Source organism: Aliarcobacter cibarius (assembly GCF_013372265.1).
In the GTDB taxonomy this organism is placed as follows: domain Bacteria; phylum Campylobacterota; class Campylobacteria; order Campylobacterales; family Arcobacteraceae; genus Aliarcobacter; species Aliarcobacter cibarius.
This window is the reverse complement of sequence record NZ_CP054051.1, coordinates 1,614,801-1,672,471: the sequence shown is the minus strand read 5'-3', so window position 1 is coordinate 1,672,471 and position 57,671 is coordinate 1,614,801. Positions and strand designations below refer to the sequence as shown.

The 57,671-nt window shown below is 27.0% G+C and carries 61 protein-coding genes and 1 pseudogene (2 of these 62 cut by a window edge); 36 read left to right on the top strand and 26 right to left on the bottom strand.

The features are described 5' to 3' along the window. The 14 genes in view from ACBT_RS08415 to ACBT_RS08350 are tightly spaced (at most 57 nt apart) and all read right to left on the bottom strand, a layout consistent with a single transcriptional unit that may run on beyond the window. Positions 1-884: the 5' portion of a nitronate monooxygenase gene (locus ACBT_RS08415; RefSeq protein WP_024775976.1), read on the bottom strand. 196 nt of this gene lie to the left of the window's left edge; the window shows 884 of its 1,080 coding nt (coding positions 1-884); it begins with the start codon at positions 882-884; the stop codon falls past the left edge of the window. A 13-nt stretch (positions 885-897) separates the two neighbouring features. Further along, positions 898-2,106, bottom strand: coding sequence for a tyrosine--tRNA ligase (gene tyrS / locus ACBT_RS08410; protein ID WP_024775977.1), 1,209 nt, complete (start codon positions 2,104-2,106; stop codon positions 898-900). A 15-nt stretch (positions 2,107-2,121) separates the two neighbouring features. Then, positions 2,122-4,281: a RelA/SpoT family protein gene (locus ACBT_RS08405; protein ID WP_024775978.1), complete on the bottom strand. Its 2,160-nt coding sequence runs from the start codon at positions 4,279-4,281 to the stop codon at positions 2,122-2,124. A 25-nt stretch (positions 4,282-4,306) separates the two neighbouring features. Then, on the bottom strand, positions 4,307-4,528 hold the full coding sequence (locus ACBT_RS08400) for a DNA-directed RNA polymerase subunit omega (RefSeq protein WP_024775979.1): 222 nt from the start codon (positions 4,526-4,528) through the stop codon (positions 4,307-4,309). Positions 4,529-4,546: 18 nt separating this feature from the next. Then, positions 4,547-5,254, bottom strand: a complete 708-nt coding sequence (gene pyrH, locus ACBT_RS08395) for a UMP kinase (RefSeq protein ID WP_024775980.1) — start codon at positions 5,252-5,254, stop codon at positions 4,547-4,549. Between the two features lie 57 nt (positions 5,255-5,311). After that, the gene (locus tag ACBT_RS08390; RefSeq protein ID WP_024775981.1) at positions 5,312-6,382 is read right to left on the bottom strand and encodes an AAA family ATPase; all 1,071 of its coding nucleotides are present in this window, start codon (positions 6,380-6,382) and stop codon (positions 5,312-5,314) included. After that, complete coding sequence (pdxA, locus tag ACBT_RS08385) at positions 6,379-7,305, bottom strand: 4-hydroxythreonine-4-phosphate dehydrogenase (protein ID WP_024775982.1); 927 nt, start codon at positions 7,303-7,305, stop codon at positions 6,379-6,381. Before pdxA ends, ACBT_RS08390 begins: the two co-directional genes overlap by 4 nt. After that, complete coding sequence (locus ACBT_RS08380) at positions 7,298-8,080, bottom strand: pyridoxine 5'-phosphate synthase (RefSeq protein ID WP_024775983.1); 783 nt, start codon at positions 8,078-8,080, stop codon at positions 7,298-7,300. The genes pdxA and ACBT_RS08380 overlap by 8 nt, the downstream gene beginning before the upstream one ends. Positions 8,081-8,089: 9 nt before the next feature. Further along, positions 8,090-9,502 (bottom strand): anthranilate synthase component I family protein, encoded by a 1,413-nt coding sequence (locus tag ACBT_RS08375; protein ID WP_024775984.1) that lies wholly within the window; start codon positions 9,500-9,502, stop codon positions 8,090-8,092. A gap of 12 nt (positions 9,503-9,514) precedes the next feature. Beyond that, positions 9,515-10,558: an SPOR domain-containing protein gene (locus ACBT_RS08370; protein WP_024775985.1), complete on the bottom strand. Its 1,044-nt coding sequence runs from the start codon at positions 10,556-10,558 to the stop codon at positions 9,515-9,517. Positions 10,559-10,581: 23 nt separating this feature from the next. Continuing rightward, positions 10,582-11,844: a serine hydroxymethyltransferase gene (locus tag ACBT_RS08365; protein ID WP_024775240.1), complete on the bottom strand. Its 1,263-nt coding sequence runs from the start codon at positions 11,842-11,844 to the stop codon at positions 10,582-10,584. A gap of 10 nt (positions 11,845-11,854) precedes the next feature. Then, positions 11,855-13,378 (bottom strand): lysine--tRNA ligase, encoded by a 1,524-nt coding sequence (gene lysS / locus ACBT_RS08360; protein ID WP_024775986.1) that lies wholly within the window; start codon positions 13,376-13,378, stop codon positions 11,855-11,857. Positions 13,379-13,393: 15 nt separating this feature from the next. After that, positions 13,394-14,092 (bottom strand): CvpA family protein, encoded by a 699-nt coding sequence (locus tag ACBT_RS08355; protein WP_024775987.1) that lies wholly within the window; start codon positions 14,090-14,092, stop codon positions 13,394-13,396. 57 nt (positions 14,093-14,149) lie between these two features. Beyond that, positions 14,150-16,219 (bottom strand): sensor histidine kinase, encoded by a 2,070-nt coding sequence (locus ACBT_RS08350; RefSeq protein ID WP_024775988.1) that lies wholly within the window; start codon positions 16,217-16,219, stop codon positions 14,150-14,152. 107 nt (positions 16,220-16,326) lie between these two features. Between ACBT_RS08350 and ispG the strand changes: the two genes are divergently transcribed. From ispG to ACBT_RS08315, 7 genes are all read left to right on the top strand, one after another. Continuing rightward, positions 16,327-17,388, top strand: coding sequence for a flavodoxin-dependent (E)-4-hydroxy-3-methylbut-2-enyl-diphosphate synthase (ispG, locus tag ACBT_RS08345; protein WP_024775989.1), 1,062 nt, complete (start codon positions 16,327-16,329; stop codon positions 17,386-17,388). Continuing rightward, complete coding sequence (locus ACBT_RS08340) at positions 17,388-18,833, top strand: replicative DNA helicase (RefSeq protein ID WP_024775990.1); 1,446 nt, start codon at positions 17,388-17,390, stop codon at positions 18,831-18,833. Before ispG ends, ACBT_RS08340 begins: the two co-directional genes overlap by 1 nt. A gap of 61 nt (positions 18,834-18,894) precedes the next feature. Next, entirely contained in the window at positions 18,895-19,290 is a 396-nt protein-coding gene (locus tag ACBT_RS08335; RefSeq protein WP_024775991.1) for a type II secretion system protein, read from the top strand. A 164-nt stretch (positions 19,291-19,454) separates the two neighbouring features. Continuing rightward, positions 19,455-20,012: an adenine phosphoribosyltransferase gene (gene apt / locus ACBT_RS08330; protein WP_034218840.1), complete on the top strand. Its 558-nt coding sequence runs from the start codon at positions 19,455-19,457 to the stop codon at positions 20,010-20,012. A 10-nt stretch (positions 20,013-20,022) separates the two neighbouring features. Then, positions 20,023-21,231 carry a tryptophan synthase subunit beta gene (gene trpB, locus ACBT_RS08325; RefSeq protein ID WP_024775993.1) on the top strand — a complete coding sequence of 403 codons (1,209 nt, stop codon included), beginning with the start codon at positions 20,023-20,025 and terminating at the stop codon, positions 21,229-21,231. Between the two features lie 13 nt (positions 21,232-21,244). Continuing rightward, complete coding sequence (locus tag ACBT_RS08320) at positions 21,245-21,946, top strand: DedA family protein (protein WP_024775994.1); 702 nt, start codon at positions 21,245-21,247, stop codon at positions 21,944-21,946. Beyond that, the gene (locus tag ACBT_RS08315) at positions 21,936-23,351 is read left to right on the top strand and encodes a leucyl aminopeptidase (RefSeq protein WP_024775995.1); all 1,416 of its coding nucleotides are present in this window, start codon (positions 21,936-21,938) and stop codon (positions 23,349-23,351) included. The genes ACBT_RS08320 and ACBT_RS08315 overlap by 11 nt, the downstream gene beginning before the upstream one ends. A gap of 10 nt (positions 23,352-23,361) precedes the next feature. Here ACBT_RS08315 and ACBT_RS08310 read toward each other — a convergent pair whose 3' ends face one another. Genes ACBT_RS08310 through exbB form a run of 3 tightly spaced genes read right to left on the bottom strand, consistent with a single transcriptional unit; the run spans position 23,362 to position 24,880 of the window. Next, entirely contained in the window at positions 23,362-24,078 is a 717-nt protein-coding gene (locus tag ACBT_RS08310) for an energy transducer TonB (RefSeq protein ID WP_024775996.1), read from the bottom strand. A gap of 12 nt (positions 24,079-24,090) precedes the next feature. Next, entirely contained in the window at positions 24,091-24,468 is a 378-nt protein-coding gene (gene exbD / locus ACBT_RS08305) for a TonB system transport protein ExbD (protein ID WP_024775997.1), read from the bottom strand. Further along, positions 24,449-24,880, bottom strand: a complete 432-nt coding sequence (gene exbB, locus ACBT_RS08300; RefSeq protein WP_024775998.1) for a TonB-system energizer ExbB — start codon at positions 24,878-24,880, stop codon at positions 24,449-24,451. The genes exbD and exbB overlap by 20 nt, the downstream gene beginning before the upstream one ends. A 145-nt stretch (positions 24,881-25,025) precedes the next feature. Between exbB and ACBT_RS11890 the strand changes: the two are divergent. The 5 genes and pseudogenes from ACBT_RS11890 to ACBT_RS08280 form a co-directional block, all read left to right on the top strand. After that, positions 25,026-25,619 (top strand): annotated as a pseudogene (locus ACBT_RS11890) (TolC family protein); the annotation flags it as partial. A 72-nt stretch (positions 25,620-25,691) separates the two neighbouring features. Then, a complete protein-coding gene (locus ACBT_RS11885; RefSeq protein WP_407647546.1) occupies positions 25,692-26,246 on the top strand; it encodes a TolC family protein in 555 nt (184 codons plus the stop codon). A gap of 18 nt (positions 26,247-26,264) precedes the next feature. Continuing rightward, on the top strand, positions 26,265-27,521 hold the full coding sequence (locus ACBT_RS08290) for an efflux RND transporter periplasmic adaptor subunit (RefSeq protein ID WP_228130320.1): 1,257 nt from the start codon (positions 26,265-26,267) through the stop codon (positions 27,519-27,521). Then, on the top strand, positions 27,511-28,215 hold the full coding sequence (locus tag ACBT_RS08285) for an ABC transporter ATP-binding protein (RefSeq protein ID WP_024776001.1): 705 nt from the start codon (positions 27,511-27,513) through the stop codon (positions 28,213-28,215). The genes ACBT_RS08290 and ACBT_RS08285 overlap by 11 nt, the downstream gene beginning before the upstream one ends. Further along, complete coding sequence (locus tag ACBT_RS08280) at positions 28,215-29,426, top strand: ABC transporter permease (protein ID WP_024776002.1); 1,212 nt, start codon at positions 28,215-28,217, stop codon at positions 29,424-29,426. The genes ACBT_RS08285 and ACBT_RS08280 overlap by 1 nt, the downstream gene beginning before the upstream one ends. 6 nt (positions 29,427-29,432) lie before the next feature. On the opposite strand, the gene ACBT_RS08275 is transcribed toward ACBT_RS08280, so the two are convergent. Continuing rightward, positions 29,433-30,722, bottom strand: a complete 1,290-nt coding sequence (locus tag ACBT_RS08275) for a diguanylate cyclase (protein WP_024776003.1) — start codon at positions 30,720-30,722, stop codon at positions 29,433-29,435. A gap of 119 nt (positions 30,723-30,841) precedes the next feature. On the opposite strand from ACBT_RS08275, the gene ACBT_RS08270 reads away from it, so the two are divergent. The 6 genes from ACBT_RS08270 (at position 30,842) to ACBT_RS08245 (ending at position 33,876) form a co-directional block, all read left to right on the top strand. Then, the gene (locus tag ACBT_RS08270) at positions 30,842-31,147 is read left to right on the top strand and encodes a TonB-dependent receptor plug domain-containing protein (RefSeq protein ID WP_024776004.1); all 306 of its coding nucleotides are present in this window, start codon (positions 30,842-30,844) and stop codon (positions 31,145-31,147) included. 59 nt (positions 31,148-31,206) lie between these two features. Next, complete coding sequence (locus ACBT_RS08265) at positions 31,207-31,512, top strand: hypothetical protein (protein WP_024776052.1); 306 nt, start codon at positions 31,207-31,209, stop codon at positions 31,510-31,512. Between the two features lie 53 nt (positions 31,513-31,565). Further along, a complete protein-coding gene (locus ACBT_RS08260; RefSeq protein ID WP_157833409.1) occupies positions 31,566-31,715 on the top strand; it encodes a hypothetical protein in 150 nt (49 codons plus the stop codon). 7 nt (positions 31,716-31,722) lie between these two features. Next, positions 31,723-31,953, top strand: coding sequence for a hypothetical protein (locus tag ACBT_RS08255; RefSeq protein ID WP_024776053.1), 231 nt, complete (start codon positions 31,723-31,725; stop codon positions 31,951-31,953). An 88-nt stretch (positions 31,954-32,041) separates the two neighbouring features. Next, entirely contained in the window at positions 32,042-32,704 is a 663-nt protein-coding gene (locus ACBT_RS08250; RefSeq protein WP_024776054.1) for a hypothetical protein, read from the top strand. 8 nt (positions 32,705-32,712) lie between these two features. Then, positions 32,713-33,876: a PepSY-associated TM helix domain-containing protein gene (locus ACBT_RS08245; RefSeq protein WP_024776055.1), complete on the top strand. Its 1,164-nt coding sequence runs from the start codon at positions 32,713-32,715 to the stop codon at positions 33,874-33,876. Positions 33,877-33,923: 47 nt separating this feature from the next. Here ACBT_RS08245 and kcuS read toward each other — a convergent pair whose 3' ends face one another. The 4 genes from kcuS to ACBT_RS08225 form a co-directional block, all read right to left on the bottom strand. Next, positions 33,924-34,121, bottom strand: coding sequence for a KCU-star family selenoprotein (kcuS, locus tag ACBT_RS08240; RefSeq protein ID WP_024776056.1), 198 nt, complete (start codon positions 34,119-34,121; stop codon positions 33,924-33,926). Position 34,122: 1 nt separating this feature from the next. Next, positions 34,123-36,222, bottom strand: coding sequence for a carbon starvation CstA family protein (locus ACBT_RS08235; protein ID WP_024776057.1), 2,100 nt, complete (start codon positions 36,220-36,222; stop codon positions 34,123-34,125). Between the two features lie 96 nt (positions 36,223-36,318). After that, positions 36,319-38,898, bottom strand: a complete 2,580-nt coding sequence (locus tag ACBT_RS08230; protein WP_024776058.1) for a PAS domain S-box protein — start codon at positions 38,896-38,898, stop codon at positions 36,319-36,321. Next, the gene (locus ACBT_RS08225; protein WP_024776059.1) at positions 38,899-39,852 is read right to left on the bottom strand and encodes a substrate-binding domain-containing protein; all 954 of its coding nucleotides are present in this window, start codon (positions 39,850-39,852) and stop codon (positions 38,899-38,901) included. Positions 39,853-40,279: 427 nt separating this feature from the next. Between ACBT_RS08225 and ychF the strand changes: the two genes are divergently transcribed. Continuing rightward, positions 40,280-41,383: a redox-regulated ATPase YchF gene (gene ychF / locus ACBT_RS08220; RefSeq protein WP_024776060.1), complete on the top strand. Its 1,104-nt coding sequence runs from the start codon at positions 40,280-40,282 to the stop codon at positions 41,381-41,383. Positions 41,384-41,407: 24 nt separating this feature from the next. Further along, positions 41,408-42,232 (top strand): HDOD domain-containing protein, encoded by an 825-nt coding sequence (locus ACBT_RS08215; protein ID WP_024776061.1) that lies wholly within the window; start codon positions 41,408-41,410, stop codon positions 42,230-42,232. An 11-nt stretch (positions 42,233-42,243) separates the two neighbouring features. Here the strand turns inward: ACBT_RS08215 and recO are convergent, their stop codons facing one another. Further along, positions 42,244-42,858, bottom strand: a complete 615-nt coding sequence (recO, locus tag ACBT_RS08210) for a recombination protein RecO (protein WP_024776062.1) — start codon at positions 42,856-42,858, stop codon at positions 42,244-42,246. A gap of 2 nt (positions 42,859-42,860) precedes the next feature. Next, positions 42,861-43,127 carry a hypothetical protein gene (locus ACBT_RS08205; protein ID WP_024776063.1) on the bottom strand — a complete coding sequence of 89 codons (267 nt, stop codon included), beginning with the start codon at positions 43,125-43,127 and terminating at the stop codon, positions 42,861-42,863. 116 nt (positions 43,128-43,243) lie between these two features. Here ACBT_RS08205 and ppnP point away from each other — a divergent pair, with 116 nt between their 5' ends. Beyond that, a complete protein-coding gene (gene ppnP, locus ACBT_RS08200; protein WP_024776064.1) occupies positions 43,244-43,558 on the top strand; it encodes a pyrimidine/purine nucleoside phosphorylase in 315 nt (104 codons plus the stop codon). Positions 43,559-43,604: 46 nt separating this feature from the next. Here ppnP and ACBT_RS08195 read toward each other — a convergent pair whose 3' ends face one another. Further along, on the bottom strand, positions 43,605-44,126 hold the full coding sequence (locus ACBT_RS08195; protein ID WP_024776065.1) for a nitrous oxide reductase accessory protein NosL: 522 nt from the start codon (positions 44,124-44,126) through the stop codon (positions 43,605-43,607). A gap of 120 nt (positions 44,127-44,246) precedes the next feature. On the opposite strand from ACBT_RS08195, the gene ACBT_RS08190 reads away from it, so the two are divergent. The 4 genes from ACBT_RS08190 to ACBT_RS08175 are packed head-to-tail and all read left to right on the top strand — an operon-like array spanning position 44,247 to position 46,958. After that, the gene (locus ACBT_RS08190) at positions 44,247-44,603 is read left to right on the top strand and encodes a hypothetical protein (RefSeq protein WP_024776066.1); all 357 of its coding nucleotides are present in this window, start codon (positions 44,247-44,249) and stop codon (positions 44,601-44,603) included. Between the two features lie 42 nt (positions 44,604-44,645). Then, positions 44,646-45,473 carry a thiamine-phosphate kinase gene (locus tag ACBT_RS08185; RefSeq protein WP_024776067.1) on the top strand — a complete coding sequence of 276 codons (828 nt, stop codon included), beginning with the start codon at positions 44,646-44,648 and terminating at the stop codon, positions 45,471-45,473. Positions 45,474-45,482: 9 nt separating this feature from the next. After that, positions 45,483-46,556, top strand: coding sequence for a tRNA pseudouridine(13) synthase TruD (truD, locus tag ACBT_RS08180; protein WP_024776068.1), 1,074 nt, complete (start codon positions 45,483-45,485; stop codon positions 46,554-46,556). Between the two features lie 48 nt (positions 46,557-46,604). Further along, complete coding sequence (locus ACBT_RS08175; RefSeq protein ID WP_024776069.1) at positions 46,605-46,958, top strand: hypothetical protein; 354 nt, start codon at positions 46,605-46,607, stop codon at positions 46,956-46,958. A gap of 57 nt (positions 46,959-47,015) precedes the next feature. Here ACBT_RS08175 and ACBT_RS08170 read toward each other — a convergent pair whose 3' ends face one another. Continuing rightward, complete coding sequence (locus ACBT_RS08170; RefSeq protein ID WP_024776070.1) at positions 47,016-49,199, bottom strand: methyl-accepting chemotaxis protein; 2,184 nt, start codon at positions 49,197-49,199, stop codon at positions 47,016-47,018. 117 nt (positions 49,200-49,316) lie between these two features. Here ACBT_RS08170 and ruvA point away from each other — a divergent pair, with 117 nt between their 5' ends. From ruvA to rplB, 11 genes are all read left to right on the top strand, one after another. Next, on the top strand, positions 49,317-49,874 hold the full coding sequence (ruvA, locus tag ACBT_RS08165; protein ID WP_024776071.1) for a Holliday junction branch migration protein RuvA: 558 nt from the start codon (positions 49,317-49,319) through the stop codon (positions 49,872-49,874). Positions 49,875-49,893: 19 nt separating this feature from the next. Beyond that, the gene (locus ACBT_RS08160) at positions 49,894-50,934 is read left to right on the top strand and encodes a D-alanine--D-alanine ligase (RefSeq protein WP_024776072.1); all 1,041 of its coding nucleotides are present in this window, start codon (positions 49,894-49,896) and stop codon (positions 50,932-50,934) included. Positions 50,935-50,936: 2 nt separating this feature from the next. Next, entirely contained in the window at positions 50,937-51,656 is a 720-nt protein-coding gene (locus tag ACBT_RS08155; RefSeq protein ID WP_024776073.1) for an alpha/beta fold hydrolase, read from the top strand. Continuing rightward, complete coding sequence (locus tag ACBT_RS08150) at positions 51,643-53,079, top strand: Mur ligase family protein (RefSeq protein ID WP_024776074.1); 1,437 nt, start codon at positions 51,643-51,645, stop codon at positions 53,077-53,079. The genes ACBT_RS08155 and ACBT_RS08150 overlap by 14 nt, the downstream gene beginning before the upstream one ends. A gap of 15 nt (positions 53,080-53,094) precedes the next feature. Beyond that, the gene (locus ACBT_RS08145) at positions 53,095-53,583 is read left to right on the top strand and encodes an HIT family protein (RefSeq protein WP_024776075.1); all 489 of its coding nucleotides are present in this window, start codon (positions 53,095-53,097) and stop codon (positions 53,581-53,583) included. A 45-nt stretch (positions 53,584-53,628) separates the two neighbouring features. Beyond that, positions 53,629-54,855, top strand: a complete 1,227-nt coding sequence (locus tag ACBT_RS08140) for an MATE family efflux transporter (protein WP_024776076.1) — start codon at positions 53,629-53,631, stop codon at positions 54,853-54,855. Between the two features lie 217 nt (positions 54,856-55,072). Then, positions 55,073-55,387 carry a 30S ribosomal protein S10 gene (rpsJ, locus tag ACBT_RS08135; RefSeq protein WP_024776077.1) on the top strand — a complete coding sequence of 105 codons (315 nt, stop codon included), beginning with the start codon at positions 55,073-55,075 and terminating at the stop codon, positions 55,385-55,387. Between the two features lie 19 nt (positions 55,388-55,406). After that, on the top strand, positions 55,407-55,982 hold the full coding sequence (gene rplC, locus ACBT_RS08130; RefSeq protein WP_024776078.1) for a 50S ribosomal protein L3: 576 nt from the start codon (positions 55,407-55,409) through the stop codon (positions 55,980-55,982). Beyond that, entirely contained in the window at positions 55,979-56,590 is a 612-nt protein-coding gene (rplD, locus tag ACBT_RS08125; RefSeq protein WP_024776079.1) for a 50S ribosomal protein L4, read from the top strand. The genes rplC and rplD overlap by 4 nt, the downstream gene beginning before the upstream one ends. Position 56,591: 1 nt before the next feature. Further along, complete coding sequence (locus ACBT_RS08120) at positions 56,592-56,873, top strand: 50S ribosomal protein L23 (RefSeq protein WP_024776080.1); 282 nt, start codon at positions 56,592-56,594, stop codon at positions 56,871-56,873. 10 nt (positions 56,874-56,883) lie between these two features. Further along, positions 56,884-57,671: the 5' portion of a 50S ribosomal protein L2 gene (rplB, locus tag ACBT_RS08115; RefSeq protein WP_024776081.1), read on the top strand. The gene runs 40 nt beyond the window's last position; 788 of the gene's 828 nt are visible here — the first part of the coding sequence; its start codon is at positions 56,884-56,886; the stop codon falls past the right edge of the window.

The following is a 57,671-nucleotide window of genomic DNA, read 5'->3' as shown; positions in this document are numbered from 1 at the left end:
CATTGAACTTTTGGCGCTGTTTTATTTTCTATTGCAAATTGTAAATTTGTTTTTACTCCACGAGCAGGAAGACCAACTGGAGAACTCATTAGAACTATATCCTCTTCTTTTGCATTTAATAAAACATCTTTGAACTTAGCATCTGCATCACATTCGGATGTACCAATAAATCTTGTAGCCATTTGAACTCCAACACAACCTAAAGCTAAAAATTTATCAATATCTTTTTTATCCCAAATCCCTCCAGCTGCAATTACTGGTATATCACCCCAGTTTTTTGCTTCTTCAATAACAGGTGGAACTATATTTTCAAGTTGAAACTCTTCTTTATAACAATCTTCATACTTAAACCCTTGATGCCCCCCACTTAAAGGTCCTTCAACGATTACAGCATCAGGTAATTTGTTATATCTTTGCCATTTTTTACAAATTAATTTTAATGCTCTTGCACTTGAAACGATAGGAACTAATGCAACCTCTGGATAATCTTTTGTGAATTCAGGCATATTTGTAGGAATTCCAGCACCTGTTATAATAATATTAGCACCAGCCTCGCAAGCATCTTTTACAACTCTTCCATAATCATTTATTGCATATAATATATTACAAGCTAATGGTGCATTTCCACAAATTTTTCTAGCATTATCAAAAATTTCTGTTAAAGCTTCTTTACTATAAAAATTTATAACTTCTTTAGGTTTGTCTTTTTTCATAGTGATGTGTACTTTTGGACTAAGTTTTTTATAATATCCTGTACCAACTGCCGAAATTACTCCTAAACCACCTTCAAGACTAACGTGCCCAGCTAACTGATCCCAACTAATTCCAACACCCATACCACCTTGAATTATTGGGTGCTTTATTTCATATTTTCCTATTCTCACAATTAGCCTTTCTTTATCTTACTATTACTTTTGCAAAACTTTTTTTACCTTTTTGGATTATGTATTCTCCAGGGTATAAGTTTAACTTGTCATCACTTATTTTCTCTTGATTTATTGACACCGCATTTGATTTTATATCTCTTCTTGCTTGAGAAGTTGATTCAACTAGTTTTGTATCTACAAGTGCTTGACAAATCCATATTTCAGTATCAAAAGTAAATTCTTCTATATCTGTTGGAATGTCTTTTTTTGCAAATACTTTTTCAAACTCTTCTTTAGCAGCTAAACCAGCTCCAGTTCCATGGAATCTATCAACAATTTCTGCTGCTAACTCCTCTTTTATTTTTTTTGGATGTAAAGTACCATTATTTACTCCATTTTTAATATCTTCTATTTCTTTTAAAGTTTTATCTGAAAGAAGTTCAAAATATCTCCACATTAATTCATCTGATATTGATAACACTTTTCCAAACATATCAAATGGTTCGTCAGTAACTCCGATATAATTACCTAGAGATTTTGACATTTTTTGAACACCATCAAGCCCTTCAAGAATTGGCATCATTAAAACAGCTTGTTGTTTTTTACAGTTATAAGCTTTTTGTAAAGTTCTTCCCATTAAAAGATTGAATTTTTGGTCAGTTCCACCTAATTCAACATCACTATTTAAAGCTATAGAATCGTAACCTTGTAATAAAGGGTATAAAAATTCACTAACAGCAATAGGAGTGTTGCTTGAATATCTTTTTGAGAAATCATCTCTTTCAAGCATTCTAGCAACTGTTAAATTTGAAGCGAGAGTTATAAGACCTCCTGTTCCTAGTTCTTTTAACCATGTACTATTAAATACAACTTGTGTTTTATTTGGGTCTAAAATTTTAAAAACTTGCTCTTTATAAGTTTCTGCATTTGCTAAAACTTGACTTTCACTTAAAACTTTTCTTGTTTCACTTTTTCCTGTTGGGTCACCTATTGTTGCAGTAAAATCTCCAATTAAAAATTGAACAATTGCTCCAAATTTCTGAAAAGTTGCAAGTTTTTGGATTAAAACCGTATGTCCTAGGTGAATATCAGGAGCAGTAGGATCAAATCCAGCTTTTACATAGAAGTTTTCACCTGTTTCAAAATATCTTTTTATTAATTTTGTAATAGCTTCAATATCTATAATTTCAGCCGTTCCTCTTTGTATCTCTTTTATTGCTTCATTAATTTTATTTTCCATATTTTATTAAACCTTTTATTTATTGTATGCATCTTTTTTTGATAAAAATTCAATAACTTTTATCTCTTTTTCAACAATTTTTTTAACTTCATCTATATTTGATTTATTTGTTTCAAATTCTATATCGCAATATTGATTGTAAGTATGTTTTTGTCTTCCAAAATTTACAACTAGAATATAAAAATCATTTTTTGATAAATAATTAAATACTTTTGCTAACTCTCCTTTAGTATTTGGAATACTAATTAGCATTTTGTATCTAAATACACTGCTATTTGTCCATGTACAAAATAACATTTGGTGATTTGCTTTTATTTTTGAATATGCTTTGTCACACATTTTATGATGAATTATTGCGTCTGTTCCATTTCTAAAAGCAACAATATCATCACCAAACTTAGGATGACAACAATGATCAAAAGAGATAGAATTTATATTAAAATTTGAATAAATCATCATATTGTCAAATTTGAATTCTTTAATTTTGCTAGTTAAAATTTTAAACCTAGCCATTAACCCTTTTTCTTTTGTTATTCTTTTTTCTAAAAGTAGTTTTGCATGTTTAAAATAGCTTAAAACCTGAGGTACTTTATAGATATTATCAACATCATGTACTTCTAAAATATTTTCATAATATCTTGAGAATACAGTATTCAAAATATTTCTACCTGATAGTTTATCTATCTCTTTTTGTCTTTGAGCACATAAAATTCTTAGTTGTTTTTTAGCTCTAGGAGTTCTTAGCATATCTATCCAAGAACATCTAACGATAGTTTCTTCACCAACTTCAATAGATACAATATCTGTACTTTTTAAAACTGTTAAAAGAGGTTTTTTAATTTTATTTATAAAACAAGAGACAGCTTTTTCTCCAACACTTGTATGAACAGCAAATGCAAAATCATAAGCAGTTGAACCAATTGGTAAAATGAAAACTTCACCTTTTGGAGAATAAACGATTATTTCGTCATTAAATAAATTTTCTTTTGTTTCATTGTAAAACTCTTCTACATTATCATTTGAAAACTCTAAAGATTTTAACCAATTAAGATTTGCATTTTGTATTGAAGATTTGTTTTTTTCTCCAGTTTTATAGGCCCAATGAGCTGCAATTCCATATTCAGCAATATTGTGCATATCAAAAGAACGAATTTGTATTTCATAAATTTTTGAATTATAAAAAACTGTTGTATGGATTGTCTGATATCCATTTTCCTTTGGAGTTGCAACATAGTCTTTAAATCTTGAAACTAAAGGTTTAAATTCTAGATGAATATGACCTAAAGCTTTGTAACATTCAATATCACTAGAAACTAAAATTCTAATAGCAAATAAATCAAGGACTTCCTCAATTGTAATTCCTTTTCTTTGCATCTTTAAATATATTGAATAGTGATGTTTTACTCTAGAATAAATTTTAATGTCTTTTTCTTCAAAACCATTTTTTTCTAATAGATTCTTAGTAACAGTTATAAAATTATTAAAGCTTAACTGCATAGATTGTTCATTTTCTTTTAAAAAATTATCAATCTTATTGTATTCATCTGGATATATGTAAAAAAATGCTAAATCTTCAAGTTCATTTTTTAGCATAGAAATACCTAATCTGTTTGCAATTGGAACATAAACAACTAAAGTTTCTTCAGCTATTCTTCTTTGCTTATTAGGTGCTAAAACTGATAGTGTTAGCATATTGTGAAGTCTGTCACATAATTTTACAATTAAAACTCTTGGATCATCAACAGAAGCAATTAACATTTTTCTAAAAGTAAGAGCTGCTTGAACAATTTTTGCATCTGTTGAGTCTTTTGAAGTTACAAAATTTTCTTCTCTTATATCAGAAACTTTAGTAAGCCCTTTAACCATATTTGCAACATTTTTACCCCATCTATCTTCAACATACTCTAAAGTAAAAGGAGTGTCTTCAACAACATCATGTAAAAGAGCAGTTGCAATTACATCTTCATCTTGTGAAAAACTTGAAGTAATTGTGGCAACCAGTATAGGGTGAACCGCGTATGGTTCACCACTCTTTCTAAACTGACCTTCGTGTGCTTCAATTATAAACTCAATAATTTCATAAAGTTTATCTGAAACATTAATTCTTGTTTTAAGTTTATTTATAGCATTATCAATAGTGTTAATACTTTGTACTTCTCTAAGAAAATTATTCATATATTATATTAAAATAGACAAAAGACTATTTTTCTTTACTTACCAATCCATCTATTTTTAACAAACCACTTGCTATTTCATCTATAGCAATGTCAGTATATTTCATTTTTTGAGTATTTTGAGCTAAAAGAGGTTTAGCTCCTTTACTTAATTCATCTGCTCTTTGACCTACAGCTATAGCTAAAATATATCTATCATTATCAACTTGTTTTAATGCTCTTGAAATTCTTTCTTCTAATCTTTCCATTTAATTTTCCTTTTTAAATTATTTTACTATCGAACATTTACTATAGTCACCTTTTACAATTCTAAGAAGGTTCCCTTGTTCATTCATATTTGTAACAGCTATTGGAAGTCTATTGTCTTTTGCTAAAGCAATTGCTGTGTCATCCATAACTTTTATTTGATCTTCTAAAGCTCTATCATAGCTTAAAATATCTAATTTTTGTGCATCTGGAAATTTCATAGGATCTTTATCATATACACCGTTTACTTTAGTTGCTTTTATAAGCATACTAGCACCAATTTCTGTTGCTCTTAATGTTGCTCCAGTATCAGTTGTAAAATATGGATTTCCAGTTCCTGCTCCAAAAATAACAACTCTACCTTTTTCAAAATGTCTCATTGCTTTTCTTACAATAAAAGGTTCAGCAATTTCTTCCATTTTTATCGCTGTTTGTAGCCTTGCACTTAATCCTTTGTGCTCAAGAGCTTCTTGCATAGCAACTCCATTTATTACAGTTCCTAGCATTCCCATGTAATCAGCACTTGTTCTTTTTATAACACCATCAGCAGCTGCAGTAACACCTCTAATTATATTTCCACCACCAATAACAATAGCAACTTCTACACCATATTCAACTAGAGTTTTAATCTCTTCTGCAATATAATCTAAAATCTTTGTATCTATACCATAACCTTCAGCTCCAGCTAAAGCCTCTCCAGAAAATTTAACAAGTACTCTTTTGTTCATCTGCTCTCTTTTATATAATAATTTTTGCATTTTATCCAAAAAATTATTAACAAACTCTTAGCTTAAAGCCCATTCATAAAATGATATCACGTTTATTTTTATTTTATTATTTGACAAATTTTCACTATTAGAAACTGTAATAATTTCTATTTTATTAATATTATACTCGATTGCAGTTTTAACAATTTTTTTTAAAATATTTGAGTTAATTAATTGATTGAAAAATGGAATACATACTACTGCTAAATTTTCTTCTTTTACGTAAAAATCTATATTTTCAAGATAAAATATTTTGTTATTTTCTTTTAATAATTCTAAAAAAACCATATTTGTAAATTCTTGTTTGAATTTCTTTGTAAAGCTTATAGCGTTTAGAAAAGCGTAATTGTAAGTATATATCTTTTTTAGACTCATTTCTTGATTGTATTTTTCTATAAAAAAAATATTATTTTTTTCTTCAAGCTCTTTACATTCTTCATAAAATCTATCTTTTGAAATTTTAATTCTAGTTTTTAGTTGATTGTAAAGTTGAAATATAGACTTTCTTTCGTCAATATTTTCTATTAGAATTTTTAAAATTTCAAAGCTTGTTTCATCTTTAGAATTTAATTTAATTATTTCTTGAAGTTTTGATAATTTTTTATGCTCTTCAGTTGTTATAGAAAGAGCTAAGTTTCCATATTTTAGAAAACTATTAAAACTTTGAGTAATATTTTGGTGTTTTGAATCAAAAAGTAAATATTCTTCAAAGTCTAAAGCATATAAATTTATTTTTTCAAAATTTTCATAAATTATATTTTTCTGTGAAGTTAATATTATATTTGTACAATCTGGAATTTTACATTGATGGTCAAAATTTTCTAAAATTAGTACTTCAACATTTTTTTCTTTAATGAATTCATCTAAAAATTGCAGTTCATTAGTTATATTTTTATTTCTTAAATCAAAAAAATCTATATATAAATAATCTTCATTTTTGAAGTTACTAAGAAAGTCATATACCAAATATGATTTTCCAACTTTTGAGGGACCACATATTATTGTTTTTGAATTAATAATTTTTATTTTTCTCTCTAAAAAATTAATTTTAGAGAAATTTATTTGATAATTTTCTTCAAGTAGCTTCATTTGTTACTTAAATTTATTGCCTCTTTTATGGCATTTAAATAACTTTGAGTATTTATATTTTCATTTTTGTAAGCAATATTAAATGCTGTTCCATGATCTACACTAGTTCTTATTATTGGAAGATTTAGGCTCACATTTATACTTTCATCAAAATATAAAGCTTTTAATGGAGCTAATCCTTGGTCATGATACATTGCAACAAAGTAATTGAAATTTTTTCTTGAAAGAGGAGAAAATGCAGTATCAGGAACTAAAGGTCCTTTAAATATATTTTTACCAAAATATTTGTTAGCTTTTTTTATTGCTTTAAAAATTTCTATTTCTTCATCTCCTAATACACCATTGTCACTAGCATGAGGATTTAGTCCTAAAACACCTATATTTTCAGATTTTACATTTTTATAAAAATCTATTAAAAAATTTGTTAAATCATTATCATTTATTTTTTTTGCTACTTTTTTAAGAGCTATGTGCTCTGTAAAAAGAGCTACAAACATTTTTTCACAACCTAACATCATAATTGCATGTTTACCAAAATAATCTCTTAATACTTCAGTGTGTCCTTTGTATCTTATATCTGCTTTATTCCAAGCTTCTTTATTTATAGGAAGAGTGCAAATTGCATCTACCTTTTTTTTATTTGCTAAATTTATAGCATCTAAAAAAGAGTTGTATGAATATTTACCAGATTTTTTTGAAACACTTCCTGGCTTTATTTCAAATTCACCTTTTGTTTCAAAAAGTTTAAATCCTTCGGGAATATCTAATTTTAACAATTTTGAAGCTTGAGATAGCATTTTACTGTTTATACAATAAATTGGTTGACATATTTTTGAAATCTCATCATGACATTTTAAAGCTATTTCAACGCCAATACCATTTAAATCTCCAATGCTAATAGCAATTTTTTTTAAATTATCCATTTACTATTTTCTTCATTTCTGTAATTGCTTCATGTAATCCAGTAAAAACTGACCTAGCAACTATACTTTGGCCTATATTTAATTCAGATATTTCTTTTATATTACAAATATTTTTTACATTTTGATAGTTTAATCCATGTCCAGCAGCAATTTTTAAACCTAAATTTGAAGCAAAGTTTGAAGCAGTTTTAATATCTTCTAAGCTTTTATTTAATTTATTTATAAGCTCGTCTTGACTCAATTCTAGCTCTTTTATTGAATGCTGAGTATGCTTCAAGTTTGTATATAACATTGCAAAAATATTTGCATAAGAACCAGTATGTAACTCTACCCAAGTAGCTTCTAACATATTTGCCAATTCGATTGATTTATTATTTGGATCAATAAAAAGTGAAACTTCAATTTCATTTTCTTTTAATTTTTGTATAGCTGCATCAATTTTATTGAAATTGCTTTCTAAATCTAAACCACCTTCTGTTGTTACTTCATTTCTATTTTCAGGTACCAAAGTTGCTCTAAATGGTTTTAGTTTACATACAATATCAATAATATCATTATTTATTGAACATTCAAGATTTATTGGAAGTGCAGATTGTTCTATTATAGCTTTTGCATCAATATCATGAATATGTCTTCTATCCTCTCTTAAATGAATAGTAATTTGATCTGCACCTGCTAATTTACAAATACTAACAGCATCAAGTGGATTTGGATCGTTTATTTTTCTAGCTTCTCTTAGAGTTGCAATATGGTCTATGTTTACACCTAAAAGCATAATTTTCCTTTATACTAAATCTTTTAAAGTAGCTATATTTGCAGCTAATTTATTGTGAACTTCTAAAAATTCATCTTCATGTTTTGAATCAGCAACAACGCCAGCACCTGCTTGGAAAATAATTTTATCTTTTGTAAGAAGAGAAGTTCTAATAGTTATTGCACTATCCATATTTCCATCAAATCCAAAATATGCAATACTTCCTGAGTAAAAATTTCTTTTTATTTTTTCAAATTCTGAAATTAGTTCCATTGCTCTTATTTTTGGAGCACCTGTCATGGTACCTGCTGTGAATGTAGCCATAAAGAGGTCAAACATATCATATTTGTCATCTAAAATTGCTTCAACGTCACTAACAATATGCATTACATGTGAGTATCTTTCAATTTTCATAAGCTCTGTTACTTTAACACTTCCAGCTTTTGCAACTCTACCTACATCATTACGTCCTAAATCAACAAGCATCAAATGTTCCGCTCTTTCTTTAGCGTCATTTATTAGTTCATCTTCCATTGCTAAATCTTTTTCTAAAGTAGCTCCTCTTTTTCTTGTTCCTGCAATAGGACGTAGTAATAAGTGACCATCAATAAGTCTAATCATAACTTCTGGAGAACTTCCTGCTATTGAAAAATCTTCAAATTGTAGTAAAAAAAGATATGGACTTGGATTTTTACTTCTTAATGCTCTATAAAAACTTAGATGATCAACTATGGCATTTTGTATAAATCTATTAGACATAAGTATTTGAAAAACATCTCCACTTTTTATCATATCTTTAGATTTATCAACCATTGTGAAAAATTCTTCTTTTGTATAATTGAATTTTCCATCATCGATTAAAATAGCTTTTTTTAATGGAGTATAAGAATAAGGCTTTAAAAGTTCATTTTCTATAACTTCAAGTTCATCTTTTAACTCATCAATAGAAGTAAGAATTACTAATTTTGATGTTTTGTGTGAAAATGCTAAGATTATTTTTGGTCTAATTAAATCTAAATCAGGAATATTTAGCTGATCTTCTAAATTACTCATAGATTTTTTTAATTTAGGTTCAAATTCTTTGGCCATATCATAACCAACATTTCCAATGAAACCATCTATTAATCCAATACCTAATTCTTTAGATTTTTGTTTATAAATTTCTTTATCAAATTTTTTATAATATTTTTTTAGAAATAAAAGAGGGTTATTATCTATTTTTTCTATTTTGCCTTCTTCATTTTTAAAAAAACACTCATTATTTTTATACCAAACTCTTTCTCTTGATCCAATAATTATATATGAAAAATTTCCATCATTATTTGAGCTAATGCTACTTTCAAATAAAAAGCTAAGCTCATTTGGATAAAGAGCCTTTACTTTTTCATAAATTGATACAGGTGTAAACTGATCTAAAAATAAAGTTTTATTATAAAAATTCATAAATTATCTTTCTTAAAATTTAACTACATGAGCATTTGCAACATCTAAAGTTGTTTTTATATTTCCAACATTTTTAGTAGCTGCATCTTTTGTAGGATATGGTCCTATTAATACTTTATTGTATAGGACTCCATTTACTTCATGTTGATAAATTTTATATTTTAAATTACCGCTTCTAATTTTATTTATAAAACTATCAGCTGGTTTTTTAGTAAATGCACCAACTTGTACAAAGTAACCATCACTTGGAGCTGAATTACTTGTAGAATTACTACTATTTTCTACAACTAAATCTTTTACAGATTTTTTAGTTTCAGTTTTCTGAGCAACAGGCTCTTTTTTAATTATTTCTGATTTTGTTTGTTGAACATTTTGCATTTGTTTAGCGGCTTTTTGTTCTTCAACTTTTTTCATAGCATTATCTATAGTTTCGTTTGATATAGATTCTTGTTCAGTTGTTGTTTGTTTTGTTTGTTCAACTTGTTGAGTAGTTTCTTGAGTTGTTTGAATATTATTTAGTCTCTCTTCTGCCGAAAGTCTACTTGGATCAATCATCTGTTCATTATCTTTTTTTGCTCTTTCATTAATTATTTTTTGAAAGTTTTCTTCTATATTATTATTTGATAAGCTTTTAGATTCAGAAGTTTTAGCACCATTTGAAGTAAAAGAGTCCTCTTTGCTTGATGAATCACTAGTTAATAATCTAATTATTATAATTGTCAGTAAAAATAATACTACTAAAACAACTCCTAGCATAATATATTTTTTCTTATTATCTTCATTGCTAAATGCTGACGCACCAAGCATTATGTTATCAAGTTCATGTTGAGAGTTTAAATTTGGATTACTTTGTAAATTTTGTTCAAAACTATTTTGATATGGGTTTATTACACTTTCTGGTTGAATGAAAGGTACATTTTGCTTAATAGTTTGAGGTTCATCTTCAATGTAACTATTTTCATTTGAAGCTTTTAGCTCTTGTAATCTTTTTTCTAACTCTTCTCTTTCTTGTTTCTTTTGAACATTTTTTAAGAACTCATTACCTTTTATTTGCATAAATTATCCTTGATTTTTTAACCTTAATACGTAGAGCTGTTGTAAATAACAAAGTTGCTTGCTAATTCTTCAAGTTCTTTGTTGATTTTTTTATGTAACTCTTTATCTTCAATATTGTCTAGTACATCACAAATTTTATTTGCAATAAATTCAAATTCTTTTTCTTTCATTCCTCTTGCAGTTAGTGCAGGGCTTCCTATTCTAATACCACTTGTAACAAATGGGCTTCTTGTTTCACCTGGAACTGTATTTTTATTTACAGTAATTCCTGCATCTCCTAAAGCTGCATCTGCATCTTTACCACTAAATGGTTTATTTAAGAATGATACTAGTACTAAGTGATTATCTGTTCCACCACTTACAATATCATATCCTCTTTTTACAAGCACTTCTCCTAATACTTTTGCATTAGCTTTTACTTGTTTTGCATAATCTTTCCATTTTGGATCAAGAATTTCTTTAAATGCAACAGCTTTTGCAGCAATTACATGAACTAAAGGTCCACCTTGTAATCCTGGGAAAATTGCACTATTAATTTTTTTAGCAATCTCTTCATCATCAGTCATAATCATACCACCTCTTGGACCTCTTAAAGTCTTATGAGTAGTTGTTGTTACAACATGAGCATGAGGGAATGGAGATTGATGTTCACCAGCAGCAACAAGACCAGCAATGTGAGCAATATCAGCAAATAAAATAGCATTTACACTATCAGCTATTTCTCTAAATCTTTTAAAATCAATCTCTCTAGCATATGCACTTGCACCACAAACAATAATTTTTGGTTGAACAATTTTAGCAATTTCAGCTACTTTATCATAATTAATTCTTCCATCAAGTTCAACACCATAATAGAAAGCAGAGTAGTTTTGACCAGAGAAGCTAGGTTTACTTCCGTGAGTTAAATGTCCACCATGAGATAAATCCATACCTAAGATTTTATCACCAGCTTTTAATAATGCTGCATAAACTGCACCATTTGCTTGAGATCCACTGTGAGGTTGAACATTTGCAAATTTACAACCAAATATTTTACAAGCTCTGTCAATTGCAAGTTGTTCTACTTTGTCAGCTTGCTCACAACCACCATAATATCTTTTATATGGATAACCTTCAGCATATTTGTTTGTAAATACTGAACCCATAGCTTGCATAACTGCAGGTGAAGTAAAGTTTTCACTAGCAATCATTTCTAAATGGTTTGTTTGTCTTTTTAATTCAGCCTCAATTATTTCAAATACCTCTGAGTCTGCTACTTTTAAATTTTCTTCTGTTATATATCTCATCTCTTGTTCCTTACTTTTCTTCATTTTCATCTAATAAAAGGTCAAAATCTTGTTTAACTGGTTTCATTGCAGGAAATAATAAAACATCTCTAATAGAGTGTTGATTTGTAAGCATCATTACGAGTCTATCAATTCCAATTCCTTGTCCTGCTGTTGGTGCCATACCATAAGATAAAGCATTTACAAAATCTTCATCCATCTCATGAGCTTCATCATCACCACCATCTTTAGCTGCCATTTGAGCTTCAAATCTTCCTAATTGATCAAGTGGATCATTAAGCTCACTAAATGCGTTTGCTATCTCTTTTCCTGCAATAAATAACTCGAATCTATCTGTTAAATGAGATTTTACATCACTTCTTCTTGCAAGTGGAGATATATCAACTGGATACTCTGTAATAAATGTAGGATTTATTAACTTAGCTTCAACAAATTCATCAAAAAGTTCTCCTTGAAGTTGCCCAAGATTTAATTTAGGATTTGCTTCAAGATTTTTTGATTTTAAGAATTCTAATATTTTATCTTTATCTTCAACTATATCAGCAGGAACTCCTCCAATTTTATGTAAAGATTCAATTAATGGAATTTCTGTAAACTCTGTAAAATCTATTTCAAAATCTCCATAAGGAAGTTTTGAAGGAAGGTTTAAATTTTTGAATAAGTATTCAAAATACTCTTTTGTTAATTTAATTAAATCTTTATAAGTTTTATATGCCCAATAAAACTCAATTGATGTAAATTCAGGATTATGAGTTGCATCCATACCTTCATTCCTAAAGTTTCTATTTATCTCAAATACAGCTTCAAATCCACCTACAATTAATCTTTTTAAATATAATTCAGGTGCTATTCTTAAATATCTATCGATTCCTAAAGCATTATGATGAGTAACGAAAGGTTTAGCATTTGCACCACCTGCAATTGGATGCATCATAGGAGTTTCTACTTCTAAAAATCCTTTTTCTTCAAAGAATCTTCTAGTTAAACTTATAACTTTACTTCTTGTTTGAAAAGTGTTTTTAACATCACTATTCATAATTAAATCTAGATATCTTTGTCTATATCTTAGCTCTTTATCTTGAATACCATGATATTTTTCTGGAAGTGGTGAAATAGCTTTTGTAAGTATTTTTAAATTATCTACATGAAGTGAAAGTTCTCCTTGACCAGTTACGAATGGATATCCACTTACTTCAACTATGTCTCCCACTTCTACATATTTTTTGAAAATATCATTGTAAAAATTTTCTTCTAAATTATCTCTAGCTACATAAACTTGTAACATTCCTGATTGGTCTTCAATCTTTAAGAAACTAGCTTTTCCCATTAGTCTAAAGAATTTAATTCTACCAGCTATAACAAAATTTCTATTTTCATCTCTTTTTGATTCAAGATTAAAAATATCACTGTTTTTATCTAAATAATCTTGAATACTTAATTCTCTTTTACTATCATTTGCATAAGGATTTATTCCTAACTCTCTTAATGCATCAGCTTTTTCTATTCTTTGTTGTATATATTTATTTTCAAACAATTTAAAATCCTTTTATTAATTCTCTTTTTTATCTTCTTGCTTATTTGAAAGCTCTTTTGTTACATCTTTAAATTTTTTTTCTAAATTCTCAGTAACTTCTTCTTTGATATTTTCTTCTATATCTTTTTTAGTCTCTTGTATATTTTCTTCTATGTTTTTCTTAGTATTTTCAATAACCTCACTTGGTTTCACTGAATCTACTGCTTTATCTAAATTTTGTGTAATAGCTGTTGTGTCTAATTTTATAATGAAAGAACCAACACTTAATAAATGAGGCATTACAATAGAATTTGCAAATTTTTCATCGATAACTTTTTTAAACGATTGTACTTGATAAAGCGCATATGCTATAACAGCAAATATTAAAAATATTTTTAAAGCACCAAAAATAAATCCAAAAATTCTGTCTATTGCACCTAAACCACTAGCACTAAATATTTTACTTACAACAACACCAGCACTATAAATAACGAGCCAAACAACAACTAAAGCTACTATAAAACCTATTAGTTTAATTGTTGCTTCATTTTCTAAAACTAAGATAGGAGCTATTAAATCTCCTAGTTCTTTAGATATTCTTGAAGCTACAAAAATAGCCCCAACAATACCTAAAAGTCCAAAAACTTCCTTGATAAAACCTCTGAAAAGACCTTTTAGTCCAAGTAATAATGTAATTGCAATAATTATTAAATCAAAAATTGAAAAATCTTGCATTAAATTCCTTTTATTCTAAATATGGGCAATTTTACCTAAATTTATCAAAATAAAAGTTTAATCAAATTCTATAGTAAATCTTAAACCTCTTAGTTTTTTATCTTCATATACAAAATCTTCATTTTTTAATTCGATTTTTTTATTTAAAGTTTTTATGAAAAAATCTTCAACTACATAAAGACCTAGTCCAATTCCAAATGCTTGATGTTTTGTTGTAAAATACGGTTCGCAAACTTTTGAAATAAGAGTCTCATCAACACCATTACCACTATCTATTATACTAAGTGTTTTTCCTTCTAAAGTTATGATAATGTATCTTTCGTTTATGTTTTTATTTTCTATTAATGCACTGATAGAGTTATCAAAAATATTTAAAATAACTTCAGAAAAGCTATTACTATCACAATCTAAAAGTACATCATTTGTGTGTTTAAAGTGACAAACTATTTGATTTCTTTCAAAAATAGAGTCTAAGAATTCTATTATTTGATTTATTGCTTCTACTACAGAGACTTTATTTATATCATCTTTTGTGAAAAAGTTTGTAAAGTTTTCAATAGTATTTGATAGTTTAGTTGTATTAAAAATTATTTTGTCACATGATTTTTTAAATTCATTATCACTTAAAATATTTAGATCTTTTTTCAATTTCATACCACTTGTAAGTGTACTTATAACACTTAATGGTTGTCTCCATTGATGAGCAATGTTATTTAGTGTATTTGATATAGCATTTAACTTAGCTTGTTGGAAAATAGCTCTTTGCTGATTTTTTTCTTTTTCTGCTTCTAAAATTTCTTGAGAAATATCAGTAAATGTGGCAATTATTAAGTTATCATCTTTTAATTGGCTAACTTTAAGAGAAAAATGTTTTAAATTTTGGTTTGCATCATAAATTGCAACTTTAAAATCTGTATTTTGATTATAAAGAGCATGTTCTGCCCAATTTCTACCATTGTATTTAGTATCAATTAAATAGTTTTCATGTTCAATGTTTACAAATTTTTTACAAATACATTTATATTTTGTTTTGAAATCTTCTAAATTTTTACAATCGTTAAAAAATTCAATTAATTTTTTATTTGATTCAATTATATTTTCTCCGTTTGTAATAATTACAATACTAGATTGTGAATCTAAGATTAATCTATTTTTTTGTTCTTGAGATTTTATTTTATTTGTATATTTTGTGTAAAGATATAATATAAGTATAAAAAATAAAACTATTAAAACTATCATTATCATTAAAATATTTTGAGTTTTAATAGAACTAATATGTGAATCATCAATATTCTTTAAATCATAAAAATTTATTATTGAAGCAACTTTTTCATTTTTTTCATTAAATAAATTGTAGTTTGTTATTAAATAGCCGTTTTCTACTATAAAATCTTTCATATTAAAATATTTATCAACGTCATTATTTTTTAAATATTCAACAAAATAGCTATTTGCATTTTCATGAGGAACGTAATAATCATTTATGAATATATTTGAAATAGGTGATTTTAGAACTTTATTTACATCTTTATTTACTAGAACTATTGACTCAATTTTATCTTTTTTTAAATCTTCGATAACAGAATTTAAATGTGAAATAACTTCTAAAACACCAAAAAATTCATTTTTATAACCATATATAGGAGTTCTAGCTTTTAATGATAAGTTATATATACCCATGCTTATTGAAGTAGACACTTTTGGATTCGATAAAGTACTTTGTAAATCTTTTCTAAATGAAATATCTACTTTTTCTTTTGTCCAAGATTTGTATACAGGAATAGCATTTTTATTTACAACTTGAATCCAAACATTTTTATATTTTGAATACTGTTTTAATTCATCAATAATTTTATTAAAATCGAGTTTTTCATATTCTTCATTTTCCAAGTACTTATAAAGATTTTCATTTTTGCTTAAAGACAGAGCAATTGCCAACGTTGTATGTTTTTTATCATCGATTGAGTTTTTTGTAGTATCGATTATTTTATCATTAGTGTTTAAATATAGGTTATAGAAAAGTTCATCTTGTTTTTTTAATATATAGCTATAAGATACATAAATAACAAACAAACATAATAAGAAAAATATAAAAATAATGAATAAAAAATTTTTTCTAGTCGCCAATTTATCCTCGATGTATAAAAAATGCTTATATTTTAAAGCAAAAAATAATATCTATTATAAAATTAATCTTCACTTTAATTTAAACAATTTACGATAAAATCACACTCATGATAAATAGATACCCAACAAAACAGATAAAAGTAGGAAATGTCCTAATTGGTGGTGATGCACCAATAAGTGTTCAATCAATGACATATACAAAAACATCAGATGTAGAGGCCACAGTTGAGCAAATAAGAAAGCTTCATTTTGCAGGTGCTGATATAGTAAGAGTTGCAGTTCCACATATTGAAGATGCTAATGCTTTAAAAGAGATAAAAAAACAAGTTGATTTACCAATTGTTGCAGATATACATTTTCACTATAAGTTGGCTTTAATTGCTGCTGAAGTTGTAGATTGTATTAGAATTAATCCTGGAAATATTGGAGATAAAAAAAGAGTTCAAGAAGTTGTAAAAGCTTGCCAAAATAGAAATATACCTATAAGAATTGGTGTAAATTGTGGAAGTTTAGAAAAAGAGTTTGAAGATAAATATGGACAAACAGCAAAAGGAATGGTTGCAAGTGCTGATTATAACATTAAATATTTGGAAGATTTAGGTTTTACAGATATAAAGATTTCGCTAAAAGCAAGTGATGTTCAAAGAACTGTTGAAGCTTATAGAACTTTAAGACCTATGAATAACTATCCATTTCATTTAGGTGTAACAGAAGCTGGAACTCAATTTCACTCTACAATTAAATCATCAATTGCATTAGGAAGTTTATTATTAGATGGTATTGGTGATACTCTAAGAGTTTCAATGACAGGAGAACTTGAAGAGGAAATTAAAGTAGGAAAAGCTATTTTAAAAGATTTAGGTATTTCAAAAGAGGGTTTAAATATTATCTCTTGTCCAACTTGTGGAAGAATTGAAGCTGACTTAGTAAGTGCAGTTGCAGAAATAGAAAAAAGAACAGCACATATTAGAACACCTTTAGATGTTTCAGTAATGGGTTGTGTTGTAAATGCTATTGGAGAGGCAAAGGCTGCTGATGTTGCAATCGCTTTTGGAAAAGGAAGTGGTCTTGTTATGAAAAAAGGTGAAATTATTGCAAAACTTAGTGGAGAAGCACTTATAAATAAATTTGTAGAAGAAGTAGAATTTGAAGCAAAAAGAAAAATATAATGGATAGTATTTATAGTATAAATATTGAAAGAGCTGTTCTTAGTTCAGTATTTTTTAATCCTGAAGAGCTAGAAGATATTTTAGGTGTTTTAAAACCAAAAGATTTTTATCTTCCTGCTCATAAATCTATTTTTGAAGCAATGATAAGACTTCATGAAGAAGATATGCCAATTGATGAAGATTTTATTAGAAATAAAATTAATTCAAAAGATATTGATGATTCAGTTTTACTTGAAATTTTAAGTGCAAATCCTATTACAAATACTCAAGCTTATGTAAAAGAGATAAAAGATGCTTCTGTAAAAAGAGAATTAGCAAGTTTAGCTACAACAATAAAAAAAGTTGCAATTGAAGATCAAATAACAGCAAATGAAGCATTGGATACTATTCAAGGTGAGCTTTATAAAATTTCGACAAATAGTGCAACTAGTGAATTAAAAGATATGCAAACTGTAACAGGTGATACTTTAGCATATATAGAGAAAATGAAAAAGCTTGGAAACAAGTTTTTAATTGGACAAACAACAGGATTTGAATCTTTAGATAAGAGAACAACAGGTTTTAATGAAGGAGATTTAGTAATTATTGCTGCTCGTCCAGCTATGGGAAAAACTGCTTTGGTTTTAAACATGGCATTAAAAAATATTGAAAGAGATAAGGGTGTTATATTTTTCTCTCTTGAGATGCCAGCTGAACAGTTGATGTTAAGATTACTTGCAGCAAAAACTTCTATACCTTTACAAAATCTAAGAAAAGGTGATATGAATGATAATGAGTGGTCAAAATTAACGGATGCTTTTAATCATTTAAATACTAAAAAACTTTTTGTAGATGATGGTGGAAGTGTTAATATTAATCAACTTAGAGCAAGAGTAAGAAAATTAGCACAAAATGAAGATAATAAAATAAGTCTTGTAATAATAGATTATCTTCAACTAATGCAAGGTCTTGGTAACAAAGATAGACATCAAGAAGTTTCAGATATTAGTAGGGGTTTAAAAATGTTAGCAAGGGAGTTGAAAATTCCTATAGTTGCACTTTCTCAGCTGAATAGAGGTTTAGAAAATAGACCAGATAAAAGACCTATGCTTAGTGACTTAAGAGAATCTGGTGCTATTGAACAAGATGCTGATATTATTATGTTTGTTTATAGAGATGATGTTTATAAGCAAAGAGATGAAGCAAGAAAAGAAAAAGAGGCAAAAGATAAAGGTGAAGATTATAAATCTAAATTTCAAGATAAACCTATCGAAGAGGCTGAGATAATTATTGGGAAACAGAGAAATGGACCAATTGGTACAGTAAAACTGGATTTTCATAAAAATCTTACAAAATTTGTTGATAAAGAGAATGATTTCTCAGGTTCAGCTCCTATCGAAGTTGTCTTTGAAACAGTTGCTGATGTTGAAAAAGAAACAAATATAGATATTCCTAATATTTTATAATAAATAATATTATTTTAAGAATTAAACATTTATAATCTTTTAAATTATTTAAAGGATTATAATGAAAAGTGCTTTTTCTCTACTAGAACTAATTTTTATGATAGTTATTTTAGGAATAATCGTTGCTTTTGCTGTACCTAGATTTATGGATACAAAAGATAGTGCTTTAGTATCAACTTTAAAAAGAGATATAAATACTGCTATAAATTCTATACAAAGTTATTATTTGTTAAATCAAAAGATTGACAAAATTACTGATTCTATAAATATTACAACTACAAATTGGAATATCGAAGATTTAAAGATAAGTGATAAAAATGGTTGTCTGTCTTTAGAAATTAATAAAACAAAAACTCCAATAACAATTGATTTAAAAGTTGATACAACTAAAACTTCTTCAATTTGTACAAAAATAAGAGATAGTGGTTTAGTAACACAAAGTTATGAAGTTTATTAACTTTTAATTTTAATTTTATTTTCTTGTTTTCCAGCTGTTAACAATTTTTTAATAATCTCTCTTTTTATATTATGTATAAATATAATTTTTTATTAATATATCATAGAGAAATAATAATTATTTGGCTAGAATATGCCACTTTTCTTAATGTAGTAGAGGTTATTTTGAATAAGATTAAATTTTTAGAAGACAAAGATAGAGAGTTTTTATTAAACTCTATAAGAACAGTTGAAGATTTTCCAAAACCTGGAATAAGTTTTAAAGATATTACAACACTTTTAAATAACAAAGATGCTTTTGAACTTTTAATGAGCCATCTTGAAGAAAAATATAAATCATATAATTTAGATTATGTTGCTGGTATTGATGCTAGAGGTTTCATATTTGGTGCCGCACTAGCAACAAGACTTAAAATAGGATTTGTTCCTGTAAGAAAAAAAGGAAAACTTCCAAGTACAACAGTTTGTGAGAAATATGAATTAGAATACGGTTTTGATGAGGTTGAAATACATCTAGATGCATTTAGCACAACTCAAAATAAAAGAGTTTTATTAATTGATGATTTAGTTGTAAGTGGTGGAACAGCTTTTGCAGCAGCTAATTTGATAAAAAAATTAGAGGCAAATTTAGTTGAAGCATGTTTTATAATAAATTTTACAATTCTTCCAGGTAAAAGTAAGTTAGAACAACTTGTACCTGTTTATTCAGTATTAGAAATATAAAGAGATAAAAATGAGTAATTATATTCCAAAAGCTAGTAAATTTGATCCAAATTCAAAAGGTGAATTTGGTATTTTTGGTGGACAATATGTACCTGAAACATTAATGCCTGTTTTAAAAGAGTTAGAACTTGCTTACAATAAATATAGATTTGATAAAGATTTTTGGCAAGAAGTAAATTATTATTTAAAAGATTATGTTGGAAGAGAAAATCCTCTTTATTTTGCAGAAAATATAAGTAAAGAAATAGGTGCAAAAATCTATTTAAAAAGAGAAGATTTAAACCATACTGGAGCTCATAAAGTAAACAATGTTATTGCTCAAGGATTACTAGCAAAAAAAATGGGCAAGACAAAGGTAATAGCTGAAACAGGAGCTGGACAACATGGTGTGGCAACTGCAACAATTGCAGCTTTACTTGGACTTGAATGTACTGTTTTTATGGGTGCAAAAGATGTCGCAAGACAAGAGTTAAATGTATTTAGAATGAAGCTTTTAGGTGCAAAAGTAGTTGCAGTTGAAAGTGGGAGTAAAACTTTAAAAGATGCAATGAATGATGCAATAAGATATTGGGTTACAAATGCAAGAGATACTTTTTATATAATAGGAACTGTTGCAGGTCCTCATCCATATCCTATGATGGTTAGAGATTTTCAAGCAGTTATTGGTTATGAAGCAAGAAAACAAATACTTGAAAAAGAGAATAAATTACCTGATTATGTAGTTGCTTGTATTGGTGGTGGTTCAAATTCTATTGGGATGTTTTCACATTTTTTAGAAGATAAAGAAGTAACTTGTGTAGGAATTGAAGCAGGTGGATTAGGACTTGATACAAATAAGCATGGAAGCTGTTTAGCAAAAGGAACTCCTGGAATTTTACATGGACAATGTTCATATTTACTTCAAGATGAAGATGGACAAGTTTTAGAAGCACATAGTATTAGTGCAGGACTTGATTATCCTGGAGTTGGACCAGAACACTCTTTTCATAAAGATAACAAAACAGTTACATATGATAATATAACTGATAAAGAAGCTCTTGATGCATTTGTTTGGTTGAGTCGAAAAGAAGGAATTATTCCTGCATTTGAATCAGCTCATGCAATAGCTTATTTAAAAAAAGCAAAAGAAAAATTAAAAGATAAGTTGGTGATTGTTTGTCTATCTGGTAGAGGTGATAAAGATATGATACAGGCAAAAGAGTTATTAAAATTTGATTAGTTAGGATATTACAATGAGGGAACTTTTTAGAAAAATTCAACCATATTCTGGAAAAATTTTTGCGTTGGGATTAATATTATTTATCTCTTTTCTTGCTTATAATTTATACAATGCTCCTGTTGAAGGACTTGATGAAAAATTTGCATATTTATTAAGAAAATATGGATACATAATACTTTTCGTTTGGGGAATGCTAGAAGGTGAAGCTGGTCTTGTAATGGCAGGATTATTAGCTCATACAGGTGATATGAATTTATACATAGCAATTTTTGTAGCGGGTCTTGGTGGTTTTGCTGGAGATCAAGTATATTTTTATATTGGAAGATTTAATAAAAAAGCTGTTTTAAAAAAATTAATTAGTCAAAGAAGAAAGTTTGCATTTGCCCATTTATTACTTAAAAAACATGGATGGCCAATAATTTTTGCTCAAAGATATATGTATGGAATGAGAACAATTATTCCAATGTCAATTGGTATTACAAGATACGATGCTAGAAAATTTGCACTTATAAACTTAATATCAGCATGGGCATGGGCAGCGATTACAATAGTTCCTGTATGGTATTTTGGAAATGAAATTATGGTAGTTCTTCATTGGGCAAAAGAACACTGGTATTTAGCAATACCTATTGCTGCTACATTTGGTGGTGGAATTATTTATTATTTCAATAAAGCTACAAAAAAAATGGAAAGAAGGATGTTAGATGAAAATTAAAATAGTAGAGAAATTTAAATCAAAAGATTTTGATTTAGAAATAATTTTAGTAAATAAAATTGAGGATTTAGGAGAAAATAAAGATTTATTAGAGAGTTTAGATTTTAAAATAAAAGATGAATCTTCTATTTTTTTACCAGAATCTAAAAAAATTTATTCAGCTTTTGAAGAGTTTAACTATGATTCAATAGCAATTGCAATAGCAACAGCTATTAAAAAAGCAACTTCAACTAAATTTAAAACTGTAAAATTAGTTTTAAATAATTTTTTAGAAGATAACTTCAAAGCTTTAGTAGAAGGTGCTATTTTAGGAGCTTATAAGTTTGAAAATTACAAAAGTGAAAAAAATAAAAATGATTTAGAATTAAATTTCGTTGTAGAGAAAAAAAGTTCTAAATTATCAGATGTTTTAGAAGAATCAAAAATTATAGCAAGTTCTGTAAATTGTGCTAGAGATATGGTAAATACAGCACCAGCTGATTTTACTCCAAAAAGTTTTGCAGAAGCAGCACAAAATATTGCGAAAGAGTTTGATTTAGAGTGTGAAGTTTTTGGTGAAAAGTATCTTGAAAAACAAAAAATGATGTCTATGCATAGTGTTGGAAGAGCTTCAGTTCATGAATCACAGTTAATTCATTTGAAATATAAACCGAAAAAAGCAAAAACAAAAGTGGTTTTAGTTGGTAAAGGTCTTACTTATGATAGTGGAGGATTATCTTTAAAGCCAGCTGATTTTATGATTACTATGAAAGCTGATAAATCAGGTGGAGTCGCTGTTTTAAATACTATTAAAACTATTGCTGCACTTAAACTTCCTATAGAAGTTCATGCAATTGTAGGTGCTGTTGAAAATATGATAGGTGGAAATGCTTATAAACCAGATGATATTTTAAGAGCAAAAAATGGGAAAACTATTGAAGTAAGAAATACAGATGCAGAAGGAAGATTAGTTCTTGCGGATTGTTTATGTTATGCTCAAGATGAGATAAAAGATTTTAATTATATTTTAGATTTTGCAACATTGACAGGTGCTTGTGTTGTTGGACTTGGAGAATATACAACGGGAATTATGGGAAATTGTGAAGAGCTTAAACATAAAGCTTTGGTTTCTTGTCAAAATTCTGGAGAATATGCTACGAAACTAGATTTTAATAGATATCTAAAAAAATGTATTAAATCTGAAATAGCAGATGTTTGTAATATCTCAAATACAAGATATGGTGGAGCTATAACTGCAGGTATGTTTTTAGATAATTTTATCTATGAAGAAAATAAAAATAAATGGGTACATTTTGATATAGCGGGACCTGCATTTGTTGAAAAAGCTTGGGGATATAATCCTTATGGAGCAAGTGGAACAGGTGTTAGAATGGCTGTACAATTTATAAAAGATTTAGTAAACTAAGAGAAAACTCTTAGTTTATTTGATAATTAATAGGGATTTGAATATTCCAAACAGTTTTATTTAGTTCATTTGGGATTGCTTCAAAGAAGCCAATTTTTGTAAGTAATTCGATACTGGCTTCATCTAGTTTTTCAAACTTTGAATTTTGTATAATTCTTATATTTATAACTTTCCCATCTTTTAAAATATCAAAAGATACTACAACTTTTCCAGTTTGATTTAATCTTTTTGCAATTTTTGGATAAACCTTGTTTTTCTCTATTTTTGCTTTTACTTTAGATAAATAAGCATCTTCAATACTATCAATTTGTGCTTTACTTATTGATTCAATAACTGGATTTGTATTTGGAGTTGTTTGTGTAACAACTGGATTTTCTTCAATACTTTTTTCAGTTTTTTCAGCAACTTTTTCTACTGGTTTTTCAACAATCTTTTCTATAGGTTTCTCTTTTTTAACTACTTTTTCAACTTTTTTTGTCTTTTCTATAACTTTTGGAGCGGGTTTTTCAACAATTTTTTCAATAACAGGCTCAGGTTTTTGTTCGATAATAGGTTCAACTATTTTCTTTTCTATTTTTTGTACAGCTACACTATTTAAAGATATTTTTGTAATAATTTCTTCTTTTTTAGGCTCAATTTTTATTTCACTCATTGCATATAAAAAAATCGCTCCAACCATTGAATATAAGAAACTAGTTATAAAAAAAGAGTTTAAATATCGTTTCATTTTTTAAAACCTTTATTTCTTTGTAACAATTGATACATTTGAGAATTCATTTTTCTTTAACATATCTAAAACATTTACAAAATATTCAAATTTTGTATTTTTATCTGTATTTAAATGTATTGGAGTTTCTCTTGATTTTTGTAAAAGTTCAAGTTCTATATTTTCAATAGCTATTTTCATATCTTCCATAAATAGTTCACCTTGATCATTTATAACTATTACTATTTCTTTATCACTTTTTAACTTACTAGCATTTTGTGCATCTGGAAGATTAACAGGGATTATACCTTTTGTAATAAATGTTGATGTTAATAAAACTATTGCTAAAAGTACTAATAAAACATCAATAAATGGTATTACATTTATTGAATCATACTTCTGTAGTTTCATACTGGCTCTCCAAAACTTCTGCAAATCTACTTAGTATATTATATAAAACCATTGAAATAATAGCAACAACCAAACCAACTGCTGTTGCTTTAAGTGCTAGTGCTAAACTCTCCATAATTTTTGAAGCATCAATATCTCCACCACTTCCCATAGTCATGAAAGTAAGCATAATAGCTAAAACTGTTCCTAAAAGACCAATATATGGTGCATTTGAAGCAATAGTTCCAATTATTGTAAGATGTTTTGTAAGTGCAACATCTAATGATTTCTTTGTTTTATAAGATTTTACATCAATTCTTTTATAAAAAATTATTCTCTCTATAAAAAAGAAAACAGCAATAAAACTCATAACAATTAATAGAGCAATTACTCCATAATCAACCAAATGTTTTAAATTTTCTACATCTTGCATAAACTCATCCTTATAAATTTTTTGAAATTTTATTATAATATTGATAATAATTATCTTAATGGACAAAATTATATTTAGTTTATGTTAAAATATCGTTAAATATGTGAAGATAAAATTCCAATATTTAAAAATTTAAGGAAAAAATTTGAAAAAAATATTAATTTATTCAATATTTTGTTCTTTTGCTCTTGCTAATCAGAATAATTTGCAATTAATTCAAAAAGATAAAAAAGAGTATCAAGAGTTAGATATGAAATCTATTCAAACAAAATATGAAAATCTAAAAAGTAGTTGGATTGGAACAGTTGGATTTAGTTCAAGTATAAGTAGATATCACAGTTTTGGTGAGAAAACTCAAAGTAATATTGACAGAAAGTTTTCTAAAAAAGCTGCTATTAGTTTTAAACAATCTATTTTTGAATCAGGTGGAATTGAATTACAAATAGAGTATGCGAAAGATAAATTCAATTATGATATGTTAGCTTGGGAGAATAAAAATCAACAATATTTGCAAAATATTTATAATATATTACTAGAGATAAATAAGGTAAATTTACAAATAGATCAAGCTAAATATAGAGGATTAAATAAAGAGATTGAAGAGATTATAAAAAGAATTCAATATGAAGCAGGTAAAACTGATATTATTGAATTAAACAACGCAATTATGAATAAGAATTTAATAAAAAAAGAAATTATAAGTCTTGAGAATTTATTAAAAGAGCAAGAGTATGAATTAGCAAAATATACAGATTTGAAATATCAAGAGATAGAAATTCTAGATTTTTCTTTAATTTTAAAAGATGATTTTATGAGTAAAAATTTAAATATTTTACAAGAACAGGCAAAAGTTTCTATGCTTAAAACAGATTATGAAAAACAAAAAACAGATTATTTACCTAAAATATATTTTTCTACAGGATTAGATTACTCTAATAGTGGAGATACTTTTTCAACTACTTTAAAAGATACAAATAAGGATGATGCTGGTGGAAATGTAGCTTTAGGTTTAGAAATGCCTTTGTATGATTATAATAAGTCAACAAAACTTGAAGAAGCGAAACTTGAAGTATTAAAACAAAAAGCTTTTGTAAATGATGTTAAGAATGAAGAATCAAATAATTTTGAAACTCTTTTAACAAAGATTGACACTTATAAAAAACATATAAAAACAATTGAAGATAATATAAAGCTTTATGATGAGTTGATAAAAGCAAATGAGATCTCAAACCAAGCTGGAATGACTTCAATGTATGATTTAGATATTTTGAGAAACACAAAAGAGATAAATTTATATGATTTAAAAATAAATGATATCAGCATTTTACAGCAGTATGTAAAACTTCATTTTCAAACAAGAAATTAAAAGATAAAAGGCATAAAAATGAGTAATTTAAGAAATGAATTAAACAGTTATAAAAGTAGTAATAAATCATATAAGTATATTAGTTTAATAGTAGTTAGTTTAATAGTAGCTATATTAGTTTATATATTTTTCCCAAAAGAAGCTGATAAAAAAATAGAATATATAACTTCAAAGGTATCAAAAGGTGATTTAACTGTACTTGTTAGTGCTAGTGGAAATATAAAACCTACAAATAGTGTTGAAATAGGTATCGAAGTTTCAGGAACAATAAAAGAAATATTTGTTGATTTTAATGATGAAGTTGAAGTAGGGCAAGTTTTAGCAAAGATTGATACAACAAAATTGGAAGCTCAGGTTGAAAGTTCAATGGCAGCTTTAGCAATAGCAAAAGCAAATCAAAAAGAGAGTGAAGTAAATTTAAAAAACAAAAAATTACTTTATGATAGAACAAAAAAGATGTTTGATAGTTCAAATGGTAAATATCCATCAAAAAATGAGTTAGATGATACAAAATTTTCTTATGAAGCAGCTCTTTCAAGTTTAGAAGCAGCTAAATCAAAAGTTATGCAATCTGAATCAAATTTAAAAAATGATAAACAAAACTTAGAAAAAGCTAGTGTAAAATCTAGTATAAAAGGAATAGTTTTAAACAAGGAAGTTGAAATAGGGCAAACATTGGCTGCAACTATGTCTGCTCCAAAACTATTTACATTGGCAAAAGATTTAACAAATATGGATTTAGTTGTAAGTATTGATGAAGCGGATGTTGCTGATATTAAAGAAGGATTAGATGTAACTTTTACGGTTGATGCTTATGCAAACAAAGAGTTTAAAGGAAAAATTAAACAAGTAAGATTAAATCCAATTACAACAAATGGAGTTGTAACTTATGAAACAGTTGTAAGTGTTGATAATCCTGATTTATTATTAAAGCCTGGAATGACTGCAAATGCAAAAATTATTACAAAAAATGTAAGAGATCAAATTTTAATTCCTAATAGTGCATTAAGATTCACTCCTAAAGTAAGTAATGAACAAGTTACAGCAAAAAAGGCAACACTAGCAGGACCACCAAATTTTCAAAGACCACAAGATCCAAAAGAAAACAAAACTAAAGATGGTTTAGCTTCAATTTATATACTTGAAAATGGTAATCCAAAAGAGGTAAAAGTTAAAGTTCTTGATAGTGATTCAAAACTATCATCTATAAATTCTAAAGAGATAAAGATAGATGATGAAGTCATAATTTCTCAAAAGAGCCAAAATGCAAAATAAAGAAGTTTTAATTGAGTTTAAAAATGTCAAAAAAAGCTATGGAATAGGGGCTAATATAACATATGCATTAAATGGTGTAGATTTAAAAATTTACAAAGGTGAGTTTGTTGCAATTATGGGAGCTAGTGGAAGTGGAAAATCTACATCTATGAATATTATTGGATGTTTAGATAAACCAACTAGTGGAGAGTATCTTTTTGATGGAGTGAATGTAGAGAATTTAAATTTAAATCAAATGGCAATATTAAGAAGAAATTACATAGGTTTTGTTTTTCAAGGATTTAATCTATTAGGAAGAACAAGTGCTTTAGAAAATGTTGAATTACCTTTGATTTATAGAAAAGTTCCTAAAGAACAAAGAAATAAATTAGCAATAGAAGCATTAAAAAAAGTAGGATTAGAAAGTGTTATAAAAAATACTCCAGCAGAATTAAGTGGAGGTCAGCAACAACGTGTTGCAATAGCAAGAGCAATAGTTACAGATCCTTTACTTTTATTAGCTGATGAACCAACAGGAAATCTTGACAGTATAAAAAGTGTTGAGGTTATGGAGTTATTAAAAAAATTAAATGAGGAATTAAATATTACTATTATTATGGTGACACATGAAGAAGAGATGGCAGCTTATGCTTCAAGAGTAATATATTTTAGAGATGGAAATATTGAAGACTCCTTAAAAAAAGGATTTAAATAATGTTATTAAATGCTTTATTAATAGCAATAAAAGAGATAAGAAGAAATATATTAAGATCAATTCTTACTATTTTAGGAATTGTAATAGGAGTTGCTTCTGTTATTGCTATGGTTATGATTGGAGATGGAACAACTGCAAAAGTTACAGAAAATATTGAAAAACTTGGAAGTAATATGTTAAATGTTCGAGTTGGACAAGAAAAGAGAGGTGCTCCAAGAGATGATAATAGTGCAAAACCTTTTAAAAATGAAGATATAACAGCAATAAAAAATGAAGTTGCAAATCTAAAAGGTGTAACAGCAGAGAATTCTAGTATGGCTAATGTAGTATTTGGAAATAAAAGTAACTCTTCATTGATTGTTGGTACTACAAATGATTATTTTGTTATCAAGGATTGGGAAGTTGAACAGGGAAGAATTTTTGAAGAAAGTGAAGTTTCTAGTGGCAAATCGGTTTGTCTTTTAGGAACAACAGTTGTAAAAAATCTATTTGGAGATGAAAATCCAATTGGCTCTACGATAAGGCTTAAAAACTTTCCTTGTAATGTTATTGGAGTTTTAGCTTCAAAAGGAGCTAGTAGCTTTGGAAGAGACCAAGATGAAGTTGTTATAACACCTCTTAAAATGTATCAGAGAAAAATTCAAGGAAATTTGGATGTTTCTACAATAATTGTATCAGTAATGGAAGAAAAGTATATCGAAGATGCAAAAGCACAAATTACTTCTTTAATGCAAGATAGAAGAGCTATTAAAGTAGGAGAAGCTGATAATTTTCATATAAGAGATATGAAAGATATATTAAATACTATGACAAGCACTACAAAAATGTTGACTTATCTTTTAGGTTCAATAGCAGGTATATCATTACTTGTTGGAGGAATTGGTATTATGAATATTATGCTTGTATCAGTTACTGAAAGAACAAGAGAAATTGGAATAAGACTTGCAATTGGTGCAATGCAAAGTGAAGTTTTAATGCAATTTTTAATAGAGGCTATTGTACTTTCAACTTGGGGTGGTATTATTGGAATATTTATGGGACTAGGTATAGGGTATTTAGCAGTGGGAGCTTTTGATTTACCATATATTATAAATAGTCAAATTATATTAATATCATTTGTTTTTTCAACTTTAATAGGAGTGGTTTTTGGATATTTCCCTGCAAGAAAAGCTGCTAGATTAAATCCAATAGATGCGTTGAGGTATGAGTAATTTAGCTCATTCCTCTTCAAAAATTACAGCATTATTTCTTCCATTTTCTTTTGCTTTGTATAGAGCAATATCAACATTTTTTAAGAATACTTCTTGAGACGTATTAGCTTTTACCTCTATGACTCCTAAACTAACCGTAACTTTAGGAACTTTTTTGAAATCATGATTTTCTATATCTTTTCTAATACGATTTGCTATGGAAACAGTAGCTTGAATAGTTGAATTTGGAAAAATAATTATAAACTCTTCTCCACCATATCTTGTAAAAATATCTCCTCGGCGAAGTTTATTGTTAACAACTTGGCATAGTTCTTTTAAAACAAAATCTCCAATATCATGACCATAAGTGTCATTTATATCCTTAAAATGATCTATATCAAACATGATTAAGCAAAATTTTTTACCTTTTAGTTTATCTAACTCTTTAAAAAATGCAAACCTATTATATACTTTTGTAAGAGCATCAACTGAAGCAATATTTTCCATTTTCTTGAAATCTTCTTCTATTTTTTGAGTTCTTGTTATTACTTTGTTTTCTATATCTTTCTGTAAAGTTTCTAACTCTTCTTCTTTTTTATTTATAGAACGATTTAGATTTTCAAATGCAAAAACTAATTTATTTGAAATGTTTTTTGCAAGAAACATTGATATTATAATCATTAAACTAGCAAGAGCAATTGCCCCATTTAACCTTTTTCTATACTCTTTTACTAAAGTATCTCTTTGATTTTCTGCAACTTTTACTAAATCATTTGGATAAAAACCACTTCCAATTATTAGATTAGTATGGGGTATTTTTCTTATGAAAGAAATCTTTTTTTCAAGTTTATTAGTAGTTGGATTTTGCCAATAATATTCAATATATGTTGAATCATTATTTTTATCAATAATTTTATTTGTAGCATATTTATAGTGTTCAACTTCTGAATTTTTTAGGATTTGTCCCTCTAAATGCCTTAGGTAACTATGAACTATTACTTTACCATCTGTATCAAAAATAAAAAAGTAATCATTAGTTTTTTTATTTATATTTTTGAATAAATCAAAGATTATATTTCCATCAATTTTTTGACCATTTAGTGTGGAGTTATACTCTAAAATTTCAATAGCTATAGTAGAATTTTTTTCAAGTAACTTCTCTTCTTTTTCTATTAAATAATTAGAAACTCTATTATAGTTTTCTTCAAAACTTTTTTTAAAATTTATTATTTCTAATATAAAAATAATAATTATTATTAAAGGAAGAACCAAAATAGGTGAGTACTTTATTATATTAACTAACTGTCTCTCCGTCATATTTTCCCCTTTGAAAAAACAAGTTAAACTCAAATTCTAAAAAATTATATCTTTAAAAAGAAGCTACAGAATAGCAAAAAATAAGAATTAAAATAGCGGTTAGTGCTGCAACACTAATTTTGACACAAAATTTGATTTTAGCAAATGAAACTACAAAACTTGATGATGTTCAAGTTGTAACATCTGCTTCAGGATATGAACAAAATGTGGCTGATGCTCCAGCAACAATTTCAGTAATTACTGCTGAAGAATTAGAAGAAAAATCTTATTCCGATGTTACAGATGCACTTAAAAATGTTCCTGGTGTTTATGTTAATGGTGGAGGAAGTAATCAAACTATTTCTATTAGAGGTATGGGATCATCATATACACTTTACTTGATTGATGGAAAACCAATGAACCCAAATTTTTCAATAGAGAAATGATAATCTAAAACAAACTGGCATATAATAGTCTCTACAACTTCATTTATAAGGATCACCAAATGGGTGAGTTAAAAATTGCTTATTCAGATAAAAAAGTAACTCCTTTGGGAGGTATGAAATTATTAAAAGATTTTATAGATCACTTACAAATATTACCTTATTTAAATGAACTAAATATTCCTCAACCAAATTCAAATAGAGGATATGATCCAACTATTTTAATATTAGGTTTTTGGCTTAGTATTATTACAGGTGGTAATAGATTTTCTCACACAGATTGGCTTCGTTATGATACAACACTGCAATCAATATTTGAACTAGATAAACTTCCTTCAAGTAGGCTCATATTTCAATATCATTTATAGCCTACACAGTCTATAAAAAACTAGAAAGAATTATTAAAATTAATGATAAAAATTTGTCAGTGCAAAAAGCACTAGAAGAGATAAAAACAATTTATGGACTAGAATATACTAATCCAATTACAAATAAGAAAAAATTTGAAATTCTACAACTAAACGAAATTCAACTAAAAATACAAAATATTATCGATATTGAACTTGGGTGACCCATTGATGAAGTCAGGAGATTTAAGTTTTGAAGAGATGTTATCTTTAACAAGTTTTAAAAATAATCCAATTTTTTTAATAGAAACAATTTTCTTATTATTAAATGAAAATTATTTGTATCTTAAATCGGATAATACGAAATTAGTTAATAAAAATTTTATAAAAAAATTTAATGGAATAATGAAGAAAGAAAATATAAATTTAGAAATTTTATTAGATTATGGAACTATAATTTAGCTATATTTTAATATCGATTATCAATTTTGTTAATATAGAGTTAAAATTGGCTTGTTAATATTAAAATTTAAAATATAGGAGTTAATATATGAAAAGATTAGTTTATGGTGTTTTAACATCAGCAATATTTTTATCAAATGCATCTGCTTATGCAATTTGGATGGAAAAAGAAAAAAAAGATAAAGTAAATATCTATTTTGGCGAATTTTCAGAAGATCAAAAAGAGAGAAGTAAATTTTTAAATAAATTAAAAGTAGATACTTTTTATCCAAAAGATATAGTAAAAGATCTAAAAAGAGAAGAAAATAGTATTGCATTAACACTTTCAAAAGATAGTGATTTAATCTTAGTTGAAGTAAGTGAACCTAGATTAAATAAAAATACACAACAATCAATTAGAAAAATTAGTTATGCAAAAGTAGGGGCTACTAATACAGAAGCTTTAGCAAAATTTGATTTTATTTCAGTAGAAAAAAATAGTAATACTTTCAAATTACTATTTGATAATAAACCTTTAGTAAAAATTAAAGTAACAGTTGTATCTCCTACAAAATGGGAAAAAAATTTTTATACAAATGAAAATGGAGAATTTGAAATACAAACTCCTTGGATAGGAACTTATCTTTTAGAAGCTAGCTTTGAAGAGAATATAAAAGGTGAAGAAAATGGTAAAACTTTTGATAAAACGATTCATGTAATTACAAATAGTATAAATTTAGAACAAGGTTTACCTTGGAAAATAAATAAATAGGAATAACTATGCATAAAACAATTTGGTATAAAATACATTGGTTTTTTGGAGTAATTTTTGGTTTAACACTACTTATTGTTGGTTTTTCAGGAGCTGTTTTATCTTATGAAAAAGAGATTTTAAGATTTTTAAATCCTAATACATATAATATTCCAATTGCTCAAGATAAACAAATATTAAAAGTTCAAGAGATTTTGCAAAAGTATCAATCACAAAATCCCGATACAAAAATAAATTCTATCTCTTTTTCTAATGATAAAAGTTCTAGTGTGGTTTTAAATATAGCTTCAAAAGATCCAAATCAAAAAAAAGGTCAAAATATATATTTAAATCCATACACAGTTGAAATATTACCAGAGCTTACAGGAAAAGATTTTTTTTCATTTTTTCTTAGACTTCATAGATGGTTAGCTTTTGAAGGTGATTCCAGAGAAATTGGTAAAAATATTGTAGCTCTTACAACTATAGCTTGTATAATTTTAACTATTGGTGGATTGATTGTATATTGGCCAAGAGTAAAAAATCATTTTTTTAAAAGTTTTACTTTTAGTTTTAAACATAAAAAAAGGGCTTTTTTATCAACTATGCATAGTGCTGTTGGTATGTGGGTAATTCCAATGTTTTTACTTGTAACTCTTACAGGATTATATTGGTCATATGATTGGTATAGAAGTGCTATGTTTACTGTTATGCAAGTAGAACAACCAAAAAGAGAACCAGTAGCTCAAGAACAAGCTAAGAACCAACAAAAACCTCAAATGATACCTTATGAAACAGTACAAAAAGTAGTTGATATATTTGTTCAAAATATTTCAAAAGAGTATAAAAATGCAAATTTAAGATTAACTCCAAATAAAGAAGAATTTTATTCAATATCTTATCTTTTTGCAGATGCTGCACATTATAGAGAAACAAATACTATGGAAATAAATGTAAAAGATTCGATAGTAGTAAAAGATGTAAAATTTGAAGATAAAAAATTGAATGAACAAATTATGAGTAGTATTTTACCTCTTCATACAGGTGAATATTTTGGTTGGATTGGACAATTGCTTATGTTTATAGCATCTTCATTAATGGTACTATTTGTAATCACTGGATATATGTTGTATTATGATAGATTGAAAAAAAGAAGAGCAAAAGCTCAAAAGATTGTAAAAGAAGAGATTTAAGAATCTCTTCTTTTTTCTTGTGTAGTAGACACTCTACTCTAAAAATTTTAACAACACTTTTTAAAGCCACCGGTATTGTATTTTCTATCAACGGCTTCTTTAAAAAACTCTCCTCTAGTTAAAACCTCTTTGTCAGGATGATTTCTTTTCATGTGTTCAAGGTATTTTTCATAACTAGAAAGCCCCACAAGGGGATGAAAAAACTTTTCAGATTTTTCATACAAAGCTTTGATTTGTTCAAACATATCAAGCCTTTTGTAAACTATCAAGCCTTACATAAGGAGTTTCTTTTAAAGGAATTTTGATTTTTCCAAAACAAATTCCTAGAGTTGCAATAATTACAAGAGATGTAGCAAACATAAAGAATACACATAAAATAGCATTAATTATATTTGAGAATTTAACTTGTTGCGCAATTGATATATCTTTTTTAGCTTTAGCAATATCAGTTTCTTCTGTAAGAGTTGGTAATTTTGCTTCTAAATCAGCAATTTTTTTAATTTGAATTTGAGCAGTTGCAACGTGACTTACTGCATTGTGAACTCTATCACCTTCTTTGAAAGGTAATATTTTTTGAACTCCACCATACATAGTTGCAGTTAATACAAAGATTGCAGGTAATACTGTAACCCAAGTATATTTTGCTTTACCCATTTTAAATAATACAACAGTAGCTAAAAGTAATGCCATACCAGCTAACATTTGGTTACTTACTCCAAATAGTGGCCACAATGAATAAATTCCACCTCTTGGGTCAATTGTTCCTTGGTATAAGAAATATCCCCAACCAGCAACGCTTAGTGCAGTTGCTAAAATTCCAGCTGCATAGTTACTTGTATTTCCAAGTGGTTTGTAAACATTACCTAAAATGTCTTGAACCATGAATCTACAAGCTCTTGTTCCTGCATCAACTGCAGTTAAAATAAATAGTGCTTCAAATAAAATAGCAAAGTGGTACCAGAATCCCATCATATCGATTCCACCAAATAATTCATGAAGTACAAGTGCAACTCCAATAGCAAATGTTGGTGCTCCACCAGTTCTTGAAAGAATTGTTTGTTCTCCAATATTTGTAGTAAGTGCTTTAATTTCTTCAGCAGTTACAGTAAATCCCCAACCAGAAATAGTTTGAGCAACATTTACAATATCTGTTCCAATGAACGCTGCTGGAGAGTTAATAGCAAAGTATAATCCAGGATGTAAAATAGTAGCACAGATTAAAGCCATAATAGCAACAGCACTTTCCATTAACATTGAACCATATCCAACAGGTAATGCATGAGTTTCATTTTCAAGCATTTTTGGACTTGTTCCACTTGAAATTAGGGCATGGAATCCACTAATAGCACCACAAGCAATAGTAATAAATAAGAATGGGAAAATTGCCCCTGCAAAAACAGGACCTGTTCCATCAAAATATTGAGGATTTGTTTTTGGCATTTGAATATCCGGAGCAACAATAACTATTGCTATAGCCATAAGTCCAATAACACCAATTTTTAAGAAAGTTGATAAATAGTCTCTAGGAGCTAGTAAGAACCATACAGGTAAAACAGCAGCTATAAAACCGTAAGCCATCATAATAATTGCTAAAGTAGGAGCATCAAAAGTAAATCTAGCAGCCCATACAGGATCAGCAGCGATAACACTTCCATAGTGAATAGCTAAAATTAAAAGAATAAATCCAATAACTGAAGCTTCTCCAACTTTTCCAGGTCTTAAATATCTCATATAAATACCCATGAAAATAGCAATTGGAATAGTCATAGCAATTGTAAATAATCCCCAAGGTGATTCAGCTAAAGCTTTTACAACAACCATTGATAAAATAGCTATAATAATTAGCATAATACCAAATATAGCTATCATAGTAACAGCACCAGTGAATGTTCCTAATTCATCTTTTATAATTTCACCTAAAGATCTTCCATCTCTTCTTGAAGATATAAATAAAACTACAAAATCGTGAACTGCTCCAGCAAATACTCCACCCACAAGTATCCATAGCATTGAAGGTAGATATCCCATTTGAGCAGCTAAGATTGGACCAACAAGAGGACCAGCACCAGCAATTGCGGCGAAATGATGTCCAAATAAAACAGATTTATTTGTAGGAACATAATCTCTTCCATCATCATGAATCATCGCAGGAGTTGCTCTATTCTTATCAAGTTCTAAAACTTTATAAGCAATAAATCTTCCATAAAATCTATATGCAATCATATAAATACACACAGCAGCTACAACTAAATACATAGCTGAAACTGTCTCACCATTTTGCAATGCTAAATAACCAAAGCATAAAGCTCCAACTATTGCTATTGCAAGCCATAAAAGCTTATTCATAGTAAAATCCTTTCTAAAAAATTTAGTTTAGGAATAAGTATAACCAAAATAAATATAAAGAAAGCGTAAAAAAAAATTTTAAAAAAAATTATTATCCTAAATTTCAGTTTTTTCAAAAATAATATTAAAGCTTAAGCCTTTATAAATTTTTTGATTGTGAGTGAATTCTTCATTATAAATTTCAATAGTGCCTTTATGTCTTTCTCTTAAAATTTTATCTACAATTGAAAGTCCAAGACCTGTACCTTGAGATTTATGTTTTGTAGTAAAATATGGTTCTAAAACTTTTGAAATAATTTCTTCATCAATCCCACCACCACTATCTAAAAACTTTAATTTAAGTCGATTTTCATTTAACTTTTTACTTTTTATAAACAAAAATCTATCTTCTTCTTTTTTCTCTTTTAAAGCATCTTTACTATTTGAAATAATATTTAAAAAAGCTTCTGTTAATTCATTTTTATTACCTAATATAGATAAATCATCATCAAGTTCTAAAGTAAGATTTATAAAATTATTATTTAGTGATGCATATACAAGATTTAAGCTATTATCTAAAACTTCTTTTATGCTTATGTTTGTATAACTTTTATCTTCTTTTATAAAATCTCTAAAGTTGTCAATTGTGTTTGATAAATATTCAGTTTGTTTTACTATTGCAGTTGAAGTTTCATTTATTTCTTCTTTTGTAAGAATGTTAAATTCAGATTTTACTTTTAAAGAACTAGCACTAATACTAATAAAGCTTAAAGGTTGTCTCCACTGATGAGCTATATTTCCTATCATTTCGCCTAAAGATGCTAATTTTGCTTGTTCTTGTAAAACTTTTAGCGAACTTACATCTTTTATAATCATGAGTAAAGTTTCTTTGTTTGGAAGTAATGAAATGCTTAAATTTGTGATTACTCTTTTATCTTTAAATGCAAAAGTTTCTTCAAAATTGTTTACAAATCCTTCTTCTAATATTTGATTTATTATCCGTTTATTTTTTTCATCATCTTTTTTTGCAACCAATTGGAAAACTGTTTTTTCTAATAATTCATTTTTTGAAAATCCTGTCATATTTAAAAAAGAGTCATTAAAATTTAAAAATCTTGTATTTAAATCTAAAATTGCTATCCCATCTTTTGAATAATTAAATATTAGTTCCAATTCTTCTTTTTGTTGTAGAATCTCTTTTTGGATAATCTCTTTTTCTGTTACATCTATTCCAATTGTAACAATATAATCAATCGAACCATCAGCTTTTTTAATTAAGGTATTTGACCACTCAAATATTTTCTCTTCATTGTTTTTTGAAAAACAACTAGCTTTGAAATATTTTTTTATGTTTCCTTTTTTAGCTTCTTCTACAATTTCATTTATTTTTACTTGAACATTTTTATGCAAAAATCTAACCCAAAAGAAAGGAACACTAGCTATTTCATCTTGCGAATAACCAGTAAATTCTTGTGTAAATTTATTTACTTTAAACATTCTTCCCTTGTTATCAATTACTGCTATTATAACATTTGAGTTATCGATAATATTAGAAATAAAATCTTTCTCTTTAATAATCTGTTTTTGTAAATCTTTTATGAAAGTTATATCTGTATGAGTACCAATCATTCGTAAAGGATTACCATCTTCATCTCGATTTACAATTATACCTCTATTCAAAATCCATTTATATGAGCCATCTTTACATAATATTTGATGTTCATTTTTGAAAATATCACTTTTACTTTCTAAATAGTAATTTAAATCTTTCTCTATATTTTCAAAATGTTCTGGATTTACTCTACTTTTCCATTCATTAAAATCATTTTTTATTTCATCATCATTAAAACCTAAAATTTTTTTCCATTGATTAGAATAATATACTTCATTTGTTTTTAGATTCCAATCCCAAATACCATCATTGATACTATTTATAATTAATTCCATTTTGTTATTAATTTGACTAATCTCATACCTAGAATTTTTTATTGTAGAAATCATTTCATTCATTTTTTTAGAGAGTTCATTTAACTCTTTTACTCTATTGTTTTCAGGAATATTTTCTTTTGGAATACCATATTTATCATTGTTTTGTATTGCATCTACCATATTAAATATAGGTTTTAAAATTAAAGTTTTTATTATAAAGAAAACTAATATAATGATAAACAATGATAGAATAATTATCTCAAATATACTTTTTTTAACTATTTCATTTAGCTTCGTATTTAGTTCATTACTAGAACTATAAAGTTCAATTTCTGCTATTTTTGTATTAAAATTATCTATTAAATCAGTTTTTATGTATGAAAAATTTTCATTTAATAAGTTGTTATGATTTGCATATTCTCTATCAAAATCTAATATTTTATCAAATTCTCTTATTTTACCACTTTCAATAAACTCTTTACCAAATATTTTTCCATAGCTATAATCCTTTACAATTATTGCTAAAATATTATTATCTTGCATTTGATTTTCAATTAGTTTTTTGTATTCACTAATAGCGTATGAATTTATAAAATGTGGTAGGCTGTCATTTAATTGTTTACTTATTGAATTCATTCTTAAATTAATATCATTTATTAATCTATTTTTTGTTTCAAAATAGTTATAAACTGTATAAAATGACATAATTGTAATAATAGTGATTAAAAATGGTAGTAAAAAAGATACAATTAATGTTCTATTTTTCATCTAATCTTTTATTCCTAATACATTTAATTTTATTGTTTTTAATTTTTCTTCAATGTTATGTTTAGAAATAGGTAAAATTGGTAATTTTTTTTCTTTAATTACTTCTTTATTATTAAAAAAATTATCTAGGGAAATAACAGCTTCTTGACCCATTAAATATGGCTGTTGCATCGCAGAACCTATCAAAATTCCTTTTGGAATCATTTCTAAAAATTCAGGTTCTGCATCAAAACAAATAAGAGCTATTTCTTTTTCTTTATTTGAATCTTTTATTGCATCTAAAGCACCTTTATATTTATCTGATCCTTGTAACCATATAGCTTTTAGATTTTTATTATCATTAATTAATTTTTTTGAATAATTATAAGTTTCTTCATATGAGAAATCAACTTGTTGATATAAACCAGCACTTTTTATGTTATCTTCATTAAGTGCTTGCATAAATCCTAATGTTCTTTCTTTTCCATTTGCTCTTTTTTGAGGAATAGCAATAATCCCAACAGAACCATCTTTATTTATTGATAAATCTTTCATATATTTTGTTAGAATCTTTCCTAGTTCATAAGCTCCTTGTTTATTATCTGAAGAGATGAAAGATATATAATTTTCACTATCAGAGCCAATATCTGCAACAACAGCTGGAATATTATTGTTTTTTGCTATTTCTAAAAGAGTTACTGCCGTAGAAGAGTTTATAGGAGATATAATTAAACCATCTATTTTAGTGCTTAAAGCTAAAGCAAGATTTTCTAACTCGTTTTTTTTCAAATTACTTGAACTATAAATAGAAATTTTATATCCTAATTCATTAGCTTTAGTTTCTATACCTTTTGACATAATTTGCCAAAAAGGAATTTCTAAATCAGAAACAATATAAGCAATCCGTTTATGAGAGGCTGCATGCATTGAGCATAAAAGAACAAAAAAAAGAATAATAATCTTCGTAATTTTCATCTATTTCCTTGATAAGATGTCAATATAATATCAAAAAATTTAAAAAATTTATAGAGGAGCGTATAAAATATCGATAATATCGAATTTTATTTTTAAATAACTTAGATAACATTTTAATAATTATTGATAAAAAGTTAAAAAATATAACAAAAGATTTAGGTGGTGTGAGTATCTATGCTAAAGCTGAATATTTAAATCTTAGTGGCTCTGTTAAAGACAGAGCTGCTAAGGGATTTTACTTTTAACTCAACTTATAATATTTACATAATTAAATAATCTTTGTTTTATCTATTTCTTTGTCTTTTTCGTTTATAATATTAACATAAAAATAATTTCTATGTTTGTAGAAGTTTTTTATTTAGAATAAATAAATTATTTTAAATAGAAGTTTGAAGATATTGTAAACAATTAATAATAAAGGATTTTAATGGGATTAGGTGTAGGAATAGTAGGTCTTCCAAATGTGGGGAAAAGTACAACTTTTAATGCTTTAACAAAAGCACAAAACGCTGAGGCACAAAATTATCCCTTTTGTACAATTGAGCCAAATAAGGCGATAGTTCCAGTTCCTGATAAAAGATTAGATGAGTTAGCAAAGATTGTTAATCCCGATAAAATACAGCATTCAACTATTGATTTTGTTGATATTGCAGGTTTAGTTAGAGGAGCAAGTAAAGGTGAGGGGCTTGGGAATCAGTTCTTATCAAATATTAGAGAAGTTGAAGTTATTTTACATATGGTAAGATGTTTTGAAGATGGAAATATTACTCACGTTGAAGGTGATGTAAATCCTCTAAGAGATATTGAAATAATAGAGACAGAACTTATTTATGCAGATATAACACAACTTGAAAAAAAGATTGATAGACTAAAAAAACAAGCAAAAGGAAGTAAAGAAGCGGCAGCTCAACTTGTAATCGCTGAAGAGTTATATGCTCATATATGTGAATTGCAACCTGTAAAAACTTTTGAGAATAAAGATAATGAGGCATTTATTAGTTTAGATAAAGAGCTTAGATTTTTATCAAATAAAGATGTTATTTATGGTGCAAATGTTGATGAAGATACATTGTCAACAGGTACAAATGAGTACGTAGAAGCGTTAAAAGAGTATGCAGCTAGTGTAAATTCTGAAGTTATAGTTTTATGTGCAAAAATTGAAGAAGAATTAGTTGGACTTGAAGATGATGAAGCAAAAGCATTTTTAGATGATTTAGGTGTTCAAGAATCTGGATTAGAACAAATAATTCAAAAAGCTTTTGATAAATTAGGACTTCAAAGCTACTTTACAGCTGGAAAAGTTGAAGTAAGAGCTTGGACTATAAGAAAAAATACTAAAGCTCCTCAAGCAGCGGCGGTTATTCATAATGATTTTGAAAAAGGTTTTATTAAAGCAGAAGTTATTTCATATGAAGACTATGTTAAGTTTGGTGGCGAGACTAAGTGTAAAGATGCTGGAAAACTAAGACTTGAAGGTAAGGATTATATCGTTCAAGATGGTGATATTATGCATTTTAGATTCAACGTATAAAAAATTATATTAGGAAATATACAGATGACTGAAAAAATACTTCAAAAAATAGAATCTTTACCTCCACTACCAAAGACTATTATAGAAATTGAAGAGTTTAGAAAAAAGCAGGATAAAGAGTTAAATGAACTGTTAAAAATTATAGAAAAAGATGCTTTGATAGTATCAACTTTACTTAAAATTGCAAATTCAGCTATGTTTGGATTTAGAACAAAAGTTGAGTCACCTTCAAGAGCTTTAAGTCTTTTAGGAATTAATTTCACAGTTTCAATAGCAATTGGAGGAAGTATCCAGAATTTATTAAGTGCTAGTTTGAAGCCATACGGTATTAGTAGTGATGATTTTATGAAAGGTTCTAATATTGCTTCATCATTAGCAAATAACTGGCTTTCTCGATTTGAAGTTGAATATCATGATGATATAGTTTTGGCTTCATTTTTACAAGAAGTTGGAAAGTTTGTTTTATCTTCTATTATTATTAGTGACGGGAAAGAAGAAGAGTTTTTAGCAAAAGTTGAAGAATCTTCTGTAAAAGAAGCAGAATATGAATTCTTAGAAACATCAACTGCAAAAGTTACAGCTCAAATTTTTAGACACTGGAAATTAAGTGATAATTTAATAAATTTAATAGATTCTGTGGATGATATTTCAACTGTTGAACCAGAATTTAAACAAAGAGTTCAAATTTTAGATGTTATTAAAACAGCTGCAAATGTTATAGAACCATTGAGTGATAAGAATATTGCAAAAGCTCTAGAAAAAGCAAAAGCTTATGAGTTTGACATATCAATTTTAAAATCTTCTATTGATGAGTTAAAAAATAAGTTAGCTCAAAATCAAGAAATATAAAAAGAGTTTTTTTAAAGTCCAAGAAGTAGAACTTCAAAAAGATTTTCTACTTCATTATCATTTAGGTTTATACTTTTTTTTGTAAGAAAAAATTCTTTTATCTTTTTGTAATCAAAAACTTTTCCTCTAATACACTCCTTATGAACTGGTAAAAAACCTCTTATTATTGATAAATTACTATTAATTTTAATTTCACAAATTAAACACTCAAAATCTGTATGAAGTCTTCCTTCATGATCTAATAGTAGTAGATATGACTCTAAAATAGCTCTTAAAACATTTTGTTTTTCTATTTTGGAAACTAAATTATCTAATAGAAAGAAATAAAATGGCTCCAAATCTTCAAGTTCTTTTAAATGAGGATAAAAAAGTTTTAAGTATCTTTGCCAGGCATACATCTTTTGATTATTTAAAATCCAAGGAAAACCTAGTTGAATTACATCTTTTAACCTTGGAATAGAGGATTTTGTCTTTTCTAATTCAAAATCTATTTTGTAGCCAATATTGATATTTGAATGTCTTGCTCCATAAAATCTATATGAAGTAATCAATTCATTTTCGCAAAGAAGAGTTACTATTAAATCATCATCTTTTACTACTTTTAAATCAATAATATAGCCTTGCATTATTACTCTTCTTCAAAACCTTCTTCAAGCATATCAACTATTTCGTCATATATTTCTTGTGCTTCTTCATCATCAATTTCACCAGCTTCTAAATCTTTTAAAAGCTCTTCAAAATCTTTTTTCATATCTTGCATATGTTTTAACTCTTCTTTTAATTCAGGAGTCTCTTTTTTTCCAGCAATAATTTCAAAAATATCATCTATATAATCTTCTATTTCTACTAAAACTTCATCCTTTATCAATTTCTCAAGCTCTTTTTGGATACTCATTTTTACACCTTTTTTTAAATTTCTGGATTATAACAAAAGATTTCTAGCCTTTTGCTTCAATAATATCGTATAATTAATTTGATACAATGTTAGCGATAAATTTTAAGGAGACTGTTATGTCATATTTTAAAGGTGTTTCTATTGCAAAAGCTGCAAATATTTTATATGATGGAAATATTACGAGTAGGTCGATTACATTTGAAGATGGTTCAAAAAAAACTTTAGGAATTATGCTTCCAGGAGAATATGAGTTAAATACTGTAAATAAAGAAATTATTGATATTCAAAGAGGAAAAATAGATTTATTACTTCCTGCAACAGATTGGCAAGAGTTTGAAGGACCAGCTTCTTTTGAAATTCCAGCAAACACAAAGTTTAAATTAAGAGTTCATACTTTAGTTGATTATTGTTGTTCTTTTATTAAAGAGTAATTTTAGATAACTTTATAATAAATACAATGCGTTTAAACGCATTGTTTTAATGATGCTTTGGAAGACTTTCTAGTGTAATTTCTTCAAATTTTAAAATCTTTTTACCCATATGATCTTTTGAAAATTCTTTAGCACTATTTTCATCTTTAAATGGAATTAATTCGTTCCCCATTGGTCCCATAACGTTTGAACCAACTACATAAAATGCATTTTTTGCATCTATTTGTTCTAAAGTATAATAATCTGTTACAAAAATTGAAGAATCTTTTGTATTAGAATCTTTAGAATATTTTGTTGGTTCAAAATAAAATTTCATCATATCTTTTACACCATCAAAATAAAATGTTTCTTTATCTGTTTTAATAGTTGCAGCCCAATTTGCATATTTTGCAACAAACATACCACAAACAGGACATTTTACATCTTTTGGAATATCTGAATTTACATTTTGAGTGTTATTCATTTCATGATTTTGATGATTCATTTCTTGCATATTATGTTTTTTATGCTCCATAGAAAATAAAGATGTCGATAAAAGCAATATCGAAACTATAATTGATTTTTTCATGATTTTCCCTTTTTTTGATATTTTGAAGTATATATAATTTAGGTTAAATATTTGTTAAACATTTTTTATGTTTATTTTTGTATAAATACGACTTATTAAATAGTTATGAATTGAGGATTAATGGTTTTAGGAGATTGTCCATATTGCGATGATGGCAAAATAGAAGTTAGAAAAAAAGAAGTAAGAGGCAAAAAAGTAGAATTATATGCTTGTAGTAATGCAAATTGGAAAACAGAAGATGGAGAGTTTTTTGAGCTTACAATTGATTCAAAATGTGATTTTAAAATTTGGCAAAATGCTCTGAGTAGATATGGACATTATTTAAAACATGCAGAAGTAAAAGAACTTTTGCTTGGGAATGAAGTTGAAATAAAGTTAAAGACTCAAAAAAGATTTGGTCTTAAAAATACAGATAGAAAAGATTATTATAAAAATATTGTATTAAATAGAGATTATGGTGTAGAGGTTTTATTTTAGAAATATTTAATAGATTTTGCAAAACTTTGATACACTTCTTTTATGAATAAAGAAGATTTTTTTATAAAACAAATATCAAATAGTAAATACAATGGTGACGATGGAGCATTTATAGATGGATATGTTTATTCTATGGATGCATTTTTTGAAAATGTACATTTCAAAAAAGATTGGATGAGTTTAAAACAGATTGCTTATAAATCTATGCTTGTGAATATTTCAGATGCAATAGCTATGAATGCAAAACCAAAATATGCGCTGATATCTGTAGCAATTCCAAATAGTTATAATGAAAATGATCTAAAAGCTCTTTCAAGTGGTTTTAAAAAAGCTGCCAAAGAGTTTGATTTTGAAATAGTTGGTGGAGACACTATTGAAAATAATAAGTTAGATATTAGTATAACAATTATTTCAAAAACAAAAGAACCTAAATTTAGAAATAGTGCTAAAATTAATGATTTCATATGTTATACAGGAAAACTTGGAAGCTGTAAAAAAGATTTAGAAACCCTTTTGAATGGGAAAAAAATTAAAAAAAGTTCAAAGTTTATGACTCCTGTATTGAAAGCAGATTTTTTTTATGAGGCAGCAAAATATGTAAATGCTTCAATGGATATAAGTGATGGACTTTTTTTAGATTTAGAAAAGTTATCTAAGGCATCTAATATAGGTTTTGAATTTATTAAAGATATAAAAGAAGAAGTAGGAATATCTGGAGAAGAGTACGAAATTCTTTTTTCTTGTAGTGCTAAGAATCTAAAAAAGATAGAAGATATTGCAAAAAAGCATAAAGTAAAAATCAATATTTTTGCAAAAGCTATAAAAGGAAGCTATAAAAGTAGCTTTGAAAATCATCATTTTAAAAATTAAGGAAATAAATTGCAATTACAAAGATACTTAAATCATTCACCAATTGATGTTGTTTTTAAACAAAGTAAAGATGATTTTGTGGTAAATGAATTACCACTTTATGAGTTTAGTGGAGAAGGGGAACATCTAGTTCTGAAACTAAGAAAAAAAGATTTAGCAACTTGGGATGCTATAGAGATTTTAGCAAATTATTTAAAATGTAGTCCAAGAGAGTTTGGATATGCAGGGTTAAAAGATAAAAATGCTATGACTATTCAACATATTTCTTTACATAGAAAATTTGAAGACCAATTAAAAGATTTTACTCATGATAATATAAAAATACTTGAGACAACATATCATAATAATAAGATAAAAATAGGGCATTTAAAAGGTAATAGTTTTTTTATAAGATTAAAAAGAGTTGGTCTTGTAGAGAAGCAAAAAATTGAAGAAGCAATGAGAAAAATAGCTATTTATGGAATGCCAAATTATTTTGGATTTCAAAGATTTGGAATAGATGGAGAAAATTATAAAAAAGGTAAAGCTATTGTTGAGGGAACTTTAAAAGAGAGAAATAGAAATTTAAAGCAGATGTTTATAAATGCTTATCAAAGTTATCTATTTAATTCTTGGCTTTCAAGAAGAATAGAAATTTCAAAATTAATTGAGGCATTTGAACCAAAAGAGATTTTTCAAAAACTTAATCTTCCTCTTGAAGAAATAAAAAGAGCAAAAAAGCAGCCTCATCCATTTAAAATAATTACAGGAGATTTATTAAGTCATTATCCTTTTGGAAAAATATTTATAATTGATGATTTAGAAGTAGAAAGTCAAAAATTCTTTGAAAAAGATAGAGTTCCAACAGGTTTATTATGTGGAAAAAGAGTAAAAAAATCTGAGGGTTTTGCACTTGAAATTGAAAAAGAGTTTGATGTACAAATGCAAGAAGATGGTGCAAGAAGATTTGCTTTTATATTTCCAGAAAATTTAGAAAGTAACTATAAAGAAGATAAAAATCATATGGAATTAAGTTTTTATCTTCCAAAAGGTTCTTATGCGACAGAATTAATAGCTGAAATTTTACATAAAGAGTTAAGTTAAAAATAGATAGACTAAAAAATAGTAAATGAAAAATTCTAAGGGGTTAAAATGGAATATGAGGATACTATTTTACAGCTTTGTGAAGTTATAAAAGAGTCAGAAAATAATGCACAGGAAATATTTAATAATACAGAGGATATAGATAATTTATTAAATGAATTATCAATTCCTCTTCATCAAAAAAACAAACTTTCAAATCTTATTTCAAATATTTATGGACTTTTACAAAACCAAGATTTACATAGACAAAAAATAGAAAGAGTTGTTAATTTTGTTTGTGATAACAATAATATTGATAAAAGTGTCTACAATTTAGCTCCAAGTGCTAAAAACATTGATGCTTGTGAAGATACATTAAGTAGTGATGAGCTAGAAAATTTAATTAAAAGTATGCAAGCTTAAGCTTGAGAAAATACTATATAAAAGGGACTTTATATCAAAGTCCCTTTTTTTATTGCTTTATTTACAAGCAACTCTTTTTATTTCATTTAGATTCTCAAATAATTTTAAAGAATTTTGTTCTATATCTTTAGCTTTTAAATTCAATATTTCATTATCTGCTTTTGTTGCATTAAGATGAACTAGTTTTTGTAAATCATTGAAGAAAGTTTTATTTTGTTCTTTTATTTTGTTTATTAAATCTATATCTATATTTTTACCTGTATTTTGTAAGTGTTCAAGCCAATTGTCTATTTCACTATTTTGAGAGATTATAAAATCTTCACAATTTGATAATTTTGAATAAACTTCATCTTTATTTTTTAAAAGTTTTACTTTTAATAAAGCTGTATCATAAACTAAATCAACATCACAAACTTTATCTAGGCTATCTTGTAAAAAAGATGCTCTAGCCGAAGCTGTTACAAGAGAACTAGACATAGATGCTATTTCACTTGCCATAGCTGAAATTCGTTCAGATACTTGTGCATTTTTTTGTGTAGATTCATCAAGAAGGTTAACTGCATCATTTATTTGCATAATACCTCTTTCTTGTTCTTTAGAGGCTCTTGCTACATTATCTATAGTTGAAATAGTATTAGAAATATTGTGATTTAATTCATTGAATCCATCAATCATATTATTAGAAATATCTTTCCCAATTTTTGCTTTTTGTCCAGCTTTTTCAACTATTGCTTTTATTTCTTTAGCAGCTTCTGCACTTCTATTTGCAAGATTTCTTACTTCACCAGCAACTACTGCAAATCCTTTTCCTGCTTCTCCTGCAGTTGCAGCTTCAACCGCAGCATTTAAAGAAAGAATATTTGTTTGGAAAGCAATTTGGTCAATCACTTCTATAGCTTCATTTATAGAATTTACTTCTTTAAATATTTCATCCATAGATTTTGCTGTTTCACTTGCAAGATTTTCTCCATTTTTTGCAGAATTATTTAATTTCTGAGCAAGTGCAGCCATTTGTGTAGTTGCTTGAGTATTTGCTTGGATAGTTCCTGTTATCTCTTCTAAAGCAGCAGCAGTTTGTTCTAAAGATGCTGCTTGAGAATTTGAAGAAGTAGCTAAATCATTTGAAGCACTAGATAATGTTTGAGTACTATTTTTTAGAGAATTCCCTGTATTCATAATCATAGCTAGAATTTCTGATGTATTATTCCCTACAAGCTTAATTCCAGTAACTAATGAACCTAAATTTCCATGGATACCTTTGTCATCCATTATATAATCATATTTAGATTCAGAGTAATTTCTAAGAGTTATATTGATTTTATCTAAAGTCTCTTTTGTATTTTCTATCATTAAATTTAATTTATTTTTTAAATCTTCAACATGTTGATTTGAAGCTTTACTATTTACTTTGTATACAAAGAAACCATTTGAAGTTTTTTCAATAACATCATTTGCTTCTTCAATAACAATAGCATCTTGTTTTAATCCATCACGAACTTTATTCATATATGAGTTAAATAAATTTGCAACTTCTCCAATTTCATCGTTAGATTTCACTTCCAATTTTATATTTGTATCATTTGAATTTAATAAATTTTCAAATCCTTTTTTAAGATTCTCAATTGGATTTGTAGCTCTTCTTACAACAAAGAATATTAAGCTAATAGTAATAACCCCTAAAAGAATTGAAATAAAAGAAATTTCTTTTAACAATGATGAAATTCTTTGATCAGTTTCATTTAAAGAGAATGTTAGATCCATAACACCAATAACATCACCTTCATTTTGATTTGCATGACAAGCCATACATTCTGATGTTGCAACCATAGGTTTTATCATTCTTATAGTATGTTCACCATTTTCATTTGTTTGAATAATTTGATTTTGTTTTGAATCAAAACTTTTCAAAATCTCTTTATCAGTTGTGTACGGTGTATCAGAGCCATAAAGTTCCATAAGAGGTTTACTTTTTGCAACAGTTAAATGTTTAACACCTTTTATTTGTCTAGCTTCACTCTCAGCTTTTGCAATTAAAGATGGATCTCCTGTGTTCATAGTATTTCTTAAAGTTTGAAAAATTGAAGCATTCAACATTTCAAGACTATCTTTTGCATTTGCAATAGAATCTTTTGTAACTTTACTAGTAGTAGAATAAACTATAGTTATGCTACTGATAAACATTAAAATAAATAAAGCAAAAATTATTTTGTTACTTATTTTTTTCGTTATTATTTCTAACATATCTCTTCCTTATAATGTTTAAGACTAATTATTATATAATGAACATTATTTATTAAATATTAATTTATTGTTAAAAGTTATTAAATTTATAAAAAAGATTGATAAAGAGATTATAGTATGATTATCGGTTTAATTGGAAAAGTAGTAAAAAAAGAACCAACGGTAGTTTGGTTAAATGTGAATGGAGTTATTTATCAGGTTTTTGTCTCATTAAACTGCAGCTCAAAAATTATTTCTGATGAAGTGAAGTTTGAAATTACTGAAGTTATTAGAGAAGATGCACATAATTTATATGGTTTTTTAGATACAAATGAAAAAAAATTGTTTGATACAGTTATCAAAATAAATGGTGTAGGTCCAAAAGTAGGCCTTGCTATTTGTTCAACATTTACACCTACTTCTTTCGCTCAAATTATTACAAATCATGATGTTAATATGCTAAAAAGAGTTCCTGGGATTGGTCCAAAGGGTGCTAGTAGAATTTTAGTTGAGCTTAGTGGATTTGTTGTTGATGGTTTAGAAAGTGGTGAAGATTCGAATATTAATCTTGAAGCATCTTTAGCTTTAGAATCTTTAGGTTTCAAAAAAGATTTAATTACTACAGTTTTAAAAACATGTACTAGCACAACTACAAGTGAATTAGTAAGAGAAGCACTTAGAAAATTACAAAAATAGATATAAAGGGAATATTATAATGAAAATAGCAATAGTTTTTGGTGGATTAAGTTATGAGCATGAAATTTCAATAGTAAGCTCAATTGCAATGAAAGATGTATTAAGAAATGAATTAGTTTATATATTTATAGATAAAAATAGAGATTTATATGAAATTCCAAGTTCTAAAATAAATTCAAAACTTTTTAGTAGTGGTAATTATTCAAAGTTTGATAAAGTTTTTTTGAAAAAAGGTGGATTTTATAAATTATCTGGACTTTTTAAAAAAGAACAAAATATTGATTTTGATGTAGCGCTAAATTTATCTCATGGTGGAGATGGTGAAGATGGAATTTTATCTTCAGTTTTAGATTTTTATAATATTCCTTTTATAGCACCGAGAACTGAGGCTTGTGTTGTTAGTTCAAATAAGTTTATCACAAAAGGATATGCACAGAGCGTAGATGTACTTACTTTGCCATATAAATACTACACAAAAAGTGATAGCATAAAAGTTGATATGTTCCCTGTTATTTTAAAGCCAGTAAAATTAGGAAGTTCTATTGGAGTTGCTATTGTAAAAAATCAAGAAGAATTAAGTTACGCACTTGATGTAGCTTTTGAATTTGATGATGCAATTATTATTGAACCATTTATTAGTGGTGTAAAAGAGTATAACTTAGCTGGAACAAAAGTAAATGGAGAATTTATATTTTCTATAATCGAAGAACCTCAAAAAACTGAATTTTTAGATTTTGATAAAAAATATCTTGATTTTTCTAGAACTTCAAAAGCAAAAGAGGTTGATTTAGGAGAAAAATTAAACAATGAAATAAAAGAGAGTTTCAAAAGACTTTACAATACAATTTTTGAAGGCTCAATTATTAGATGCGATTTCTTTGTTGTTGAAGATAAAGTTTATTTAAATGAAATAAATTCAATTCCAGGGTCTATGGCAAATTATTTATTCTCTGATTTTCAAGATCTGTTTACAAAAGTTGCTTCAAATTTACCGAAGAAAAAACATATACCTATTACATATGAATATGTAAATAAAATTCAAAGTGCAAAAGGAAAGTAATTTTGGCAGTAAAACATCTTGTAATTGAAGGTAAAAGTTTTGAATTATCTTATGAACTAATAAATCCAACAAAAACTAAAGATATATTGTTTTTACACGGGTGGGGTTCAAACAAAGATGTTATGAAAACAGCATTTTCAAGTTATCTAAAAGATTTTAGACATATATATCTTGATATGCCAGGATTTGGTAAAAGTCAAAACATTTATATTTTAACTACAAATGATTACTCAAAAATTGTAAAAGAATTCTTAACTAGTATAAATTCAGATTGTATAGCAGTAGCAGGGCACTCTTTTGGTGGAAAAGTAGCAACTTTACTTAATCCAAAAAATTTAATTTTACTTAGTACAGCAGGAATTTTAGAACAAAAGCCACTAAAGGTAAAAATAAAAATCTTTTTTGCTAAACTTTTAAATAAACTAGGTTTAAAAAATTTTACTAAAGTTTTTAGAAGTAAAGATGTTGATAAAATGAGTGAAAGTATGTATGCTACTTTTAAAAATGTTGTAGATGAAGATTTTAGTTCAAAATTTGAAGCTTTTTCAAACAATGCTTTAATATTTTGGGGAGAAGAAGATAAAGCAACATCTTTAGAATCAGGAAAGAAAATCGCTAGTTTAATAAAAAAATCTAGTTTTACATCATATTTAGGTGATCACTATTTTTTTCTAAAACATGCACAAAATATAAGTAAAAGAGTGGAAGATGGAATATCTTAATATAGTTACACATATTATTTTAATAATGAGTTTGGGTTGGTATTTAATTACAAATCTTCAGTGGTATAATTACAAACTTGATAGGGTTGTATTTAAACACCATAAATGGCAGTGGCATATAACATATTTCTTATCTCCAATAGTTCTTTTTTATCTTATTCCAGAACCATATTTTTCTGGTTATTTTTTTATTATTTATCTTACAAGTTTTGTTTTATGGAATAGAAAGTTAACAAATCCATTGGTTATGACTGCAAGAGTAAAAAGATTTTTAGCAATATTACTTATTTTGACATTTATTGTAATTGGTATATGTTTAATGTATGAAGATTGTGTGAATAAAATTATTTTTATTCCATTAATTCTAACATATATATTGAGTACTATTTTAGAAAAGCTTCTTTTTATATCATTTAAAAACCGAGCAAAGCAAAGACATAGAAGTATAGCAGGTCTTAGAACTGTTGCTATTACTGCCTCATTTGGAAAAACTTCTATTAAGAATTTTTTATATCATGTTTTAAAATCAAGATTCAAAGTTTATAAAACACCAAGAAGTGTAAATACAATAGCAGGATTAGTTTTAGATGTAAATAGAGATTTACCTTTAGATACTCAGATTTATATAGCTGAAGCTGGAGCTAGAGCTAAGGGAGATATTGAAGAAATTACACTTTTTTTAGAACCACAAATTTGTGTTATTGGAAGTGTAGGTGAACAACATATTGAATATTTCAAAACACTAAATAATATAATTCAGACAAAGATGGAAATTCTAAAATCTCCAAGAATGGAGATGGGATTTGTTCATGAAAGTGTACCAATTAAAGACTATCCAAAAATTACAAAGTTTCCTAATAATTTGAATATTTTAAAAAGTACATTAGATGGAATTTGGTTTGAAGTAGAAGTGGGTGGTAGAGTTGAAGAATTTTATGCACCAATTTTGGGAAGTTTTAATGCTATAAATTTAACCGCAGTAATATTAGTAGCTTATAATTTAGGAATGAGCATTTTAGAGATAAAAGCAGCACTTACAACTATTCCTCAAGTAGAACATAGGCTTCAGAAAATAGAGCAAAATGGTAAAGTAATTTTAGATGATTCATTTAATGGAAATTTAGAAGGTATGCTAGAAGCTGTTAAAATATCTTCAACATATGATGGACGAAGAGTTATAATTACTCCAGGTCTTGTTGAAGCAACAGATACTGCAAATATAATGCTTGCAAAAGCTGTAAACGAAACTTTTGATTTAGTAATAGTTACAGGAAGTTTAAATACACATATTTTTACATCAAACATTGATAAAGATAAATTAATAGTTTTAAAAGAGAAATCTCAAATGCAAACATTATTAGCAAGTTCTACTAGAGTTGGGGATTTGATTTTATTTGCAAATGATGCACCAAATTTCATATAACTGATAAGGATTAAAATGGAACATCTTTATGCACCTTGGCGATATTCTTATGTAAGCGATGAAAAGATAAAAGATTGTGTATTTTGTTATATAACAAAAAATAAGGAAGATGAGAAATATCAAGTTTTATTTAGTGATGAATATTGTTTTATTGTTATGAATAAATATCCATATAGCCCAGGTCATTTTATGGTTGTTCCTCATTTTCATACATCAAATATAGAAGACTTAGAAGAAGAGGTTTGGCAAAGAGTATCAAAAAGAGTAAGACAGGCTGTAAAACTGCTTAAAGATGTTATGCCATGTGAAGGTGTAAATATAGGTATGAATTTAGGTAAAGCAGCAGGTGCTGGAATAGAACAGCATGTTCATTATCATCTAGTTCCAAGATGGGTTGGAGATACAAATTTTATAACTACAATAGGACAAACTAGGATTTATCCGGCAAAATTTGAAGAAATTTTCTCAAAACTCAAAAATAATTCAGAAAAATATTTTTTATAGTTTTTATGTTACTATTTCCTAATATTCAAAAAAGGAAACATAAAAATGAAAGAATTCATTAAAAAATTCTATAAAAATAGTTTTGTATATTCTACAAAAGAAAAACTGTCAAAACTTTCCATATTACTTATAATCATTTTAAACATTATAGTGTTCAATATAATAATTGAAGGTTTAAATTTTCAAACACATTTTGTTAATTCACCCTCAAATAAATATCCATACTTTTGTACAAATATTATTAAAAATGAAAATATATCTGATTTTGATAGCTTCAGTAATTCAGCATATTATATAGATTCAAATAATTTGTATTACGCTGAAGATATTTTAAAGAATAAAAATGATTTGGATTCAAGATGTATTGAAATTGAAAAAAGAGTTGCTATTATAAAAAATGAGCATAATTTAAAGAATATTAAAGAGCAAATTGTAAATTTAAATGAACAAATATATAAATTAGAAGATGAAGTAAATTATTTTAGAAATAATTATAACACAGTACTATTTGAAAAAATTGCTAACCATGACAATGATAAGTCAATACTTAATGATAATATAAATTCAGAAAATATAAAGGCTAAATATAATGATTCTTTAAAAAATATTGAAAAGTTAAAATTAGAAAAGGAGAATATTTATATTAATTTTGAAAATTCTAATAGTATAAAGAGTATAAAAGAATATATTAATACTATAAAAGAAAATTATATAATTGATGAAGAAAAGGCATTTAGATATTATTATTATATTATTGAAATAATAAAGATGTTATTCTTATTACCATTAGTATTTGTATTCTTTTTTGTGATGAAGAAATATTTAGTAGATGAAAAATATATACTTTATATAATTTTTAAGAATTTATTTATTGTTGCTTTAATTCCAACTTTGTATACAGTATTTCAAATTATTTATAAATTCTTACCAAAAGTTTTTTTGTCAAAAGTTATAGAATTTTTCTATAATTTAGATATTCCATTTTTAGTTTACTATATTTTAGTGATAATTTTTGTTCTAATTTTTGTTGTTGTAATTATAAAAATACAAAAAAGATTCAGAGAACAAAATGAATTAATGAAAAGAAATAAAATTTCTAAAATTGAATCATACAATAAAAATTTATGTAATTCATGTGGAAATAGTGTCTCATATATTAGAATGAATTTTTGTCCAGTTTGCCAAAATATGTTAAAAATAAAATGTAAATCTTGTCAAAATGAAACTATTTTTGGATTAAATTATTGCCAAAATTGTTCAGAAAAATTATAAAAGTAAATAAATTGCTTTAATCTAAAGCTTAATTATAGCTTTATTTACATGTAAATATATAGAATTATTCCTTTTAAAAAGGAAATAAATTTATATATTTATTCTACAAACACCCATAAATCTTGACATTTAACGTATTTTAAGTTATAATCCGCGTCCACTTAATGTGGTTAGAGCCAATTTATTGGGGTCTAACGAGTTCTTTAAAGGAAAATAAATGGAAAAAATCAGATTAAAGCTTAAAGCTTATGATCACAGAGTTTTAGACAGAAGTGTTGCTTCAATTGTTGAAGCTGTAAAAAGAACTGGTGCTGATTTGAGAGGTCCTATTCCTCTTCCTACTAAAATCAGAAGATATACAGTTATCAAAGGTCCTCACGTAAACAAAGATTCAAGAGAACAATTTGAGATTAGAGTTCATTCAAGAATTATCGATATTATAGCAGCTACTGCTGATACAGTTGATTCATTAATGAAACTTGATCTTGCTCCTGAAGTTGATGTTGAAGTAAGATCAATGGGTCAAGAATAATAAGAAAGGGTAATACAAGATGGAATTCATAGTTCAAAAAATCGGTATGAGTAGAACAGTATCTGTTCCAAGTACAGCGGTTACACTTTTAAAAGTTCTTGATACAAAGGTATGTCAAGTTACTGATGGTGTAGCATTAGTTTCTTATAGCAATGGTAAAAAATTTAACAAAGCTATAGAAGGTCAACAAAAAAAATATAACCTATCAAAAGAGTTTAACAGATTTGCAACAATTACTGTAGCAAATAGTGAAGCTGGAGACTTAGATGTTTCAGGATTAGGTGAAGCAAAAGTTGTAAAAACAACGTTTTTAACAAAAGGTAGAGGTTTCTCTGGTGTAGTTAAAAGATGGAATTTTGCTGGTGGTAGAGGTTCTCATGGACACAGAATGGGTAAAAGAACAGGTTCAATTGGTAACTGTGAGTTCCCAGGAAGAGTTCAACCAGGTAAAAAAATGCCAGGACAATACGGAAATACGAATGTAACTGTAAAAAATGAAGTTCTATCATTTGATGCAGAAACTGGAATTTTAGTTCTAAAAGGTTCAGTATCTGGAGCTAATGGAAGACTAGGAAAAGTAAAGGTTGCTAAATGAGTAAAGCAATAGTATTAAATGCAAATTATGAAAATAATGGTGAAATAGTTTTACCAGCAAGTTATGAAGAGATAAATAAACATAACTTATATTTATATGTTAAATCATATTTATCTTCTTTAAGAGCAAACACTGCGGCTGCAAAAACAAGAGCACAAGTAAGTGGTGGTGGTAAAAAACCAAAAGCTCAAAAAGGTTCAGGTGCTGCTAGATGGGGTTCTAAAAGATCTCCTTTATTCGTTGGTGGGGGAGTAGTTTTCGGTCCTACTAAGAGAAACTATGAGCAAAAAGTAAATAAAAAACAAAAAGCTTTAGCACTTAAATATGCTTTAAATGCACAAGCTAACAATGGTTCACTTTTTGTTGTTGATTCTTTAAAATTAGAGTCAGGTAAAACAAAAGATGCGGTTGCAGTTTTAAATAAATTAAATAAGAGAGATACTTTAGTTGTAGTAGATACAATTGATGAAAAAACTTATTTAGCATTTAGAAACATTAAAAACTGTTATGTGGTAGAAAAACAAGAAGTAAATGCTTATTTAATTGCAGTTTACCACTCTGTGCTAATTGAAAAATCAGTACTTGATTTATTAACAAAAGAGGCTTAAGATGGCAGATATTACAGATATTAAATCAATTTTATATACAGAAAAGACAATTGAGCTTCAAGAAAACGGTGTAATCGTTGTTCAAACTAGTCCTAGAATGACTAAAACAGGTTTAAAAGAGGTTTTTAAAGAGTATTTTGGAGTAACTCCAACAAAAATTAACTCTTTAAGACAAGACGGAAAAGTTAAAAGATTTAGAGGAAAACTTGGAAAAAGAGTTGATTTCAAAAAATTCTATGTAACATTACCAGAAGGCGCAGCAATTGCGAACCTTTCAGCATAAGGAGTAAAGAATGGCAATTAAAAAATTTAGACCAATAACTCCTGCTAGAAGATTTATGTCAGTTATTGATAGTTCTGATATTACTTCAAAACCAACAGTTAGATCATTACTTGTAAGAGTAAAAGCTGCAGCTGGTAGAAATAATAATGGTAGAATTACTTCAAGACACAAAGAAGCAGGTGCTAAAAAATTATATAGAATTATCGATTTCAAAAGAGATAAATTTGGAATTGAAGGTACTATTACAACTGTTGAGTACGATCCATATAGAAACTGTAGAATTTCTTTAGTATCATATGTTGATGGAGAAAAAAGATATATTATTCAACCTTCTGGATTAAAAGTTGGTGATAAAGTACAATCTGCTATCTCTGGACTTGATATTTTACCAGGTAATGCAATGCAATTAGCTAACATTCCTGTTGGAACAATGGTTCATAATATTGAATTAAAACCAGGAAAAGGTGCTCAATTTGCTAGAAGTGCTGGTGGTTATGCTCAAATCATGGGTAGAGAAGATAAATATGTTATCTTAAGATTACCATCAGGTGAAATGAGAAAAATTCTTGGTGTTTGTATGGCTACAATTGGTGTAGTTGGTAATGAAGATTATATAAATATGGTAGTTGGAAAAGCTGGTAGAAGTAGACACCTAGGTATTAGACCTCAAACAAGAGGATCTGCTATGAACCCTATTGATCACCCACACGGTGGAGGGGAAGGTAAAACTAACTCTGGAAGACATCCTGTTACTCCATGGGGTATGCCAACTAAAGGTTATAAAACTAGAAAGAAAAA

Bases quoted from the DNA above. Each gene is read 5' to 3' on its own strand.
- pyrH (WP_024775980.1), bottom strand. From the start codon at position 5,254: ATGAACAAAAGAGTACTTGTTAAATTTTCTGGAGAGGCTTTAGCTGGA.
- ACBT_RS08175 (WP_024776069.1), top strand. From the start codon at position 46,605: ATGGAATATGAGGATACTATTTTACAGCTTTGTGAAGTTATAAAAGAG.
- ACBT_RS08290 (WP_228130320.1), top strand. From the start codon at position 26,265: ATGAGTAATTTAAGAAATGAATTAAACAGTTATAAAAGTAGTAATAAA.
- ACBT_RS08280 (WP_024776002.1), top strand. From the start codon at position 28,215: ATGTTATTAAATGCTTTATTAATAGCAATAAAAGAGATAAGAAGAAAT.
- ACBT_RS08315 (WP_024775995.1), top strand. From the start codon at position 21,936: ATGAAAATTAAAATAGTAGAGAAATTTAAATCAAAAGATTTTGATTTA.
- ACBT_RS08145 (WP_024776075.1), top strand. From the start codon at position 53,095: ATGGAACATCTTTATGCACCTTGGCGATATTCTTATGTAAGCGATGAA.
- exbD (WP_024775997.1), bottom strand. From the start codon at position 24,468: ATGAAACTACAGAAGTATGATTCAATAAATGTAATACCATTTATTGAT.
- ACBT_RS11885 (WP_407647546.1), top strand. From the start codon at position 25,692: ATGAGTAAAAATTTAAATATTTTACAAGAACAGGCAAAAGTTTCTATG.
- ACBT_RS08370 (WP_024775985.1), bottom strand. From the start codon at position 10,558: ATGCAAATAAAAGGTAATGAGTTCTTAAAAAATGTTCAAAAGAAACAA.
- ACBT_RS08340 (WP_024775990.1), top strand. From the start codon at position 17,388: ATGGATAGTATTTATAGTATAAATATTGAAAGAGCTGTTCTTAGTTCA.
- ppnP (WP_024776064.1), top strand. From the start codon at position 43,244: ATGTCATATTTTAAAGGTGTTTCTATTGCAAAAGCTGCAAATATTTTA.
- ispG (WP_024775989.1), top strand. From the start codon at position 16,327: ATGATAAATAGATACCCAACAAAACAGATAAAAGTAGGAAATGTCCTA.
- ACBT_RS08205 (WP_024776063.1), bottom strand. From the start codon at position 43,127: ATGAGTATCCAAAAAGAGCTTGAGAAATTGATAAAGGATGAAGTTTTA.
- ACBT_RS08355 (WP_024775987.1), bottom strand. From the start codon at position 14,092: ATGCAAGATTTTTCAATTTTTGATTTAATAATTATTGCAATTACATTA.
- ACBT_RS08230 (WP_024776058.1), bottom strand. From the start codon at position 38,898: ATGAAAAATAGAACATTAATTGTATCTTTTTTACTACCATTTTTAATC.
- trpB (WP_024775993.1), top strand. From the start codon at position 20,023: ATGAGTAATTATATTCCAAAAGCTAGTAAATTTGATCCAAATTCAAAA.
- tyrS (WP_024775977.1), bottom strand. From the start codon at position 2,106: ATGGAAAATAAAATTAATGAAGCAATAAAAGAGATACAAAGAGGAACG.
- ACBT_RS08265 (WP_024776052.1), top strand. From the start codon at position 31,207: ATGGGTGAGTTAAAAATTGCTTATTCAGATAAAAAAGTAACTCCTTTG.
- ACBT_RS08380 (WP_024775983.1), bottom strand. From the start codon at position 8,080: ATGCTTTTAGGTGTAAACATAGACCATATTGCAACTCTAAGAGAAGCT.
- ACBT_RS08160 (WP_024776072.1), top strand. From the start codon at position 49,894: ATGAAAATAGCAATAGTTTTTGGTGGATTAAGTTATGAGCATGAAATT.
- ACBT_RS08320 (WP_024775994.1), top strand. From the start codon at position 21,245: ATGAGGGAACTTTTTAGAAAAATTCAACCATATTCTGGAAAAATTTTT.
- ACBT_RS08400 (WP_024775979.1), bottom strand. From the start codon at position 4,528: ATGGAAAGATTAGAAGAAAGAATTTCAAGAGCATTAAAACAAGTTGAT.
- kcuS (WP_024776056.1), bottom strand. From the start codon at position 34,121: ATGTTTGAACAAATCAAAGCTTTGTATGAAAAATCTGAAAAGTTTTTT.
- rplC (WP_024776078.1), top strand. From the start codon at position 55,407: ATGGAATTCATAGTTCAAAAAATCGGTATGAGTAGAACAGTATCTGTT.
- ACBT_RS08250 (WP_024776054.1), top strand. From the start codon at position 32,042: ATGAAAAGATTAGTTTATGGTGTTTTAACATCAGCAATATTTTTATCA.
- exbB (WP_024775998.1), bottom strand. From the start codon at position 24,880: ATGCAAGATGTAGAAAATTTAAAACATTTGGTTGATTATGGAGTAATT.
- ACBT_RS08235 (WP_024776057.1), bottom strand. From the start codon at position 36,222: ATGAATAAGCTTTTATGGCTTGCAATAGCAATAGTTGGAGCTTTATGC.
- ACBT_RS08390 (WP_024775981.1), bottom strand. From the start codon at position 6,382: ATGAAGCTACTTGAAGAAAATTATCAAATAAATTTCTCTAAAATTAAT.
- ACBT_RS08285 (WP_024776001.1), top strand. From the start codon at position 27,511: ATGCAAAATAAAGAAGTTTTAATTGAGTTTAAAAATGTCAAAAAAAGC.
- ACBT_RS08195 (WP_024776065.1), bottom strand. From the start codon at position 44,126: ATGAAAAAATCAATTATAGTTTCGATATTGCTTTTATCGACATCTTTA.
- ACBT_RS08335 (WP_024775991.1), top strand. From the start codon at position 18,895: ATGAAAAGTGCTTTTTCTCTACTAGAACTAATTTTTATGATAGTTATT.
- ACBT_RS08120 (WP_024776080.1), top strand. From the start codon at position 56,592: ATGGCAGATATTACAGATATTAAATCAATTTTATATACAGAAAAGACA.
- pdxA (WP_024775982.1), bottom strand. From the start codon at position 7,305: ATGGATAATTTAAAAAAAATTGCTATTAGCATTGGAGATTTAAATGGT.
- ACBT_RS08150 (WP_024776074.1), top strand. From the start codon at position 51,643: ATGGAATATCTTAATATAGTTACACATATTATTTTAATAATGAGTTTG.
- ACBT_RS08190 (WP_024776066.1), top strand. From the start codon at position 44,247: ATGGTTTTAGGAGATTGTCCATATTGCGATGATGGCAAAATAGAAGTT.
- ACBT_RS08375 (WP_024775984.1), bottom strand. From the start codon at position 9,502: ATGAATTTTTATAATAAAACTTTATTTTTAGATCAGTTTACACCTGTA.
- ACBT_RS08310 (WP_024775996.1), bottom strand. From the start codon at position 24,078: ATGAAACGATATTTAAACTCTTTTTTTATAACTAGTTTCTTATATTCA.
- ACBT_RS08170 (WP_024776070.1), bottom strand. From the start codon at position 49,199: ATGTTAGAAATAATAACGAAAAAAATAAGTAACAAAATAATTTTTGCT.
- rplD (WP_024776079.1), top strand. From the start codon at position 55,979: ATGAGTAAAGCAATAGTATTAAATGCAAATTATGAAAATAATGGTGAA.
- ychF (WP_024776060.1), top strand. From the start codon at position 40,280: ATGGGATTAGGTGTAGGAATAGTAGGTCTTCCAAATGTGGGGAAAAGT.
- recO (WP_024776062.1), bottom strand. From the start codon at position 42,858: ATGCAAGGCTATATTATTGATTTAAAAGTAGTAAAAGATGATGATTTA.
- ruvA (WP_024776071.1), top strand. From the start codon at position 49,317: ATGATTATCGGTTTAATTGGAAAAGTAGTAAAAAAAGAACCAACGGTA.
- ACBT_RS08255 (WP_024776053.1), top strand. From the start codon at position 31,723: ATGAAGTCAGGAGATTTAAGTTTTGAAGAGATGTTATCTTTAACAAGT.
- ACBT_RS08140 (WP_024776076.1), top strand. From the start codon at position 53,629: ATGAAAGAATTCATTAAAAAATTCTATAAAAATAGTTTTGTATATTCT.
- ACBT_RS08245 (WP_024776055.1), top strand. From the start codon at position 32,713: ATGCATAAAACAATTTGGTATAAAATACATTGGTTTTTTGGAGTAATT.
- ACBT_RS08275 (WP_024776003.1), bottom strand. From the start codon at position 30,722: ATGACGGAGAGACAGTTAGTTAATATAATAAAGTACTCACCTATTTTG.
- ACBT_RS08405 (WP_024775978.1), bottom strand. From the start codon at position 4,281: ATGAATAATTTTCTTAGAGAAGTACAAAGTATTAACACTATTGATAAT.
- ACBT_RS08225 (WP_024776059.1), bottom strand. From the start codon at position 39,852: ATGAAAATTACGAAGATTATTATTCTTTTTTTTGTTCTTTTATGCTCA.
- ACBT_RS08185 (WP_024776067.1), top strand. From the start codon at position 44,646: ATGAATAAAGAAGATTTTTTTATAAAACAAATATCAAATAGTAAATAC.
- rpsJ (WP_024776077.1), top strand. From the start codon at position 55,073: ATGGAAAAAATCAGATTAAAGCTTAAAGCTTATGATCACAGAGTTTTA.
- ACBT_RS08215 (WP_024776061.1), top strand. From the start codon at position 41,408: ATGACTGAAAAAATACTTCAAAAAATAGAATCTTTACCTCCACTACCA.
- ACBT_RS08365 (WP_024775240.1), bottom strand. From the start codon at position 11,844: ATGAGATATATAACAGAAGAAAATTTAAAAGTAGCAGACTCAGAGGTA.